Source organism: Bacillus sp. N5-665 (assembly GCF_022637375.2).
GTDB classification, from domain to species: Bacteria; Bacillota; Bacilli; order Bacillales; family Bacillaceae_G; genus Bacillus_A; species Bacillus_A wiedmannii.
The window spans coordinates 346,029-403,699 of record NZ_CP093324.1 but is presented as its reverse complement, the minus strand read 5'-3'; the positions used below and the strand labels follow the sequence as shown (position 1 = coordinate 403,699).

The 57,671-nt window shown below is 32.4% G+C and carries 39 protein-coding genes and 8 pseudogenes (2 of these 47 cut by a window edge); 39 read left to right on the top strand and 8 right to left on the bottom strand.

Annotated elements, in window-relative coordinates:
• Positions 1-27: pseudogene (locus tag MNO09_RS01755) on the bottom strand (IS4 family transposase); its annotated part reaches 1,218 nt to the left of the window's first position; the annotation flags it as partial.
• Between the two features lie 188 nt (positions 28-215).
• Here MNO09_RS01755 and MNO09_RS01750 point away from each other — a divergent pair.
• The 6 genes and pseudogenes from MNO09_RS01750 to MNO09_RS01725 all read left to right on the top strand — a co-directional run bounded on the left by MNO09_RS01750 (position 216) and on the right by MNO09_RS01725 (position 5,991).
• A complete protein-coding gene (locus MNO09_RS01750; protein WP_070169443.1) occupies positions 216-1,049 on the top strand; it encodes a YwqG family protein in 834 nt (277 codons plus the stop codon).
• A 465-nt stretch (positions 1,050-1,514) separates the two neighbouring features.
• Positions 1,515-1,889 carry a GntR family transcriptional regulator gene (locus tag MNO09_RS01745; protein WP_070169442.1) on the top strand — a complete coding sequence of 125 codons (375 nt, stop codon included), beginning with the start codon at positions 1,515-1,517 and terminating at the stop codon, positions 1,887-1,889.
• Positions 1,890-1,891: 2 nt separating this feature from the next.
• Positions 1,892-2,761 (top strand): ABC transporter ATP-binding protein, encoded by an 870-nt coding sequence (locus tag MNO09_RS01740; protein ID WP_070169441.1) that lies wholly within the window; start codon positions 1,892-1,894, stop codon positions 2,759-2,761.
• The gene (locus MNO09_RS01735) at positions 2,745-3,380 is read left to right on the top strand and encodes an ABC-2 transporter permease (protein ID WP_306474160.1); all 636 of its coding nucleotides are present in this window, start codon (positions 2,745-2,747) and stop codon (positions 3,378-3,380) included. The genes MNO09_RS01740 and MNO09_RS01735 overlap by 17 nt, the downstream gene beginning before the upstream one ends.
• A gap of 173 nt (positions 3,381-3,553) precedes the next feature.
• A pseudogene (locus MNO09_RS01730) lies at positions 3,554-4,984 on the top strand (IS4 family transposase).
• Between the two features lie 545 nt (positions 4,985-5,529).
• Complete coding sequence (locus tag MNO09_RS01725) at positions 5,530-5,991, top strand: DapH/DapD/GlmU-related protein (protein ID WP_070169440.1); 462 nt, start codon at positions 5,530-5,532, stop codon at positions 5,989-5,991.
• 801 nt (positions 5,992-6,792) lie between these two features.
• Here the strand turns inward: MNO09_RS01725 and MNO09_RS01720 are convergent.
• Entirely contained in the window at positions 6,793-7,440 is a 648-nt protein-coding gene (locus MNO09_RS01720; RefSeq protein ID WP_070169439.1) for a DJ-1/PfpI family protein, read from the bottom strand.
• 772 nt (positions 7,441-8,212) lie between these two features.
• Between MNO09_RS01720 and MNO09_RS01715 the strand changes: the two genes are divergently transcribed.
• From MNO09_RS01715 to MNO09_RS01705, 3 genes are all read left to right on the top strand, one after another.
• Entirely contained in the window at positions 8,213-8,863 is a 651-nt protein-coding gene (locus tag MNO09_RS01715; RefSeq protein ID WP_070169438.1) for an ATP F0F1 synthase subunit alpha, read from the top strand.
• A gap of 659 nt (positions 8,864-9,522) precedes the next feature.
• Positions 9,523-9,840, top strand: coding sequence for a MarR family winged helix-turn-helix transcriptional regulator (locus MNO09_RS01710; RefSeq protein WP_347280213.1), 318 nt, complete (start codon positions 9,523-9,525; stop codon positions 9,838-9,840).
• On the top strand, positions 9,827-10,891 hold the full coding sequence (locus MNO09_RS01705) for a threonine aldolase family protein (RefSeq protein WP_002069752.1): 1,065 nt from the start codon (positions 9,827-9,829) through the stop codon (positions 10,889-10,891). The genes MNO09_RS01710 and MNO09_RS01705 overlap by 14 nt, the downstream gene beginning before the upstream one ends.
• 494 nt (positions 10,892-11,385) lie before the next feature.
• Here MNO09_RS01705 and pdxR read toward each other — a convergent pair whose 3' ends face one another.
• Positions 11,386-12,864: a MocR-like pyridoxine biosynthesis transcription factor PdxR gene (pdxR, locus tag MNO09_RS01700; RefSeq protein WP_070169436.1), complete on the bottom strand. Its 1,479-nt coding sequence runs from the start codon at positions 12,862-12,864 to the stop codon at positions 11,386-11,388.
• A gap of 366 nt (positions 12,865-13,230) precedes the next feature.
• Here pdxR and MNO09_RS01695 point away from each other — a divergent pair, with 366 nt between their 5' ends.
• The 18 genes and pseudogenes from MNO09_RS01695 to MNO09_RS01605 all read left to right on the top strand — a co-directional run.
• Complete coding sequence (locus MNO09_RS01695; protein ID WP_070169435.1) at positions 13,231-13,650, top strand: acyl-CoA thioesterase; 420 nt, start codon at positions 13,231-13,233, stop codon at positions 13,648-13,650.
• A gap of 56 nt (positions 13,651-13,706) precedes the next feature.
• Positions 13,707-14,483 (top strand): PhzF family phenazine biosynthesis protein, encoded by a 777-nt coding sequence (locus MNO09_RS01690; protein WP_070169434.1) that lies wholly within the window; start codon positions 13,707-13,709, stop codon positions 14,481-14,483.
• 18 nt (positions 14,484-14,501) lie between these two features.
• Complete coding sequence (locus MNO09_RS01685) at positions 14,502-14,966, top strand: RidA family protein (protein ID WP_088106831.1); 465 nt, start codon at positions 14,502-14,504, stop codon at positions 14,964-14,966.
• Between the two features lie 359 nt (positions 14,967-15,325).
• Entirely contained in the window at positions 15,326-16,321 is a 996-nt protein-coding gene (locus MNO09_RS01680; protein ID WP_048563386.1) for a DUF4046 domain-containing protein, read from the top strand.
• 58 nt (positions 16,322-16,379) lie between these two features.
• Positions 16,380-16,853, top strand: a complete 474-nt coding sequence (locus tag MNO09_RS01675; RefSeq protein ID WP_070169432.1) for a YbaK/EbsC family protein — start codon at positions 16,380-16,382, stop codon at positions 16,851-16,853.
• An 85-nt stretch (positions 16,854-16,938) separates the two neighbouring features.
• Complete coding sequence (locus MNO09_RS01670) at positions 16,939-17,301, top strand: YxeA family protein (RefSeq protein WP_048563388.1); 363 nt, start codon at positions 16,939-16,941, stop codon at positions 17,299-17,301.
• A gap of 582 nt (positions 17,302-17,883) precedes the next feature.
• A pseudogene (locus MNO09_RS01665) lies at positions 17,884-18,507 on the top strand (DeoR/GlpR family DNA-binding transcription regulator); the annotation flags it as partial.
• Between the two features lie 500 nt (positions 18,508-19,007).
• Positions 19,008-19,402 (top strand): annotated as a pseudogene (locus tag MNO09_RS01655) (ATP-binding cassette domain-containing protein); the annotation flags it as partial.
• Positions 19,403-19,585: 183 nt separating this feature from the next.
• Complete coding sequence (locus MNO09_RS01650; RefSeq protein WP_070169431.1) at positions 19,586-20,527, top strand: ABC transporter substrate-binding protein; 942 nt, start codon at positions 19,586-19,588, stop codon at positions 20,525-20,527.
• Between the two features lie 704 nt (positions 20,528-21,231).
• The gene (gene licT / locus MNO09_RS01645; protein WP_070169430.1) at positions 21,232-22,074 is read left to right on the top strand and encodes a BglG family transcription antiterminator LicT; all 843 of its coding nucleotides are present in this window, start codon (positions 21,232-21,234) and stop codon (positions 22,072-22,074) included.
• Positions 22,075-22,198: 124 nt separating this feature from the next.
• Positions 22,199-24,127, top strand: coding sequence for a beta-glucoside-specific PTS transporter subunit IIABC (locus MNO09_RS01640; RefSeq protein ID WP_070169429.1), 1,929 nt, complete (start codon positions 22,199-22,201; stop codon positions 24,125-24,127).
• Positions 24,128-24,210: 83 nt separating this feature from the next.
• Positions 24,211-25,638 carry a 6-phospho-beta-glucosidase gene (locus MNO09_RS01635; protein ID WP_070169428.1) on the top strand — a complete coding sequence of 476 codons (1,428 nt, stop codon included), beginning with the start codon at positions 24,211-24,213 and terminating at the stop codon, positions 25,636-25,638.
• Between the two features lie 162 nt (positions 25,639-25,800).
• Positions 25,801-26,000 (top strand): annotated as a pseudogene (locus MNO09_RS01630) (hypothetical protein); the annotation flags it as partial.
• Positions 26,001-27,015: 1,015 nt separating this feature from the next.
• On the top strand, positions 27,016-28,410 hold the full coding sequence (locus MNO09_RS01625) for a transglutaminase domain-containing protein (protein WP_327965595.1): 1,395 nt from the start codon (positions 27,016-27,018) through the stop codon (positions 28,408-28,410).
• A 542-nt stretch (positions 28,411-28,952) separates the two neighbouring features.
• A complete protein-coding gene (locus MNO09_RS01620) occupies positions 28,953-29,351 on the top strand; it encodes an excalibur calcium-binding domain-containing protein (RefSeq protein WP_070169427.1) in 399 nt (132 codons plus the stop codon).
• A 174-nt stretch (positions 29,352-29,525) separates the two neighbouring features.
• A pseudogene (locus tag MNO09_RS01615) lies at positions 29,526-30,428 on the top strand (Rpn family recombination-promoting nuclease/putative transposase).
• A gap of 72 nt (positions 30,429-30,500) precedes the next feature.
• Positions 30,501-30,650, top strand: a complete 150-nt coding sequence (locus MNO09_RS01610) for a hypothetical protein (RefSeq protein ID WP_154401048.1) — start codon at positions 30,501-30,503, stop codon at positions 30,648-30,650.
• A 358-nt stretch (positions 30,651-31,008) separates the two neighbouring features.
• Positions 31,009-31,104 (top strand): annotated as a pseudogene (locus MNO09_RS01605) (C40 family peptidase); the annotation flags it as partial.
• 69 nt (positions 31,105-31,173) lie between these two features.
• Here MNO09_RS01605 and MNO09_RS01600 read toward each other — a convergent pair.
• Entirely contained in the window at positions 31,174-31,560 is a 387-nt protein-coding gene (locus MNO09_RS01600) for a hypothetical protein (RefSeq protein WP_070169426.1), read from the bottom strand.
• Between the two features lie 867 nt (positions 31,561-32,427).
• Between MNO09_RS01600 and MNO09_RS01595 the strand changes: the two genes are divergently transcribed.
• The 6 genes from MNO09_RS01595 to MNO09_RS01570 all read left to right on the top strand — a co-directional run bounded on the left by MNO09_RS01595 (position 32,428) and on the right by MNO09_RS01570 (position 38,706).
• A complete protein-coding gene (locus tag MNO09_RS01595) occupies positions 32,428-33,657 on the top strand; it encodes an aminopeptidase (RefSeq protein WP_088106889.1) in 1,230 nt (409 codons plus the stop codon).
• 141 nt (positions 33,658-33,798) lie between these two features.
• Positions 33,799-35,172 (top strand): alpha/beta hydrolase family protein, encoded by a 1,374-nt coding sequence (locus tag MNO09_RS01590; protein WP_070169425.1) that lies wholly within the window; start codon positions 33,799-33,801, stop codon positions 35,170-35,172.
• A 432-nt stretch (positions 35,173-35,604) separates the two neighbouring features.
• On the top strand, positions 35,605-36,189 hold the full coding sequence (locus tag MNO09_RS01585) for a TetR/AcrR family transcriptional regulator (protein ID WP_070169424.1): 585 nt from the start codon (positions 35,605-35,607) through the stop codon (positions 36,187-36,189).
• Between the two features lie 62 nt (positions 36,190-36,251).
• Positions 36,252-36,875, top strand: coding sequence for a GNAT family N-acetyltransferase (locus MNO09_RS01580; RefSeq protein ID WP_070169423.1), 624 nt, complete (start codon positions 36,252-36,254; stop codon positions 36,873-36,875).
• Positions 36,876-36,917: 42 nt separating this feature from the next.
• On the top strand, positions 36,918-37,250 hold the full coding sequence (locus tag MNO09_RS01575; RefSeq protein ID WP_309529459.1) for a LysR substrate-binding domain-containing protein: 333 nt from the start codon (positions 36,918-36,920) through the stop codon (positions 37,248-37,250).
• 622 nt (positions 37,251-37,872) lie between these two features.
• The gene (locus MNO09_RS01570; RefSeq protein WP_070169545.1) at positions 37,873-38,706 is read left to right on the top strand and encodes a MerR family transcriptional regulator; all 834 of its coding nucleotides are present in this window, start codon (positions 37,873-37,875) and stop codon (positions 38,704-38,706) included.
• 305 nt (positions 38,707-39,011) lie between these two features.
• On the opposite strand, the gene MNO09_RS01565 is transcribed toward MNO09_RS01570, so the two are convergent.
• A complete protein-coding gene (locus tag MNO09_RS01565; RefSeq protein ID WP_070169546.1) occupies positions 39,012-40,505 on the bottom strand; it encodes a peptide MFS transporter in 1,494 nt (497 codons plus the stop codon).
• 226 nt (positions 40,506-40,731) lie between these two features.
• On the opposite strand from MNO09_RS01565, the gene MNO09_RS01560 reads away from it, so the two are divergent.
• Together MNO09_RS01560 and MNO09_RS01555 are read left to right on the top strand one after the other, a co-directional pair.
• Positions 40,732-41,718 (top strand): DUF4046 domain-containing protein, encoded by a 987-nt coding sequence (locus MNO09_RS01560; RefSeq protein ID WP_088106832.1) that lies wholly within the window; start codon positions 40,732-40,734, stop codon positions 41,716-41,718.
• Between the two features lie 360 nt (positions 41,719-42,078).
• A pseudogene (locus MNO09_RS01555) lies at positions 42,079-42,219 on the top strand (DUF3937 family protein); the annotation flags it as partial.
• Between the two features lie 67 nt (positions 42,220-42,286).
• Here MNO09_RS01555 and MNO09_RS01550 read toward each other — a convergent pair.
• The 3 genes from MNO09_RS01550 to MNO09_RS01540 form a co-directional block, all read right to left on the bottom strand.
• On the bottom strand, positions 42,287-43,282 hold the full coding sequence (locus MNO09_RS01550; protein WP_088106833.1) for a DMT family transporter: 996 nt from the start codon (positions 43,280-43,282) through the stop codon (positions 42,287-42,289).
• Positions 43,283-43,467: 185 nt separating this feature from the next.
• Entirely contained in the window at positions 43,468-44,145 is a 678-nt protein-coding gene (locus MNO09_RS01545; RefSeq protein ID WP_070169493.1) for a GntR family transcriptional regulator, read from the bottom strand.
• Positions 44,146-44,225: 80 nt separating this feature from the next.
• Complete coding sequence (locus MNO09_RS01540) at positions 44,226-45,197, bottom strand: DMT family transporter (protein WP_241949903.1); 972 nt, start codon at positions 45,195-45,197, stop codon at positions 44,226-44,228.
• Between the two features lie 190 nt (positions 45,198-45,387).
• Here MNO09_RS01540 and MNO09_RS01535 point away from each other — a divergent pair, with 190 nt between their 5' ends.
• From MNO09_RS01535 to MNO09_RS01520, 4 genes are all read left to right on the top strand, one after another.
• Positions 45,388-46,314 (top strand): ArsR/SmtB family transcription factor, encoded by a 927-nt coding sequence (locus MNO09_RS01535; protein WP_070169495.1) that lies wholly within the window; start codon positions 45,388-45,390, stop codon positions 46,312-46,314.
• Positions 46,307-47,542, top strand: a complete 1,236-nt coding sequence (locus MNO09_RS01530; protein WP_070169496.1) for an MDR family MFS transporter — start codon at positions 46,307-46,309, stop codon at positions 47,540-47,542. Before MNO09_RS01535 ends, MNO09_RS01530 begins: the two co-directional genes overlap by 8 nt.
• A gap of 239 nt (positions 47,543-47,781) precedes the next feature.
• On the top strand, positions 47,782-50,307 hold the full coding sequence (locus MNO09_RS01525; RefSeq protein ID WP_088106834.1) for a penicillin acylase family protein: 2,526 nt from the start codon (positions 47,782-47,784) through the stop codon (positions 50,305-50,307).
• Positions 50,304-57,671: the 5' portion of a non-ribosomal peptide synthetase gene (locus tag MNO09_RS01520; RefSeq protein WP_070169512.1), read on the top strand. The gene runs 1,233 nt beyond the window's last position; 7,368 of the gene's 8,601 nt are visible here — the first part of the coding sequence; its start codon is at positions 50,304-50,306; the stop codon falls past the right edge of the window. Before MNO09_RS01525 ends, MNO09_RS01520 begins: the two co-directional genes overlap by 4 nt.

Genomic DNA, 57,671 nt, shown 5'->3' with positions numbered 1-57,671 from the left:
CAGTTCATTTGAAATGATAGGATTCATCAAAAACGCCATCCTTTCTGTATATTTCTACAAAAAGAATAGCGTTTTTTTGATTATATGGATACAAATTTATCTTAGCTTGATAGCGATGCACCAGAACCCCTTTTTAAATATTATCAACGATATTATTATTTTTTGAAGATGAATTAAAACTTTGTTGTTGTACAATAAGAATGAGGTGATACATAATGAAAAAAATGCTACAAAATGTGCTCAAAAAGTATGGTATCGTACATTTAGAGAAGCGCATGTTAGATACACTTGAACCAACGATTCAAATACACTTATGCCAAGAAGCTGATGAAAAAATAGCAGTGGGAACATCAAAATTCGGAGGTTTTCCTGATTTACCTGATGAATTAGAGATTCCAACCAAAAATGACATGCCTCTATATTTTATTGGACAACTGAATTTAGAGGAAGTACAATCCTATCACAAAGGAAATCCACTGCCTACGAAGGGCATGTTGTATTTCTTTTATGATGTAGAAGAAGAACCATGGGGGTTTGACCCAAAAGATATTGGAGGACATCGTGTTCTGTACACAGAAAATATAGAAAATCTAAAACGAAGAGAAATCACAAAGGAAATATTCCCTTCTTCATTAATTTCATTTGAAGAAACATGGACATTGGCAAAAGAAAAAATTGGAGAAACAGGTTTATCAGATGATGATGAATGGGATTTTTACGAAGAAATAGAAGAATCATATGTCAGAGAAGAGAACGATGGATTTCATCATTTACTCGGTTCAGCACAAGCCATACAATCAGAAGAAATGGCTGAAGAGTGTCATCTTGTTACAAACGGATTTTATTTAGGAAATGCGTATCCTTCAGATAAAGAGATAAAACGTTTGCCTGGTAGCCCTCATGATTGGACGTTACTTTTACAAATTGATACCAATGATGATTTGGAAATGTATTGGGGAGATTCTGGTAGACTATATTTTTGGATAAAAAAAGAAGACTTATTACAAAAGAACTTCGAAAATACTTGGTTAATTTTGCAATGTTGTTAATTTATAAAACAACCATTATAGTAGTTTAGATGTAGAGAAACATACTCAATAGCCTAATCCTATTCATAATAAAAACAACAAGGGATATGTACACTCCCAAATAACATGGTGATCCCACACCCATCAAGCTAAGAAAAGCAAATATCCCAAGACAAAAAACGAACTGAATTCTCATAGACAACTAACTGTGGAGAGATAAAATTTTTGTTTTTGGGGTACTCAAAATGTTAGCTTGATGGGCATGTGGTACTACCCCATCGCTATCAAGCTAACAAGACAAAATACCCCCTAAAATGAAAAAGGCGTTATTCTTTCTGAAAAATCATAGGAAAGGATAACGCGTTTATATCAATATGACGGTATCCTATATGAAAAATTAACATCGTTCTAAATGTATATATTGTATATATTGTGCACATTGTATATAATGTGTTCATAAGCATTTAAAAGGCAAGGAGTTGAATCATGAAAATCTTACTATCTAATAAGTCTAAGTCTCCTATTTATCAACAAATCATTGATCAGATTATATTACAAATAGCAAATGAAACATTGAAAGTAGATGATTCGTTACCCTCTATGCGTTCATTAGCAAGAGACTTGAAGGTAAGTGTTATTACTTCAAAAAGAGCGTACGAAGAACTTGAAAAGGCGGGTTACATCTACTCTATAGTAGGGAAAGGCTCGTTTGTTGCCAAACAAACAAAGAAACAACGAGCGGATGAACCAATTGATCCAATACGTGAAAAGTTCAGTACAATCGTTCGAGAGAGTAAGGCTAATCATTTATTAAGGGATGAGTTAATACAAATTATTAATCATATTTATGAGGAGGAATAAAAATGGAGAACATTGTAGAAGTGAAAAATGTTTCAAAAACATATAAGGGATTTTCTTTAAAAAATGCATCGTTCAACATCAAAAAGGGGTTTGTAACGGGATTTATTGGCGCAAATGGTGCTGGGAAAAGTACGACAATTAAACTTATTATGGATCTTATTAGCAAGGATAGCGGAGATATCACAGTTTTCGGTAAAGATCATCAAAAGGAACAAGTTTCTATTAAAGAGCGTATAGGATTCGTATACGATGACAATATCTATTATGAAGATATGACAATTCATCAACTGAAAAAATTCATTGCTCCAGCGTATAAAAAATGGGATGAAAATCAGTTCCAATCCTACTTACAGCGCTTTGAGTTACCGACTAACATAAAAATGAAAGAGATGTCTACAGGGATGAAAATGAAGACTTCCCTAGCGTTTGCACTTTCACACCATGCCGATTTTATACTTATGGATGAGCCGACATCTGGACTCGATCCTGTATTTCGAAGAGAACTTTTAGACATCCTTTATGATTTAATGGTCGATCAAGATAAAACAATTTTTTTCTCCACACATATTACCACTGATTTAGATCGTATTGCTGATTATATTGTATTTATTCATAATGGTGAGATTGTTTTTGAAAAAGATATACATAGTATTTCTGAAGAATATGCAACTGTAAAAGGGGATAAATCCTTGCTTACGCCTAAAATCAGAGAGCAATTAATCGGGATTCGTGAAACAAACATGGGGTTTGAAGCACTCACAAGTAACGCCAGCCGTTCACGTACGCAATTAGGGAATGATGTATTAATTGAAGAAGCGACATTAGAAGATATTATGTACTATACAAAAAAGGGGAATGTTCAATATGTATAATTTAATATTAAAGGATTTTAGATTGCAAAAATTATTGATCTTACTCTATCTACTTGGTATATGCTTTTTTATAGGGACGTTTGGAAGTTTTGGGTTCATAGTCGTTTTGGTGGCTGGTTCTTATATGATAAATCTACATTATTACGACGAAAAGAATAATAGTCACAAATTTATTAATAGCCTGCCTTATAGTAGAAATAAAATTATTATGTCAAAATATATTGGTACAGTGTTGTTTACAATTCTAGTAGTTCTATTCTCATTATTGATACAAGCAGTAATTCAAGTTGCATCCCCGACTTATGGAGTTGAAATTGAAACTCCACAGACAATTGTGGTTAGTGTTCTTACTGTCATGTTGTTTACGTCTATCTACTTACCATTTTTCTATCGCTTCACTAATAAATATTTGATGGCTGCTGTCAGCATTATTTTCCCTGTATGTGTTGTTTTATGGAGACCACTTGAGGCATATGTAAATATTACCGACCTTGTATATAGCGTTACTACACAATTTACTATTAATCAACTAATTACACTTGCTTCAATTGTTACCATGCTTATATTTATCGGTTCTTACTTCTTAACGGTGAGAATTTATAAACGTACTGATTTTTAAAAATTCTTTTTAACTGAAATATAGAATACCTAACAAATAACTGTTGTACAGTTTTATTCTTAAACGCTTTGGTGCTACTCAATCGCTATCAAACTAATCAAACAAAGTTCTCCCCTCAAATGAAAAAATGCGCTATTCTTTCTATAGAATCATAGGAAAGGATGGCGTTTTTTATGTCTGTTTCTGTGTCCGACGAATTACAACTATTTGCTCAAGAGATTCAAAGTTTTTTATCTCCAAATACCTTACGAGATCTTGCTAGAGATGTTGGTTTTGTAAAACGAACCAGTAAGTACCAAGCAAAAGATTTAGTAGCTTTATGTATATGGGTGAGCCAAAATGTAGCTAGGACTTCTTTAACTCAGTTATCTAGCTGTTTAGAAGCATCAACAGCAGTACTCATCAGTCCTGAGGGACTGAATCAACGATTTAATAAAGGCGGCCGTCCTACTTTTACAACACCTACTAGCCGAACTACTAAGCAAAAAATTGACCGCATCTATGCCGATTTCTTCTCCATACACTTCTGTTTTCAAGCGTATTCGTATTTTAGATTCAACTGCATTTCAACTCCCGGATGTCTTTTCATCTGTTTATCCAGGTGCAGGAGGATGGAGCCATACAGCGGGGGTGAAAATTCAGCTTGAGTATGATCTATTAAGTGGACAGTTCCTACATATTCATACAGGTCCAGGTAAACAACATGATCGAACCTATGGTTCTCTGTGTGTCCCAACTGTGACAGCGAATGATTTATGTATCCGAGATTTAGGTTATTTTCATTTAAAAGATCTTCAATATATACAAAATAAAGAGGCCTACTATATCTCTCGTATCAAGTCCAATACACGTATTTATCAAAAAAATCCTAACCCGGATTATTTTCAAGACGGAAGAATTAAGAAAGGTACAGAGTATATACAGATAGATATGGAGACGTTAATAAACTCCCTTCAACCAGGACAAACATATGAAATAGCTAATGCTTATGTAGGAATGATTGATAAAGTGCCAGCCCGTATAATTGTTCATCGATTAACCAAACAACAGCAACAAAAACGATTACAAGATCAAGCTGTAAGAGAAAAAAAGAAAGGAATGAAGTATTCTCCTCGTAGTAAACGACTCAGCGGTATCAATGTATATATGACAAACACCCCTACAGATATTGTCCCGATGGGACAGGTACATGACTGGTATTCTTTGCGTTGGCAAATCGAAATTTTATTTAAAACGTGGAAGTCATTCTTTCACATTCATCATTGTAAAAAAATAAAACCAGAACGATTGGAGTGCCATTTGTATGGTCAATTGATTGCTATTCTACTATGTTCTTCTATCATGTTTCAAATGCGCCAATTGCTCCTTATGAAGAAAAAACGAGAGCTTAGTGAGTATAAAGCCATATATATGATTAAAGACTATTTTCTTCTTCTATTCCAAACTATACAAAAAAACACCCAAGAGCTATCAGAGGTGTTACTTCGTCTGTTCAATCTCCTACAGCAAAACGGGCGGAAATCTCATCGATATGAGAAAAAACGGTCTTTGATATATTAGGTGTCGTTTACAATTGTACCATGTCTGATAATCAAGCCGCTTAATTTAAAAAAGTGAAACCCGTTAGGGTTTATTTCGTATGCAAATCTTTCAATCACCTACACTTGCCCTTTAGAAAAAAGAAACAATCTCACCTAAAATTTATATTGCATAAGCTTAGCTTGATAGCGATGTGGTACTACCCCATACTGCAACCTTGACATTCCCTTGTTACGAGTAGTAAACCTAAAATTAGAAACGTTTATGATGGATGTTGTTTTATAAAGTACTGATAGTTAATATTAATATTTAAATACAGAGATTATCATTTATTCTTATCACTTTTACACTTACTTCAGAGGAAGATCACAATCCTTAGCGTAGGAAAACTAAGACTTCTCCAAAATGTATTGGCGTATATCCTAATTGGACCATTTTGAATACATATGTCTCTTATTATTTTAATGTAGGGAATATTAAGTGGAGTCGAAGTTAATATTAATCAATATTAGATTGTGTCTGCTGCCCAGAAAGCTCCTAATTTCTCTAATGGATTATTTGTATCAAAAATAATTATATTAGTAGCAAAGAAAGATAGGTAATTTTAAAGATGGAAATGAAAGAGTTTATAGATTTTTGTAAGAAAGGCAATCCAATTTCCGGTAAAGATACAGAATTACATAAGCTATTAATTCAATGTAGTTATGAAGCCCAAAAAATAACAATGACATTGAATACATCGTACCATTCAAGAGAAGAAATCGTGGAGATTTTTAGTGAACTAACAGGTAACAAAGTCGATGTATCGTTTATGTGCTTTCCGCCGTTTTATACAGATTTCGGTAAAAACATCACGATTGGAAAAAACGTGTTTATTAACACCGGTTGTTCCTTCCAAGATAGAGGGGGAATTAATATAGGAAACGGTTCATTGATTGGTATGAATGTTACGATTGGGGATAATTCTGTTGTTGCAGCAGGAGCTGTTGTTACTAAGGATGTCCCGGAAAACACTGTTGTTGCAGGAGTGCCAGCAAAAGTTGTAAAAGAAATTAATAATAATTTAGAGTAGTTTAGTTTTGATAAAAATAAGCAATCGTAGAGAAGACATTTTCCCACAAAATAGGCTGGAGTCAACTTTTCAAGTTTTATCATTGGATTGAAAAAAATGCACTTATATTAACATTTTTCTTTGTAACAAATATAAATGAAAAGAAACATTAATATAACTTGATTTTAAAATGTTTGTAATCTTTCCTTCTTATTATTAGAGTGAGGGGGGAAGAATATGTTTAATTGGACAACACCAGAGGATGTAATAGTTGGTATATTGTTTTTAGGGATAATCGCAATTGCAACTAGATGCACAATCAATCAAATACAATAAAGCATCTATAAAAATAGGTGCTTTTTTTATATAGAAATTACACCGTCATTTGTTTTTTTATATTTCAAATATAAAAAAACAAATGACGGTGTGTGTGTAGTGGATATCCTTATGCTTTATAATTGTATATAACTATATAAATTATAGTTTAGACTTTCTTGTCTAAATAGTGTGGAGTTTCATGTCCTTGTACAGGAGATGTAGAAAGACATAAAGGTCTAAACTAAAACTCATGAACAATCGTTGATAAATAGCCATTATCATAAATTTTGTAGGAACTTTCATGTCTTAATAACAGGACATGAAAGTCTAAACTTTTTGTACCTAGGACAAGAAAATCTAAACTACTTAGCCAGTAATAATGCAATAAGAAGAAAGTTAACTTTCTTCTTATTAGGTTTCTCGAGTAGAATTGTTACATTTTTTATTCGAAAATATGATAAATCTCTAAAGTGTTGGTGATACCTCTAATGTAAAAACTTTTATTTAAAAAGCCATAGGTTCTTTACCTTTATTTTTCCAAACGGTACCTCTACGTTCAAATTCAATCATTTTCTCGACAGCGTGTGCAATTTTTGGTCCTAGTTTTTGTTCAATTGTATAAATAGCAAGATCTATCCCTGAAGTAACACCACCGCTAGATACTAAATCTCCATCATCTACGATACGAGCATGCACTGGTGTAGCTCCCATTTTAGGTAAAGCACCCATCCCCATAAAATGTGTACTAGCATATCGACCATTTAGTAGTCCAATCATGCCTAAAAGGTTAGCACCTACGCATACTGTATTTAAAGTAATATTAGGGTTGTGTGCTGCTTGGTGTAGCATAGTTTTCAAATCCGTCTCAGAAGCTTTTTTTAACCTATTTACAACTGAATTTGGTCCATCATCGTAGGAATCGCCAGCACTACCTGGAATTAAAATTACACCTTCAGCGGTTGGATCGAGTATGCCTGTGGCTTCGATTCTTACGCCATTTACTCCACTTTTAACTAATCTTTTCCCTTCGACAGTTACTAACTCCACTGTTACTTCTTCTGGAGAAAGAGCTGCTGCAACGTGAAAGACATCAAAAGGAGCAAGTGCATCCATTAAATCAAACCCATCAAATAAAACAACTTGAAATTTCATATTTTATAAACATCCTATAATTATTTCGGACCGAACAGTTCGGTCTGATGAAAGTGCTATATACAGTTTAATGACCAACCCTACAGTTACAAGGAATATGATAATAGGTATGTATATATAACAGTCAATAGTTACTTATAACACTTGGATTTGAATATCATAAAAATTCTGTAATATACGTTGGAAAAGAAAATAAAAAGTGAGAGTTTTAAATCTGAAAATATAAATTTATAGATTTAACTACCCATGATTTATGGGTTTTATGAGTAGCATCATTATAGACACTTTGAATTTCTTTTCAGTGTTATAAATTGGGGTTGAGTGTTATATATGGTTACAATGTAACATACAAGTATCTAAATGGATTTTTTCAATAAAAAGTGAAAATCATATTTTAGTAATTTGAACACGAAAGGAGAGAATAGGCTTATTGATATGGGCTATTCAATACATTTTTTCTTTATTGTTTGTTAATTATTAATAGACCAAAGAGTACATACCCTTAAAAGTTGAAAAGATTTTAGCACACGAGATATTTGGATAACAAAAGTTTTAAATTAGAATAAAGAAAATGCAGCATAAATGTGAAAATAGTCTTTATGTGATTATTAATATTTTATATTCACATAAATAAGTTAAAAATATTTTTCAGAGGATATATGAGATTGTTTACAATTTATAGCCGCTAAAAACTTTTATTGTAACTAATTCCGTTACGATATTTTTGATATTAACCAATACATACGTACAAAATGAATGGAGATGTTATGAAATGAATATGAAAAAAATTATTTTAGTTGGTGCATTAGGAGTCGCAGCATTTACAGGAACTAATTTACCAGGACTAGAAGCACCAAAAGCAAGTGCAGCTTCTATTGAATCAAATATTGCAAGAATTGAAGGACGTGTAGTTGAGATTGATAAAAATGTGATTTCAGTTGAATCAAAACAATATACTAATCCAATTAGTGTTTATTTAAATTCTACACCTAATGTGAAAATAGGCGATCAAGTACAAGTTACCGGTACCATAATGGTTAATTTCACTGAATATATGGTTGCAAACTCTATTGAAAATATCTCATTAACACCAGGAATGCATTTTCAAGAAAATGGTCTCCCTGATTATGTAGTAGGAGAAGTTAATAAAAAAGGACAAATTAATCATAACGGAAACAAACCTAGAGATTATGTAATTGTTAAATATCCTAATAACAAAGGTGGATATACTATTCTAGAAGTTTACTTAACACTAGGGCAACAATTTAATATTGGTGATAAAGTTAAAGTAACTAATATGGACCTTGCAACATGGGGTGGAAGGTCCGTAGATTGGAATATACAAAATAACATTGAAAAAATTCAAGAATTACAAACTTCAAATAACAATAATAATGATGATGATAAATGGATTTGGTCTTAATACAAAACTGTCTATTTAATTATTGCTAAACTTTTCTATTAGTTATACCAACCAACCTATGTATAAAATCTTGATTTTTCAGCTTATGGTTCTTTTTGTTTGTGGCAAACTTATGCTTCCAGGATTTGAAGAATATTTTTAATGTCGCTTTTAAATAAAGTCACGGTGTTTATAATAAAGACGAAATGTTTTGTCCATTTGGATCTGTTTATCTAAAGGGATGTTTTTATAGTGAAAAGAAGATCTGAACTAAAAGGCGGATTAAGGAACTATTGAGCAGCAATAAAGTTACTCCACTAAAGGGCCAGATTGTTCAATAAGAAGAAAAATTTAGGGGTGCATTTCTTCAAGAAAGAGAAATAATTCATTTCAATAAGACTATTTTTTAGCTTACCTCACTACTAGGGGCAAATTTGATTTTTTAAAACAGTATAGCTACCATAGTATTCAATCCTCAATATGTGATTTGTTTAGCTTAACTTATACTAAATGATTTAAAAATAAAAAGTTGACATAGCCCACTAATTTAACGAAACATTGTTAGTGATAAAAGGCGATTTAATCGATTTAATACGAATATACTTGGTTTATTAGATAAGCATGTATTTAATGGTGAATATTCTCTTACGGAGTCACGGGTAATTTTAGAGATTGGTTTCATGGGAGAGTGTATCGCAAACGATTTAGTCGAAAAACTTGATATTGATCGCAGCTATATGAGTAGACTAATTGCTAAGTTTATTAAAGATGGTCTACTAATTAAGGAACGTTCGACGATTGATAATAGAATGAGTCCGATTCGATTGACACCAAAAAGGACTGTTTTTTTTAATCATTTAAATGAAAAATCTAATGAACAAATAATGAGATTACTACAAGGTCTGTCACAAAAAGAAATAAAAGAAATACATGCTTCTATGTTGTTGATTGAGAAGAAATTAAATAGGTCTAAGGAGAATATGAATGATACGATTTGATAATGATTATGCAGAAGGTGCTCATGAGCGAATTCTGAAACGATTAGTTGAAACCAATGAAGAGCAGACACCTGGATATGGTAGGGATGAACATTGTGAAAAAGCGAGAGTTTATATTAGAGAAACTTGTGATGCAAAGAATGCAGATATACATTTTCTAGTTGGAGGAACACAAACAAATACAACAGTTATTGCCTCCATATTACGTCCGCATCAAGGGGTAATTTCTGCAATTACTGGTCATATTGCAGTACATGAAACCGGAGCAATTGAAGCTACTGGTCATAAAGTGCTTACTTTGCCAAGTGATGATGGGAAAATTCGTGCAGAACAGGTAAAAGAATTATATGATGCTCATTGGAATGATGCGACTCATGAGTTTATGGTACAGCCGGGCTTAGTATATATTTCTAATCCAACAGAGAATGGAACAACTTACAGTAGATCCGAATTAGAAGAATTAAGCAAAGCTTGTCGGGAATGTGGTTTGCCATTGTTCATGGATGGAGCTAGATTAGGATATGGTCTGGCTTCAAAAGGCAGCGATTTATCCTTAGCAGATATCGCATCACTTTGTGATGCTTTCTATATTGGGGGAACGAAAATAGGAGCATTGTTTGGTGAAGCAGTAGTCATCATAAATGATGATATAAAAAATGATTTTCGATATATAATCAAACAAAACGGAGGACTATTGGCTAAAGGGAGATTATTGGGAATACAGTTTGAAACCTTGTTTGAAGACGGCTTATACTATGAAATTTCCAGGCATGCTGTGGAAATGGCGATGATGATTCGAGAGGCATTTGTTGCAAAAGGCTTTTCATTAAGGTACGATTCCAAAACAAATCAACAGTTTCCTATTTTGCATAAAGATGTAATAACGAAATTGAGCAAAAAATATTCCTTTGCCATTTGGAAAAAAGTCGATGAAACTCACAGTGTTGTTAGATTTTGTACCAGCTGGGCTACAAAAAAGGAAAATGTAGAAATGCTGATAGAAGATATTAAGAAATTAGAATCGCGATTTGTGAATGGTGTATTGACTTGAGTCTGTTGAGCAAACACAGGTAGAAAAATGATTACACTATTTTATAAAAAATTATTCACTAGCAACAAATAACTCAAGCACTTTGATCAAACTTTTTTCAAAGTGTTTGGGTTTCTTCTGTTGAAAAATTTATTTTTGTAGCATGTTTTTGATCAAACTTTATTACAAACCAACAGCATTCACGGCAAGCTTATGGGTTAATAATTAATCCACGGCAAAGTTATGTTTCCTTTTCCCTCGAATACGCCACTCCCTCCTCTCAAAAACATGTGATTTCCGGCAAAGTTATGCTTCCTTTAGCGGCAACTTTATGGGGAAAGTCACAGTTTAAATTATTTAACCATTAATCTTATTACTATCAAAAAAGAACTTGTAGTCTGGCTACAAGTTCTTTTTTATAAGGTTATATGTTTTTTAATGAGGCAGTCTTATTGTTATATTTATAAGATTGAATAGATTTTTCGAACTACTAATCATTTGGCACCATACTGTAATTAAAAGAATGGTGAATTGTCATGAGTTGTCTTCGCTGAAATAACCGAATGAAATATATGACATAAAACTTTAACACCCTCTTTTAATTCTTGTTCACTCATATAAGAAAAACTTAATCTCATATGATGATTTTCTAATTCTACAGGATAACAAGCTGAACCAGGCAAAAATGTCACTTTTTTCTTTTGTGCTTCTAAAAGAATAGAATTTGTATCTACCCAATCAGGAAGACTAATCCAAAGATTTAATCCTCCTTCAGGAGTGTACCATGAAACTTCAGAAGGAGCATACTTTGATAATAAATCTAAAACTAGATCTCTTCGTAATTTCAAAGCAGTTCGTAACTTTTTTATATGCTCCATTGATTTCTCTGATTTAATAAACGGTAATATCATCTTCTGAGTGAGTAAAGGACTACCCAAATCTGCGTTAGCTTTTGCTGCTAACAATCGATTAAATATGGAACCAGAAGCAACTAAAACTCCAATTCTACAACCAGGTGCAAATGTTTTACTTAAACCTTTTAAATAAATAACATGCCCGGAATCATCTAAGCTTTTTATAGGAACCGGTGGTTTTTTACTAAAGTAAATTTCATTCCATGGATCATCTTCTATAATTATGCTATTGCTACTTTGGGCTATATCAAGAATCTGTCTACGTCTTTTAGCAGTTGTGATAACACCTGTTGGATTATGAAAAGTAGGGACTGTATATATAACCTTTGGTTTATATTTATCGCATAAACTCTGAAGAATATCTATCCTCATGCCATCTTTATCAATTGGAACGGTAAGGACTGTAGCACCTCTCCCGCGAAAAACATCGATTGCTCCTGGATAAGTAGGAGCCTCCATAATAACCACATCATCAGGCCCGATAAATGTACGAGCAATTAGACCGATTCCTTGCTGAGAGCCATTTGTAACTAATATATTATCTGGATCCGTAGTAATATCAGTTCTTTTTAAATATGCAGCCATTTCATGTCTTAGTTCAAGATCTCCTTGAACTTCTGCATACTGGGATAAAATCCTTGGATTATGAACAAATATTTTTTGAACTTCTTGTTCTAAAAAGCGGTTAGGAAATAACCTGGGATCAATCATTGAAGATGATAATTGAATCATTTCTGGAACTTGATGAAAACGAGAAAATTGAGATCTAGGTAAGTAATCCTGAATTGAGAGCTGCCAATTATAAGGTGAAACTTTTGGTTGTCGATTAACAACTTCTTTTCTTTCCGGATTAACAAAGGACCCTTTCCCTTGAATAGAAGTAACGAATCCATCTTCCTCAAGTTTCTTATATGCTTTTGCTACTGTCACTAGACTCACCTTCAATTGTTTTGTAAGTGTGCGTATAGAAGGTAATTGTGTTCCTTCTTGTAGAAAGCCAGAACGTATTTGATCGACAATAGATAGATATATTTGTTTGGAAAGCGAAATTTCACTATTACGTTGAATTTCAAAATGCATATTAAATCTCCTTTCAGTGTTATAGAAGGTGGTTGCGTGTTATATAGGGTTTCGATATAACATACAAGTAGTTCAAGGGATTTTTAAAATGAAATTTAAAATGCGAAAGGAGGTAATAGCTCTATTAATAAGTAATAGGTTAAACGTCTTTACTTAAAATGATACCCATATGTGATGATAATTTAATCATTTCGCACAAAAGAGTTTTATATTTATAACCCATTAAGTAATTTGAATTAAACGAGACTTATAGTATAGAGGCAATATACGTGATTTTTAAGATTCATGCAAATATTTAATTTTGATTAAATAATTTTTTAGGTAGTCAAGGATTGCAACATTATCACGCTTAAAAGGAGAGATATTATGTATAAACACGATATTATTGTACGTTTTAGTGAATGTGATTCTTTAGGACATGTAAACAACTCAAATTATTTTACGTATTTTGAAGAAGCAAGAAATGACCTCTTTAAAATTTTTAATCCGAGTCTAAAAATAGACTCTTGGAATTTAATTGTTGCTTCAACTCAATGTGACTTTATTCGTGAGGTGGTTTATGGTCAAAAACTAGTTGTTTCTACATGGATTAGCAAAATTGGTAATGCAAGTTTTCAAGTTGAACATGTTATACAAGATGAAAATCAAAATTGGATTGCAAGAGGAAAAGTTATTTTAGTTCATTTTAATTTTCAATCACAAAAATCAATTCCTTTATCTCAAGAAATAAGGAACGTACTTTCGGAACATACTGAGGCACCTAAAGGTGTTCCGATGTTGAGATAAAAACATCATAATCATTTGATCTTAATACACAATGGGACACTATGGAGGTATATGTAATGAAATATTATGTAGTAGACGCATTTGCAGAAAACATATTTGAAGGAAACCCTGCAGCAATTTGTATCATGAAAGATTGGATTTCAGATGAGATGATGCAAAAAATTGCGATAGAAAATAATCTGTCTGAAACAGCTTATGCTGTAAAAGAAGGGGAGGGCTATCAACTAAGATGGTTTACTCCTGGAGGAGAAATTGATCTATGTGGCCATGCAACTTTAGCAGCAGCATACGTTATTGCAAATTATTATGAAAAAGGTATTGAGGAAATTATATTTCTAACAAAGAGTGGAAAACTTGTTGTATCCAAGAAAGGTAATCTTTATGAGATGGATTTCCCAAGCAGAATGCCTGAAAAGATTACATTAACAGATAAGATGGTTAAAGCCATTGGTATAAACCCTATTGAAAGCTACTTAGGTAGAGATTTAATCTTCGTATTAGAAGATGAAGAGGATGTTCAAAATCTAACTCCTGATTTTGCGAAAATGAAGGAGCTAACAGAAGGATTAGCCGTATCAGTTACTGCCAGAAGTGCTAAATATGATTTTGTTTCCAGAGTTTTTTTTCCAAAACTAAATGTAAATGAAGATCCAGTTTGCGGTTCAGCGCATTGTAGTTTCATCCCATTTTGGGCACAACGTCTTGGTAAAGATGAAATGGTAGCAAGGCAGCTGTCTGACCGAGGCGGAACATTATATTGTAAACATGAGGGAGACAGAGTAAAGATTGCGGGAACAGCAGTTGTATATGCCATTGGTGATATTCAAATTTAATAAAAAGGGGGCTAGAGCATGAAAATAGAACAAAGAATGGAAGAACTAGGTATTATATTACCTAAAACTTCGCCTGCTAAAGCATTGTACGTACCTGTCAAACAATTAGGGAATTCTCTTTTTGTTTCAGGACAAGCTCCATTTATAGATGGTACACCCGCTTATACAGGAAAAGTCGGTGGAGAAAGAACCTTAGAAGAAGCACAAGAAGCAGCAAGAATTTGTATTATTAATACACTGGCAGCAGTCAAAGAGTATATTGGTGATTTAGAACGTATTGTAAATGTAGTGAAACTACAAGCCTTTGTGAATTGTGAAACTGAATTCGATCAACAACATATTGTTATTAATGCTGCTTCAAAATTATTACATGATATCTTTGGAGTGGAAGGTCAACATGCCCGTACGGCAATTGGAGTGAATCAGCTACCCATGAATATCACAGTGGAAATTGATTCTATCTTCGAAATTCAGGGCCAATAAGCGAATTACAAATGAAATTTCCCCTTAAAAATAATAATTAATACTAAAATCACATGCTAGTGTTAGACATATTCAGCAAGTATTAAAATTTAATTTTCAATTATAATACTTGCATTACATGGAGAAGAGTATATGAATAAAAAGAACGATTTTATTGATAATCAGGACAAATGTAAAACTCTTAAACTTACCAATGATGATCAGTGGCATTATGAATCATTTTATAAATACCAACCTGTATTTTCATGTAAAGCTTTATTGAAATTTTTCACTAAAAGAACAAAGCAATAGTATTAACTTACATTATATAGTCAGAATTTTCTTTATTCAAATTTTGGGAAAGGGATGCAACTTGTGAAATGCAGATCAAAGCAATTACTATAGAGGAAATTTATCAGGAGATATTAGATGGAAAAAGAAATAGATTCCCGCCAAACACTTGGAAATTAGATAAAAATAATGAAATGGCTAAAAGAGTTACAAGATATTTAGTAACAAACATTTTAAATTGGAACGAAGAAGAAATCAAACAGAATTGGAATAACGCATTAATTGCAAAGTATCGTTTACGTGGCGTATTGAAACATAAATATGAAAATAGTCCGTATGCAATGATTAATAATTTATATCCGAATCGATTTAAAGAATGGGAATTTAAAATGACACCATTAAACTTTTGGACGAAAGAAAAAGCTCTACAATTATTAAAATGGTTAATTGAAGAAGAGGAAAAATTATCTGTCCAAAAATTATTACAAATTTATGGGCAAAAATGGTTAAATGAACGGCGACTAAGTGCACCATTAAGAGTGCTTTGGGATGGAAGCCCGTACGCGATGATTAATGATTTATATCCAAATCGGTTTAAAGAATGGGAATTTACTAAGGCTCCTAATAAATTTTGGACGAAAGAAAAAGCTTTGCAAGCACTGAAATGGACAATTGAAGAAAAAGAAAAATTAAATCCAGAACAATTGAAGAATATATACGAAAATAAATGGTTAACGCAATCGGGATTGAGGGGGGCCTGTCAATTGTATTGGAATGATAGTCCATATGCAATGATCAATGATTTGTATCCAAATCAATTTAAAGAATGGGAGTTTAAAATGACACCTAGTGGTTTTTGGACGAGAGAAAAAGCGCTAGATGCATTACGGTGGACAATTGAAGAAAAAGAAAAGCTAACAGATAATCAATTATTACAGCAATACACAATGAAGTGGCTAAAAAGGCATAGATTATGGACACCAGTAGTAAGATACTGGAATGGGAGTCCATATGCAATGATTAATGATTTATATCCAAACAGATATGTAAAACATTCATTTAGAGGGTATATAAATAAATCTTAATATATTTATAAAACTCACATTAACATGCTACCCCAAAAGGGAAAGGAAGGTCCGTAAAATGTCATTAGAAAAAGTTATTTCCTATTTTAAACAATATGGTATAGAAGATAGAATTATAGAGGTAACAGAATCTAGTGCAACAGTTGAATTAGCAGCAAAAGCGTTACAATGTGAACCTCAAAGAATCGCAAAGACTTTATCTTTTCAAATAGAAGATCGTGTTTTAGTAATAGTAACTGCAGGTGATGCTAAAATTGATAATCGTAAATACAAGGAACAGTTTGGTGTTAAAGCTAAGATGGTCGATGCAAACAAAGTGAAAGAGTTAATCGGACATGCAATAGGTGGTGTTTGCCCGTTTGCTGTAAATAAAGAGGTAGAAGTGTATTTGGATGTATCACTACAAAGATTTATAACTGTTTTTCCTGCTTGTGGAAGTGGAAATAGTGCTATTGAATTAACAATAGAAGAACTAGAACGATACTCAAAATATTTAAAGTGGATTGATATCTGTAAGGGATATGCAAACTAAGAACCTTTCTTAGATGAACAATCCAAATATGTACGTCTGTACGATATTTTCATAAAACTATAAATTATAGAGGAATTGAATAAGAATGAAAAAAAGATTTTTTATAATAATGTTAGCTATGCTATTCAGCACTGGATTGGTTGGCTGCGAGCAATGGGATCGTTATAGTCCGTTCGCAAGTGAAACAGATGTATATGGTGTAGTAAAAGAAGAAGCTAAACAAGATCCTACGGCACCTAAAGATGTAATTCATTATTCTTATGATCTAATTGGATATGATGAAGATTTAAATAAAGTTGACTTAGGTTTCGGGTCAGATAATAAATACACTATGGGCACATATATTAAAGCAATTAAAAAAGGAAGCGATACAAGAATGCATGATATTTCAGTTATTAAAAAAGAAGAGATTCCAGAAAATATATTAAAGAAATTAAATGAGAAGTAATAATCACGCTAAAAAACTACATTCTATATAGGATGTAGTTTTTTAGTCCAAATTAAAATATTTCGAACAACCAGCAAGAGAAATTCATTCAATTATTAAAATTAAGCCAGAAATGAAACAAGTTTTGAAGCGTTTATACGTATAGTACATTTAATCCCCAAAATGATTTTTTTGGTTTTTCTTTAAATAAATTATATCCTCTCAAATTTATTTATATAATATCCATGTAGATTACATGGATATTATATAAATCTAAAAAAGTATTAGTTTAGAATTTCTTGTCTAAACTAAAATCCCATAAATAAACGTTGATAAATAGCCATTATCATAAATTTTGTAGATCCTTTGATGTCTCAGTAACGGGACGTGAAAGTCTAAACTTTTTGAACATAGGACAAGAAACTCTAAACTACTTAACCAGTAATGTTCGAGGACTTTTTTGCAAAGTACGAAAGATTAGAACACGAACTTAAAGAAGTTTTCACTGAAAAAGAAAGTTATAACTTTGTATAAGTAAAGAAGTTTATGAGGTAGAAATCAATGGGGTAAGGTTATGTCTGTAGTAGATGAAGAAAGCGAACCATTCTTGAGAAGGTAGAGTTTAAAGGGAAAGTAAAAGTTTCAGAATTAGCGAGAGAGTTTGCTGTATCAACAGAGACGATTCGCCTATATTTAGAAGAATTGGATCGCGAAAAGAAGCTGAAGAAAGTGTATGGTGGAGCCGTCCAACTTTTGGGAGCTGGAATAGAGGCACCGATGTTAGAACGAGAGATGTTGCATATAGGAAGAGAAGAAGAGAATTGGGTATAAAACAGCAACGTTTGCGGAAGATGGAGATGTGATTGCGATTAATGACGGAAGTAAACCACTTCAAATGGTGCCATATCTTGTTCATCGTAAAAACTTAACGATTGTAACAAGTTCATTTCCAGTAGCAACACAATAAATTTCTTCTATTATTAAAAGATGTTTCACGGTGAAGTTTTATTTATTGGTGGAAAAGTATCTCCAAAGCATTCACGTGTGTCAGGATCTATTTCCCAGCAAGTAATACAGCAGTTCCATTTTCATAAAGCATGCGTTTCGATCGGTGGATTGTTGCCTAGTTTTGGGCTTTCTAGTTTTGAATTAGAAAAGGCGAAACTGCCAGAACGGATATGTAATAAACTTGTATTGTCCGCGAATATTTTGAAAAAAATCGGTGTAATTAATGAAAAAGAAAAAAAGTGAAATTCTTCATACGATAGGTAAAAAGGCCCTTTTAATAAAGGCCTTTTTATTTTTCATCGTTAAAATATAGATATATCAATTAGTTTGTCAATTCTTTATTAAATCTCTATAATTTCTCGTTTCATCAGAAAAGATTTCGCAAATATAAGAAAAATCGTATTATTATATTTTTAGTAAAATAAAATCTTCTACCTCAAGATAAAACACATATATTTTTTAACCCCAATCCAAATATAGAACGAGGTAAATGAATTTTAAGGTGACTGTTTTGTATGAATTTATATTTTAAAATAATTCTTGACAGTTCTTTGAGGTGGACGGTAGAATGGAGTTTGTAATTTAGATAATGATAATCATTATCGTTTATGTTGATGCATTTAATCTGTATTTTGATATTTGAGAGGACATTTTATTTTAATAAATATATGTTACTTGCAGTAACCTGAATAACATAATTCGCAAGTCATTCAGCATAAGCACTATCAGCTGGTCAGCGTTAACGTGTATGTATTACGATGGCTTCGTGCAAGTGACAGATTTACTCGTGTTAAATGAACCAACAATATACTTAGATATGGCTCATAAACTTGAATTATTAGATTTAATGAAGAAGTTAAATCTAAAAGACGGTAGAACCGATGTTATGGTTATTCGCGATATAAAATTATGCTTCTCGTTTCACTGATCATAGCTGGGCATTATCAAGCAAGAAACACAAAATGAAGTTTGGATAAATGAAACACTTCGTAACGTATTTGAGATTGAAACTCAAATAGTTCCATGTCCAGTGAACTGTATACTGATTTGTTTAAGGTATAATGTAATAATCAATTGCGAAAAAATCATAGATAGAATTTCCTCCTCTTTTTAGCAATTTAGGAAGAGGGGGGATTCTAGTGGGTGTTGAACTTCTTATTTAAGAATAGGAAGTTCAACACCCGTTAGAACGGGCGTTGAACAACAATTAATTAAAATATAATAATTTAATGTTGTTTGCCGATTCTTATAGTTATATAAAACCTATAAGAAATATACATCTAGAAGGAGTGGGAACATGAAGAAATTTAAAATGGCATTACTAGCAATGGTACTAGTTGTTACTTCTGTACTATTTGCAGCTTGTTCTTCTAGCAAAGAGGAAGAAAAGAAAGCAGATGCAAAGGCTGAAGAGCGCACTGTACAACACGCAAAAGGGGAAATTAAGATCCCTGCGAATCCCAAGAAAATCGCTGACCTTAGTGGTTCAACTGAAGAATTATTAATCTTTGGTATGAAACCAATAATTACTGCAAACACAACAAAGGAAAAAATTGATTCACATATTGAGAAGAAATTGAAAGATGTAAAACCGGTTGGCTCTGCTTGGGGCGATAAAATTAACATTGAGGCAGTAGCTGCTGCAAAGCCAGATTTAATTCTTGTAAACAATCGTCAAGAAAAGATTTATGATCAATTGTCTAAAATTGCACCAACAGTTATGTTAAAAACTCCATTAGATCAATGGCGTCCAAAATTCGAAGAAGTAGGTCAAATCTTCGGTAAAGAAAAAGAAACAAAAGATTGGTTCAAAAAGTATGATGAAAAGGCAAGCAAATTACATGACAAAATTATCGCTAAAACTGGTGATGCTAAATTTATGAAAATGGCTGCATATCCAAATGCTTTCCGCGTATACGGCGACTACGGTTACGGTAGTGTAATTTTTAAAGATTTAAAATTACCAGCAGTTGATGGTACACCGATGGATAAGCCGTTAGTACAAGTGCAAAAAGAAGCATTAATTAATTATAATCCAGATTATTTATTCGTATTTACAACTGGTGATGGTTCTCAGCGTTTAAAAGAATTCCAAGAAGAATCAATTTGGAAAAACATGAATGCTGTTAAAAACAATCATGTATATACAATTAGTAATGCAGATGTAAACAAAGGTTACTTCCCACTAGGTAAAGAAATGATCTTGGATGAAGTGACTGCGTTCATTTTAGGAAAATAATATATAAAGAAACTCACCTTTGCTTCAATAAGGGTGAGTTTTCTTTATACAATGGAATTAAGGTTTTGTTACAAAGTTTTAAAATAGACAAAATAACCATAGTTTAATTGATAACTTAGTTATTGATAAAGTGTAATCTTATGAGATTCCTCCTAACAATATGGATATTATATAAATCCAAAAAAGTTTAGTTTAGGATTTCTTGTCCCCATCAAGTTTCAAAAATGAAAGTTTAGACTTTTTCGTCTAAATAGTTTAGAGTTTCATGTCTTTTGTGAAAAGACATGAAAGTAGGAACTTATTTTATAGTGTAAAATGCTAAATTATCTACAGATACATTTCATTTAGTACCCATTTTCTTGTCAAAATATCGAGATTAAGATAAGAGTTTATTTAGGTTTTCAGGAACTTACGCGTACAGATGAAGACAATTTGTCGATAGGACTCCTTTTGTAGATATGTCCCTTAACGGCGTTGACGAAACTTTAAATTTAGGCTATTATGTACCTATATCATTGGAATTGGGTAGTAATTGTTTTAATACAAGCTAAGCCTATTCATTAGTATGCAGAGAAGATCTTAGGTACTTCTATGCATTTTAATGGATGGGCTTTTTTATGTTATATCGGAATAATATATAATCCCTTATAAAGTGAAAGGGATAATAAATCCATACTAAAATATCCTTGATTGGAGTGAAATATATGGAAGTTAAAAGGAATCTAAATAACAATGTCGTTATTACGGAGGATAAAAACGGTAAAGAGATCATAGTTATGGGTAAAGGAATAGGCTATCAAAAGTCAAAAGGTGATGTAATTGATGAAAGTAAGGTAAACAAAATTTTTCGCATAGCCAATCAAGATATATCTAATAAATTACAAGAACTGCTAAATAACATACCAATTGAGCACATGAAACTATCAGATGAAATTATTGGATATGCCCAAAGAAAATTAGGTAAAAAACTCAATGAAGGTATTTATATTTCATTGAGTGATCACATGCATACTGCAATTCAAAGGATTAAAGAAGGAATTCAGATTAAAAATGCATTGCTATGGGAAATAAAAAGGTTTTATAAAGATGAATTTAATATTGGAATGAAAGCACTGGATATTATAGAAAAAGAGACACACATTCGTTTACCTGATGATGAGGCAGGTTTTATTGCTTTTCATATTGTAAACGCTCAGTTGCATAAAGAACAGCCAATCGTACATGAAATCACACAGTTGATTCAAGAAGTGCTAACAATTGTAAGAGTTCATTTTGGTATTGAGATTATAGAAGAATCGGTTGCCTCTTATCGTTTTATTAGTCATTTAAAGTTTTTTGCATCCCGGCTAATTACGAATAGCACATACAGTGATGAAGCTGATGAAGAGTTACTTGAGATTATTAAAAACAAGTATGTAAAAGAGTTTGAATGTGTTTCGAAGATCCAACTATTTATCCAAAAGAAATATGGATATTATTTAACCTCAAATGAAATGATTTATTTGACCATTCATGTAGCAAAGGTAGTTCGTGAGTCGAGTAAATAGGTAAAAGAACATTTAAGGTGGTGATGACTGTAAACATGTAATACATAGCTGGATGGTAACATTAAGTTGGCCAGACCTTCACTATTTCTGTTAATAAATACAAGAAAAGATGGAGGATTGAAAAATGAGGAAATACAACGATTTAGCAAAAAAAATTATTGAAAATATAGGTGGAAATGAAAATATAAATAGCTTAACACATTGTGTGACTCGACTACGTTTTAAATTGAAGGACGAGTCCATAGCAAATGATGATACCTTGAAAAATATGGATGGTATTGTCACCGTTATGAAAAGTGGTGGCCAATATCAAGTCGTTATCGGAAACCATGTACCACAAGTATATGATGATATTAGCGCACTGATCGATTTAGATCAACTGAATGTAACCAAACAAGGTGAGCAAAAGCCTGAAAAACTACTACACAAGGCAATTGATATCATATCAGGTATATTCCAGCCAATTTTAGGTATTATGGCTGCGTGTGGTATGGTGAAAGGACTAAATGCACTGTTTGTTGCTATAGGATTATATAGCTCAACCTCGGGTGGCTCAATGGTCATTAACGCAATCGGTGATGCTTTATTTACCTTCCTACCATTGTTTTTAGGTTATACTTCAGCGAAAAAGTTTGGTTTAAAGCCCATGTTAGGCTTAGTTGTAGGGGCTATTATGTGTTATCCGAATATCCAAGCTAGTGTTGTTTCTTCAAGTACTAGTGCAATGTATACATTATTTCAAGGTTCTATGTTTAAATCGCCAGTTTACATTGACTTCTTTGGCATACCTTTAATTTCGATAAACTATACAGGTACAGTTATTCCTGTTATTTTAGCTGTATATTTCGCGGCAAAATGCGAAAAAGTTTGTAATAAGTTTGTACCAGATTTACTTAAATTCTTCTTTGTTCCAATGCTTACAATATTAATTTCATTACCAATTGCATTTATTGTAATTGGACCACTTGCAACCTTTGGTTCAACAATTGTTTCTGAATTTGTATTTGCAGTTAGAGACTTCAGCCCATTGTTTGCTGGCATCATAGTAGGAGCTACGTGGCAAATACTAGTTATCTTTGGGATACATTGGGGGTTCATACCTGTATATCTAAATAATATTATGACTATGGGATACGATAATGTGATGATGCCTTTCTTTGCTTGTACTTTCGCAACTGCGGGAGTTGTCCTAGCGATATTAGTTAAAACAAAAGATAAGAAAATGAAGGAAATGTCTTTACCAAATTTCTTATCCAGTATATTCGGAGTAACAGAACCAGCTATTTATGGAATTCTATTACCTTTAAAGAAACCATTTATTATTAGTTGTATTGCTGGCGGAATCGGTGGGGGATTCTATGGATTCTTTAATTTAAGAAAGTTTATGGCTGGTGGAATGGGTATTTTTGAATTACCTGCAATGATTGAACCGGATGGAGCAATGGGGAATCTAATTATTGCAGTTATTGGTATGGTAATTTCGATGGTAGTTGCATTTATATTGACGATGATTGTCTATAAAGATAAAGAGACTGTTTCCGCAGGTGTGAATGAGGCTCAAATTGAAGTTAAACAAGATGAAAAGAAAAGTAGATTAGAGAAAGAAATAATTGAAAGCCCAATTAAAGGTGAAGTAGTGCAATTAAAAGATATAGAAGATGCAGCTTTTTCATCAGGGGTATTAGGTAATGGAGTTGCAATCATACCTACAGAAGGGGTAGTTGAGGCTCCTGTTAAAGGGGAAGTAACAGCGTTATTTCCAAGTTTACATGCGATTGGAATTACATCAGATAATGGAGTCCAGATTTTAATTCATGTTGGTTTAAACACAGTCCAATTAGAAGGTAAAGGATTTAAATCTTATGTAAAACAAGGCGATAAGGTAAGGAAAGGTCAAAGATTGTTAGAATTCAACATTGAAGAAATAGAACAAGCTGGTTACAGCGTTGTGACTCCAATAGTTATTACGAATTCCGCAGATTATTTAGAAGTGGCGGAGAGTAAAGAAGGTAACGTGGATAGAGGAGCGAATTTAATTACGGTTATTTTTTGATACCAAAGACGCCCTAATCTAGGTGAAAAAGTTTTCTATACACAGTTATTAGGAATAATACTTCGATATTGGAGGAATGAGTGATGAAGTTTAGTGATGATTTTTTATGGGGTGGGGCTACCGCAGCCAATCAATGTGAAGGGGGATATAACGAAAGTGGAAGAGGACTTTCGAATGTCGATGTATGTCCAACCGGAGAAGCTCGATCTTTAGTAATTACAGGAAAGTTGAAAATGTTTGATTTTGATGAAAATTACTATTATCCAGCTAAAAAAGGCATTGATATGTACCATCATTTCAAGGAAGATATTCAACTATTTGCTGAAATGGGCTTTAAAGTTTATCGCATGAGTATTGCTTGGACTAGAATCTTTCCATTAGGTGATGAAGAAAAACCTAATGAAGCGGGACTTCAATTTTATGAAGATGTATTTAAAGAATGCCGTAAATATAATATAGAGCCACTCGTAACCATTACTCACTTTGATTGTCCGATGCACCTAATTAAAAAATACGGTGGTTGGAGAAACCGTAAAATGATTGATTTCTATATGCAACTATGCCAGGTTATTTTTAAAAGATATAAGGGTTTAGTTAAATATTGGTTAACGTTTAACGAGATTAATATGATTTTACACGCTCCATTCATGGGGGCAGGAATTTATTTTGAAGAAGGCGAAAATAAGGAAAAGATAAAATATCAAGCTGCACACCATGAACTTATTGCAAGTGCAAAGGCCACTAAAATGGCTCATGAAATAGATGAGAATAATGTAGTCGGCTGTATGTTTGCAGCAGGGAGTGTATATCCTTATAGCTGTAATCCAAATGATGTTTGGGAAGCAACAAAAATAGATCGGGAAAGTTATTTCTTTGTTGATGTACAAGCAAGAGGAAAATATCCAAACTATGCTCTAAAAGAAATGGAACGTAATGGGACGCTGCCAATAATGGAGAATGGGGATGAAGAGCTCCTCGCAAAATATACAGTAGATTTTATTTCCCTTTCCTATTATAACAGTCGCTGTGTAAGAACAGATAGCGATGGGGGAGATAATGCAGAAGGAAATTTATTTGCATCCACCAAAAATCCTTATTTGGAGTATAGCCAATGGGGATGGCCCATCGATCCGTTGGGGCTAAGAATTACTCTAAATCATGTCTACGACCGTTATGAGAAGCCATTATTTATTGTAGAAAATGGGTTAGGGGCAAAGGATGAAGTGGACAAAAATGGTTATGTGGAAGATGATTATAGAATTGATTATTTAAGAGAACACATCCAAACGATGAAAGATGCGATTCAGATTGATGGGGTAGATATTCTAGGATACACAACATGGGCACCTATAGATTTAGTGAGCGCAGGATCTGGTGAAATGGACAAGCGATATGGATTTATTTATGTTGACCAGGATAATAGAGGAAACGGAACACTAAAAAGAAGTAAAAAGAAGAGCTATTATTGGTATAAAAAAGTTATTTCTACGAATGGGGAAGATTTAGATTAAATAGTGTAAATGGCGTAGTCATCACAGGCTTACAGTTATGATGGAAGAAGTTCTTAACATGGAAATGGATTGAAAAAAGTAAGGGATGTATTACACTATCTCTTACTTTTTTTCTTTTATATTTTAATTTAGATTTCAGAATTTTCCAACTGCAGAGGTATTTCTGGTTGCTTAATTTCATTTAATCAGAATGTTAATGCTTTAATTCAAGAGTATAAAAGGCTCCAGGAAGTATTAAGATAGCAATTACAGATGAAATTAAAAGTAAATCTGAACAAATCGAAGAATCCAGAACAAAAAAAGCTAATGAAACAAAAGTGAATAAAATATGGATTTTGTTCACTTTTACGAAACATTTATGAAACATTCGTATGTTACGTTATAGAAGTCCTTTTTTAGATCATATTCATTCTGTCAAAAAGTCCTAGTCCCTCTAGGACTTTTTACGTTCAAATAGAGAAGTGTAGCATATTTCTCAATATAAGAACTTTAAGAGTATGCTATTATTATAATACAAATTCCCTTTTGTGCACTAAGATAGTAATACCCAATAAAAAAGCCCACCTATTTCCGTAGGTGGGCTTTATCTTTATTACACAATAACAAAGTATACTCTCTATTTCTCATAAACTATATGTAATTATACATATATTTAAAAATCACACTAGATTAATATTATATGTAGTAAAATATAAATTGTGGGCACGTTCTATAAAGCAGATTCTATTGAAAGACGTAACATATCGACCATTACAAAAGATATGCCGTCACTCTAATATTGATCTCAAATTTCTTGTACTTTGTGAACTAACAATATGGTGTATATAGACGCTTCTGTTTTATAGGATGTGTTTATACGTATAACAAAGGGATAATACGGATAAGTTTATACTAAATGAATGTGGTTCAAGTCGGAGGGAGGCATCTTAGGGTGTCTTCTCTTTATGTGATTTATAATGCATTATATTGATAAAAAAATTTATATTAAAAATGATGATGTATTTTTATTTTAGAAAGAATCATTCTACACAGTTGTGCATAAAAAGTTCTCTGTTAATTAATAGAATTGCTAATAAAAATCATGATAAAGATACACGTATATATAACTAAAGCACTTCCTTTATAAAAAGTATCAATTTTCTTGTCTTTCTACAGTACAACATTAAAAGGGGATGCTGAAAGTCTATCTCTTTATAGTAGAATCGTATTGGATTGTTAAGTTTATAATTAATAGATAGTTTTAGAGTTAATTAGCTTATTCTCAGGTAGATTACTCGCCACTTAGCAAAGCTTGAAGTGGGAATTTTACAATTAAAGGAATCGATTATGGAATAAAACATTTTAAGTACATATTAAAATAAAGATATGTATTATTGCATGAGAAAATTGGTTGTTATTTTTATAACTTGTAACTATACTGATTACAGGTTAGCCGTATCCAATCCCACAAATTATATCATCATGAATGGAGATGTTACATTAGGAACCTTCACATCATTTAAAACAGTTGCAGTAGAATTACCATTTGCTTTAGGGTCTCTTAGTTTTTTTCGCCATAAAACAACACAAATAAAAGACGAATTAGGAGAAGGAATTATGTATACAAAACTATTAAAATCAATTACATCATTATCACTTATAGGTGGTGCCATATTATATACAAATGGCAGTGATGTGAAAGCTGCTGAGACAGTGCAAAATAAAAAGCCTGCAGTAATGGTACAAGATACAGGGGATGCGGCATTATTAACAGCGTTTAAAGAGGAAGTACAAAAGCGTATTAATGCGTATGAAACGAATATTATACTTCCATATAAAACGGAAAATAGTAATAGAAAAGAAGTGATGGATACACTAATTAACGCATATGAAGAAGTGGCAAGTAAAAATGAGTATACAAATTATAATAGATCGAATGTTTCATATAAACAATCAGGATTACCTGGAAATTATACATTTACGATAAAGATTACATATCGTGAAACGAAAGAACAAACGGAATATGTAATGAAACAAGCGAAAGCAATCGTTTCTTCTATTACTCAAGTTGGAATGGATGATCACGAAAAAGTGAAGGCAATTCATGATTATGTTGTAAAACATGTTTCTTATGATACGTCTTATACAGCTTACACAGCATATGAAGCACTCGTAAATCGTTCTGCGGTTTGCCAAGGTTACGCACTATTAACCCATCAATTATTAAACGAAGCTGGTATTGAAAATCATTTCGTAACAGGAACTGGTAACGGACAACCTCATGCTTGGAATTTAGTGAAAATCGAAAACAAATGGTATCACTTAGATACAACATTCGATGATCCGGTTCCTGATAAACAAGGTCGCGTAACGTATTCATACTTCAACTTATCGGATGAACAAATTGAAAGAAATCACGTGTGGAACAAAAGTGATTATCCGCAAGCCACAACAAATTATTATGATACACTGACGAGTAAAATCGCAGGTGGCAAATCTAAAACAGCTGCATATCAACAGATTTTAAAAGATACAAAGTTAAATTATTTAGGAAATGAATATATCGCAAATAACTATAACGAATTAAAAAATAAAATGCAGCAGCGTTATAGTGAAAGACCAGAAAAAATTGAAATTCTTTATAAGCAATCAATGAATGGTGCATTGCAGGATGTGAGAAAAGCAATTGGAGAAATCGGTTATCCGCAAGGGTCAAATCGGATTTCTTATAAAGCAGAGCCTTACAATGCGAAAGAAGGATATTCTTTGGTGACAATTATATTTATATATTGAGAATGGGAACAGGTGGTTTGATTTTCCATTAATCCCTTATCATGAAAAAAATGATAAGGGATTAATGGAAAGAATCAATAATTCATTCATAGAGATTATTCATTTTTAGTCTAAAAAAACTGAAATAGAAGTATCTCTTTTCATGTCTTTCTACAGTACATTTATAAAAAGACATGAAAGTAGGAAATAATTTTTTAGTGTAATGTGCTAAATTATCTACAGATACAGTTCATTTAGTACCTATTTTCATGTCCGCATATCGAGACAAGAAAATGGGTATTTTTTTAAACGGAGACACCAAAGTGGATACTTTCTAATCAAAATTGAAATAAGTACATTAATGATTCACCGAAAAAACATTTAGTAATTAATATTCGTTATATATTTTGATTTCAATAAATAACCTATTTCTTGAGTAGGGGTTTTCTTATTTGAAAAGAGTACTATTTTTATTTTTCACTATAAATATTGCTATATAGTAATATAATATTTTTTACTATAAGTTTATAATCTTACATTTTAGATACTGGGAGATGCATATTATGAACAAAAAATTGTTAACAACACTAACTTGTTGCGCTTTATTTATTGGATTAGCAGCATGTTCATCTAACGAGACAGGAAGTACTTCTAAAGAACCTAAAGCTGATCAAGAAGCACAAATAGAAGCTGAGAAAACAAAAAAAGCTGAAGAGCATAAACGATTGGAAGAACAACGCAAACAAGAAGAAGCTCAAAGGCATCAGGAAGAAAAAAAGAAACAGCAAGCTGCAACTAAACAAGAGAAAGTTCAATTCGCAAACTGTAAAGATGCAAATAATGACGGTTACTATGATATAACTCCAGAAAGCCCAGCTTATGCTTCACATTTAGACCGTGATGGCGATGGCGTAGCTTGCGAACGAAACAAAGGTCATAAAAAATCTAGTAAAAAACATTAGATTTAAAAAAGCGCTTTAATGAGTGCTTTTTATTTTATTTCGACGAAATTTGACAATTACGTATAGTTGCAAACAAGCTCTTATATCCATTGATATAAGAGCTTGTTTGCATGTGTATTACTCTTTTATGTACAATGAAAGAAAACATCTTATGAGGTGGGGAGAGGAAGACCCATGTCCAACCAAAAATTAGTGAATTTACGCATTGATTTTGCTTTTAAACAATTATTTGGCACAAGTGGAAATGAAGATATTTTAATTGCTTTTTTAAATGCTATGTTACAAGGTACTTTAGAATCCCCTATAGTTTCTTTGCAATTAGAAGACCCACACTTGCATCGAGAACATGAAGAAGACAAATTATCAATTTTAGATATTTCCGCTACATTAGATGTAGGAACCAAAGTAAATATAGAAATACAGCTAAACAATAATCATGATATGATTAAGAGAAGTTTATATTATTGGGGAAGGCTATACACATCTCAATTACAAAAAGGAATGCCATATAGTTCTCTCTATAAAACAATTACAATTAATTCGTTAAATTTCGTTATGTTTCCTGAATACGAAGCATTCCATACAACAGGAATCCTTTGGAATCAACAACAATAGAAAATATTGAGTAGTGATATTGAAGTTCACATTGTGGAGCTTCCAAAACTCATGCAACAGTGGCGGAATGAACAAGTAAATCCATGGGAAGATTCATTTGTTCGTTGGTTGTTATTACTTCCAGCGAATGAGGATGAACAATTAACCCAAACATTGGAGGATATTGCGATGAACCAAGACCCGATTTTACAAAAGGCAATGAATAAATGGGAACGTATGAGTCAAGATTCTTCTTTCCGACAAGCGTATGAGGCAAGGGAGAAAGCGTTGATGGATGAAGCGGCGAAGTTTGCCCATGCTCGTAATGAAGGGAAAAAAGAAGGCATTCAAGAAGGCGTTCAGCAAGGGAAAATGCAAATGATTAAAGGTATGCATGAACTTGGTGTACCAATTGAAACGATTGCAAAAGCAAGTAAATTAAGTATAGAAGAAATTGAACATATTTTGAGAGGAAATTCATAATAAACAACTAAGCAAGCAAAAGAGCCACAATCCCCAATAGCTGAGATTGTGGCTCTTTCAAGATGCAAGAAGATGACACAAGAGAAAAAATCAGTGACAAGATATTTATACAAAGAAGAATATTCTACCCTTTCAATTCCAGACTTAACTGAAACTATAACTGAAGATCTTTTTGATAAAAACCTTACCGGCCAAGAATTACAAAAATTTACGATTCTATAACATGGCATTCAATTTAAAAAATAGAACAAAATATACTGTTCGCCAAAAATGAATTATTCATATTAACTACTAAACAGAAACTTATTCCTCATATATGAAAGGAAGTCTATATAAGTGAATTCTAATTTTGTAGATATCGTTGGATATCAATTTGAAAAAGTACATACATTTTCATGTCTTTGTACAGTTCTATAATTAAAAAGGGAAGGTGTACTTCCCACCACCCAAGTGTTCGTTAAATTCCGATTTAACGAATAATTGACAATTGAAAAATAGGTCTACTATACCAACCTTCAATTAGGGTAATATTTACCACATGAAACTACTATAAAATAAGGGTGATTATGTTGAAATCAGTAACTTTTACAATGCTAGTAATTCCGGAGTAGGTGAAGCTAGCTTAGATAGTACGTATTGGAGTAAATATATTGCAGGATATGGTCGAGTTAAATAAAAAATGTATTATAAGGTTCCAGAAAAAAAAGAACTGAAGTCAAAATTGACTTCAGTTCTTTTTAAATAATTAATGTCCTCGGACAACAAAAGTACTAATCACTCGGCCATTGTAAGTTACCTCATATTTATTTCCCTCTGTGATTGGCATAGAGAAAACAACTGGAGAAGATAACCCCTTTGTAGTAACATTTGTCGTACCAATAACGTTATTAAATTTATATTGTTTAATAGTATACGTTACTCCTTTATCTCCTACCATAGAAAAAGAGCCTGTCATATGAGCTGGTACATTCGTTCCATTTCCATAATCTTTACCAGCAACCGTAACCTTTTGAATCTTCGCATCATTAATTGCAGCTTCTGCTTTTGTTAAACTTAATTCTGGAAAAGACAAAGTTGTTATACCTAAAGTTCCCAAAAGAATAGTACTAGATAAAATGATCTTTTTGAACATTTTAAATCCTACTAATATTCGTATTTTACTTAATTTTAAACATTAACATATTCTGTTAAATTGTTACATATTCAGAATTTGATAAATAAATATCTGATTATTCGTATAATTTAAAAATATTATTATATAATAAATGAAAAAACAGCTGACTTCTTACATAAAGTAACTAACTGTAGAGAAAGAAAATTTTGGCTTGATGGGCATGGGGTACCGCCCACATTTTAACCAAAAAATATGCTAAGCAAATTTTGAAACAAAAAGCCGATTTTTACCCAGTTAAGAGTACATCGGCTCCTTAATATTTAGCAGTAATTTCGTATCCATGTGTACATAAAGATCTTTCCGTTATCGCTCCCTTAGAAAGAATCCGGCTTCACTTAGTTTTCTACCAATAATTTGAAAAAATAAGTTTGACGGCTTGATAATTAAACTTAAATGATTTATATTTGTATTAAATGATAGTATTATCTATCAAAAATGACTTTATACAGAGAAAGGTGTGATTGAAATTGTTAAACGCCTCATTGGTGGAAAGCCTTTAGGGACAGCAGCATTGAAAAGGTTGGGAAGTAATGAGTGAGCTTTCACAATAAAGAACGCTATAACTTTATTTAGTGCATGATACCCTTGGATTGGATTATTTGGTAAAAACATCGAAACTCATTGAAATATATTTTCGTATAGTAACTACATTAATTTCAAGAGATAAATAATGAATTGAAAAATCTATTGGTTGTTATCGTGTCTTGATGAAAAACGTAAAAATAGACAAGAGAAAATCCTGAAAAACCTATTCACAAAGTATGGTATGAAGGCAAGCTAGTAAGGGGAATTCAAAAATTATTGGATAAAAGCGAGGTAAATAATATGACTTTTGAAGAAAAATTACAAGCATATGCAGAACTTACGGTGAAAATTGGTGTCAATATTCAACCTGGGCAATACTTATTAGTCAATACATCAGTGGATGCATTGGATTTCGTTCGTTTAGTTGTGAAAGAGGCCTATAAGGCTGGGGCAGGGCGTGTTCATGTTAATTTTTCTGATGAGGAAATGGATCGTGCTTACTTTGATCATGCCTCAGATGAGGAATTTAATCGTTTCCCAGAATGGATAGTCAAAATGAATGATGAGCTAATTGAACGTAAAGGCGCACTATTAATAATAGATGCTACAGACCCTGATAAATTTGCAGGTATTTCAGCTGATCGTCTAGCTACCTATCAAAAGGTATCAGGAGCTGCTCTAGAAAACAATCGCAACGCCGTAATGAAGGATTTAATAGCTTGGTCGATGGTAGCAGTTCCTTCATCAAAGTGGGCATCGAAGGTGTTCCCAAATTTAGCAGCTGAGAATCAAGTACCAGCATTATGGGAGGCGATTTTTAAAGCTGTTCGTATCGGTGAAGGAAATGCGGTTGAAAAATGGCGTGAACATGTAACAAATTTAGAATCTCGTGCGGTCCTATTAAACAATAAAAAATATGCGATGATTCACTATACAGCGCCAGGTACTGATTTAACAATTGCATTAGCTCCAGAGCATAAATGGATTACTGGAGGTGGTAAAACGCCAGATGATACTATCTTTATGGCTAATATGCCGACAGAAGAGGTTTATACGTTACCGATGAAACAAGGTGTAAATGGCTATGTAAGCAATACAAAACCATTAGTTTATCAAGGGAATATTATCGACGGCTTTAAACTGACATTTGAAGAAGGAAAAATTATTAAAGCTGAAGCACAGATAGGACATGATTTATTACAGGAGCTTATTAATGTGGATGAAGGCGCCTGCTATTTAGGTGAGTTAGCACTTGTACCAAATCTATCGCCAATCTCAGCATCGGGGATTTTATATTTTAATACATTGTTTGATGAAAATGCATCGAACCATTTAGCGATTGGTAAAGCTTATCCAACTTGCTTAGAGAATGGAAGGGATTTAGAAAACAATCAACTCGAAACGTTAGGTGCAAATATTTCAGTAACACATGAGGACTTTATGATTGGCAGCAGTGAGATGGACATCGATGGTATTTTACCAGATGGAACTGTAGAGCCAATTTTCCGTAAAGGTAGCTGGGCATTTTAAGTTTTTAATTTGAAAAAAGGAGTATATGAAACGATTATTAAGCATAATTGGTGCAACTATATAGGTGTTTCATTTGTTTTTGCTCAGATTGAAAATTACCTCTTTAATTAGAAGTAAAATGCATTCAAAGGAGATAGGCCAATGAATTTCTGGGAAATCGTTTTGATAGTTGTGAATTTTAGTCTATTGAGTTGGATACTGTTAGTAGGCAGAGAAACGAAAAAGTGGTCTAAATTAGCTACTTTGGTTGCTGTTGTAATGGTTACAGTTCAGCTATTGGTAGAAGGTTTTAGATGGCAGATGATTCCGGCATATGCATCCCCAGTTATCTTGATTTTATGCTATTTATTAGCAGGACGGAAAAAGGGCTTTAGAAGCCGGGGTATATTCATAGTTAAAACTTTGTTGTTGTGCATCTATTCGTCTGTAGCAGTTGCGCTACCCTTACTTATGCCAGTATTTTCATTTGAAGAACCAACTGGCCCACATAGGGTCGGTACGAAGCTATATCATTGGGTTGATCATCAAAGAAATGAACCATATTCGCAAAATCCAACCGATCGACGCGAACTGATGGTGCAAATTTGGTATCCTGCAGCTGAAAAAAGAAATGGGAATCAAGAACCTTATATTCGTAACATAAATGAGCTCTCCAAGGGATTGGAAAAAACATTGTCCATTCCTGCATTTGCATTCAGCCACTTGGAATTGGTAAAATCTCATTCGTTTATGGATTTACAACTCTCAGACTCAGAGAATCATTATCCTATATTACTTTTCTCTCATGGTTTTAATGGTTTTCGTAATCAAAACACGTTTGAAGTTGAGGAGTTGGCTAGTCAAGGGTATATTGTTCTAAGTATCGATCATACCTTTGATACTGCAGCTACCGTCTTTCCAGATGGTCGAGTTGCTTACGTACAGCCCTTCAATTTAACTGATGACGAAGGGGATAGCCACATAAAATTATGGGAGGAAGATGTCACCTTTGTGCTTAATCAGATAGAGAAACTTAACCAAAACGATGAGACCGGCTTCTTTACAGGAAGGCTTGATACCTCACGAATTGGAATGTTTGGGCATTCTTACGGTGGAGCTACCGCAGCACAAATACTTGCAAAAGATTCTCGTGTCAAAGCAGCTATCAATATGGATGGCGCTTTGTATGGGGAAATTTTACCTGAAAGTGGGATTGGAAAACCATTTCTGCTCATGAGTGCAGTAGAGCCTGATGAAGCAGATCCCGATAAAGTGACGGAACGATATGAAAGTGGGTTAGCTGGCGGTGGTATGTCAATGGTCATCCCTCATACAGATCATACAAGCTTCACTGATTTACATTTGTTCTCCCCACTGTTGCAGAGCCCAGGTGAAAATCCAAAGGAAGTTCATCGCATTATCAATGAATTCAGCCTGGCATTTTTTGACCAGTATGTAAAACAGAAGGATGACGGCTCAACCCTTAAAAGGCTTATGAGCAAATACCCGGAAGTTAATTTTAAAGTAAACCGATAACTTGATGCAGAAAGTAACTTCATTAAAAAATATTCAGTAATTAAATGAAGTACAAACGGATTCAATGTAAGCAGAAAAATTACGGTAATTATTAATTCGTCATGAAAAAATGCTGAAAAATTGGAAAGAAGGATAACCATATTAGTGAAAAATAGCTTGAAATACTCAGCTAAAGTGATTATTTTCTCTACTAAGAAAGCGACTTGTACCATTTTCTTTGGCTTTTATATTTATTACATCAAAAAATTAATTTCTTCATCGTCATCTAAATAATGAAACATTCAAAGTACTATCAGTTTCAGTAATATAATTCTTTTGGAAAAGCTACATTCACCAGCTGGACACTTTGTTTGAGATTGTTTATCATAATATCAAATGATATATTTATCTATCAAAAATGACGACTTTATATAGAAAAGGGAGAGATTGACGATGAAGAAAGACTTATCAACGTTAAAGGAAGCGAGATTTAACGCAATTCTTGATTCGGCTACTATATTGCTTGTTGAAAATCCTACTGCTTCGATGAATGAAATTGCGGAATATGCGGGAATTGGCATTGCTACACTCCATCGCTACGTCGAAAGCAGAGAGAAATTGATGCTATTCTTGGGCCATCGAGCTATACAATTGGTAAGTGATACCGTAAACCAGATTCCACTGGATGAGGATAGAAGCGAAAACTATATCCCAGAACTCATTGAAGCGTTAATCCCTTTAGGTGACAAAATCTATTTTCTAGGTCATGATGCATCTGTATTTAACAACAAAGAATTAGGTGAAGCCGAAGAGAAGCTGAGGGAACCCTTACGACGCGTTATTGAGCTGTTACAACAAAAAGGTTACTTTCAGCAAACAGTTAGCAGCGAATGGATTTTGAATACGCTTTATGCTCTGCTTTTCCATACTTGGGAACAGGTACATGAAGGAAATGTGGCTAAAAAATCTGCTGCAGAGCTTGTTTTAAATACATTTTATTATGGTTTCAAAGCTAAGGATGAGTCGAGAGGGAAGTGAAATGATACAAATCCATGATAATTAACATCAATAATATAGAAAGCGAAAAGGAGTACTGGGAAATGAATAAAATCTCTATTGTAAAGGCTGTTCATCAATCCATGGTCGGTGCCCAGCTAAATGTAATGGCATTGGAATACATGGCATTTGCACTTGCAGGATCTGAGGAGAAGAACACAGTCGAAGGGACTTTTTGTAAGCTATGGCGGCAGGGGAACAACCGTTTCAGTCATCAATACGCTTATGAAGCTCAAATGGACGGGAAAACTTTAGGGATGATTACTTGCTATCCCGTACCCGTTTTAAATCGTCTTGCCTGGCCCACTTTTAAACAGCTGCTTTCATTCCGAAAGTTAGATTTTGTTGTTTATAACATTCGGAATATCAAAATGCTTTATTCCATGATTACCTTGAAGGAGGGAGAAGATGACGAGTTTCACATCGGAACAATCGCTTTATTGCCCGAAAGTCGTGGACTGGGGATAGGTACCAGACTACTTGAGTTTGCCGAGGAGCAGGCTTCCCTGCAAGGCTTTGCCAAATGCTCTCTGACGGTAAAGAAAGAGAACCAACTTGCTATTAAATTTTATCAGAGGTTAGGCTACCAGATTACAAGTGAAATTAATAAACCAAAGTTATCGTTGTACAGAATGGTCAAAAACGTAGGATGTTACAACCTTTTATAAAAAAGTTTTAACGTATTAGGACAGTACCAGGGGTACCGCCACATCACTATTAAGCTAAGCTCATTCAATGTTAATTATAGTAGAGGCTGTTTCTTTCGAAATAGAGTAGATAAGTGGTTAAAAGAAGCAGGCATTTATCCAAAGCGAGTGATAGAATTCGGTACAATTGAAGCGATTAACGGTTGTGTGAAGGCTAGAATGGGCATTGCTGTCATGGTCAAATCAATTTTGAAAGACCATGAGCAATCTTTAACCATGACTGATTTACCTGAGAAATATTCTAAAGTACCAACTTATTATATTATGAGAAAAGATGTATTTTTTTCTGATGCTTTACAGGGATTTGTTGAGATGATAAAAGAAAAAACTATGTAACCTAATTTTGATTATTGAAGATTGTTTTAGTGCGGCATAAAATGTAGAACCCCGCATCCATCAACTTAAAAAGTTTTTTACGACCCCAAATAAGATTTTTGTACATTTTTACCCAGAAATATCAATTTTACTGTTTTTGAGGTGTTTTTTTCACTAGCTTGATAGCGATGTGGCAGGACCCCATCACTATCAAGCTAAGATTAAATAAAAATCAATTAAACTAGACCTTTTTTCTGTTTTCTAAAAATTTAATATAAATTATTTGAAAATTCTTACTATAAATTTAAAAATAGAAACAATCTCACCTGAAATTAAACGTATATAACCTTAGCTTGATGGGCATAGGGTCCCACCAACATAACGCGAATTTCGTACGCTAAGGATTTTCTAAGTTGAAAAACTTGAGTTTACCGCGAGTTAGGATGGTTCCATAAACGATATTTAATGTTTGTTACGGTACTTTGTTTTTGGAAGTATTTCTGTTAGTCTCGTAATAATTCAATAAGGTTCCTTAAACGACCATTTTTGGTGTGAAAAGAATTTCTTTTTATTTATTGACTATGAAGTAACCACATAGTTTATAGTATAAATATTATTCCTTAATAGGAGGCAATATAATTAGATGGATAGCTATAAGTTAACTAAAAGTGATGTAATTAAGATTTTTAATACAACGAAAGAAACACTTCGATTCTATGAAGAAAAAGGATTAGTTCAGCCAAAGGTAGGTAAAAATAAGTATAGGCTTTATGGAAATGAAGAACTACAGAGAATTAGCCAAATCTTCTTTTGTAAAGATATAGGTTTTTCAATTGAAGAAATTGATTTAGTAATAAATAAGAGAAAAATAATAAACAATATAAATATCTTACAGAACAAAAAAGATGAAATTGAAACTGAAATTTATCGATATATGGAAATGCAAAAGAAAATTACTAGGCTCCTCGATCTCCTTCAAAATAGAAGTAAAAACTTCAATGAAATTCAGAGTGTCTATTTTGAGGAAAGAAAATATTATCACATCAAAGGAGAAGATTTTAATAGTGTAAAATCTTTTTTTGATAAATTCCGTTCTATTTTTAAGCAAGGTGAATTTTTTCAAGAACAATTTATAACAATGTGTCCTATTAAGAATTTATTCAATGATGATCTGGGACTATCAGTTTATTATCCTGTTTTGAATGATACAGAGATAGAGCATGTTGATATTCTTAGTATACCTGCAGGTAATTATCTTTGTGTTGATTACGTATGTACAGAAGAGAATATGGATGAAGTACGACATCAAATATATACAAATATTACAGACTATATAGAGAGAAATGGTTTACAGTTTAGATCATGTAATGTAATTGAAACAGATTTACATGAATTGAATCTGTTCTATTCAGAAGGACAGATAATTATGAATATGCAGATTCCTGTTGAAGAAAAATCAAAACACCAAAAGAAGTAAGCATTTATATATTCAACACTATTTACAAGGAAGGCATAAAAATCGGCTCGGTAAAAAAATGTTCGCATTTTACAAACTATAATCGACGATTAAATACAAAATACATTGTTAGTAGAATATAAAGCATGAAAAGCACGCATTTCGATAGGACGGAGCACTGAAAAGTGGAATTAATTTTACATTATGCGGGGGGTAATTTAAACGATAAATATATTGGAATGTAACATATAGAAAAATCTAAATAGTCATTCAAAAAAACTGTGCATAAAAACCTGCATTATAACAAGTTTTTAGCACAGTTTTTTTTATTTTATGCCTCTCATTAAAACTTGAATCTTTGGGGCCATAAAATATAAAATTACACTTAAAATGATTGAAAGGCCACCAATTGCACCGAAATAAATAATTTCTGTTTCAGGATTATATAATCGAACTAGTTGAGCATTTATAGCTTGTGCAGCTGCACTAGTTAAGAACCACAAACTCATTGTTTGAGCAGAGAAGGCAGCTGGTGCTAATTTGGTTGTAATTGATAAACCTACAGGTGATAAACAAAGTTCCCCAATTACTACTAACAGGAAGCTAATCGCTAACCACATAGGGCTTACAAGGGATTCTGTACCATGGATATATGCAGGAATAATCATAACTAAGAAGGATAAACCAGCAAATAATAAACCAATAGCAAATTTATTAGCAGTACTTGGTTGACGTGAATTAAGCTTTACCCATAACCAAGCAAATACTGGTGCTAACAAAACAATATAAATTGGGTTTAATGATTGAAACCATGAAGATTGCAATTCAAACCCGGCCAATTTTAATTGGGTACGCTGATCAGCATATGAAGCTAAAATGATAGCTCCTTGTTCTTGAATAGCCCAAAACATTGTAGCAGCTATAAATAATGGTATGTAAGCAATTAAACGAGACTTTTCAATTTTTGTAGTTTTCGGGCTACGATACATAAAAATAAAGTAAGCAGTTGGAATGAGAATACCTAAGATACTTACTAATAAAGTGAATCGATTAATAGTTAAAATACCTGTTGGTATCGTTAAAATACAAAATAGTACTATAGCTATTGTACCAATACTAAACTGTATGATAACTTTTTTTCTTTCGATGTCTGTTAAAGGATTTGGTACTTGTGTTCCTGCTAAACCAAGATTTTTCTTTTTTGTAAGAACGAAAATAATTAAGCCTAATAGCATACCAATTGCAGCAACACCAAAACCTAGGTGGAAGTTATACTTTTGACCAAGTGTCCCTATAATAAAAGGAGATAAAAGAGCTCCTAAATTAATACCCATATAGAAAATACTGAAACCTGAGTCACGTCGAGTATCTGTTTCACTATATAAATCACCAACAATGCTAGATACATTAGGTTTTAATAAACCTGTACCAAGTACTAAAAACACCATAGATATGAATAAAGTACTTATGGTCCCTGGTAGTGCTAAAATCAGGTGACCTATCATAATTAAAACTCCACCCCAAAAAATCGTTCTACTTGAACCTAATAGACGATCTGCAATCCAGCCACCAATAATGCCAGACATGTAAACGAGAGATCCATAGATGGCCATAATTGACGCTGCGGTCGCATGATCCATCCCTAAACCACCTTGTGATATTGAATAATACATATAGTAAAGTAATATTGCTCTCATCCCATAGTAAGAGAATCGCTCCCAAAACTCTGTAAAGAATAGGGTAAACAGCCCCTTAGGGTGACCGAAAAAACCGCTTTGCGGAACAGTACGAATAATATCACTTTTACTAAGCTTCTCCATATGAATGCACTCCTTATATTTAAATATAACAATACTAAATTAGTATAAACCAATAATTAGAAAATTAAAATAAAAATTTGCTTAGTTAATTATTAGAATTTTTATAAAAACCAAATTTTGTGTTGATTTTAATTTGGGTTTTAATTATATTATTTAATATAGATATATTGATTGGAAATAATGATAGTGTATAAATATTAATACAAAATGTAGGAGGATTTATATATTGTTAATGAAAGAAGTTGCTATAGAAGATATTTATCAGGAAATATTAGATGGAAAAAGAAATAAATTCCCTCCAAATACATGGAAAGAAGATAAAGATAATAAAATGGCGCGGAGGGTAATAACATATTTGCTTAACAGTATTTTAAAATGGAATAAGGAAGACATAAGAATAAAATGGAACACTAAATTACTTGTAAAGTATAGGCTACGAGGATTACTCAAACATAGGTATGAAAATAGCCCTTTTAAAGCAATTAATGATTTGTATCCAAATCAGTTCAAAGAATGGGAATTTGGTATGACTCCTTTAAATTTTTGGACTAAAGAAAAAGCATTAACAATTTTGAAATGGATTATTGAGGAAAAAGAGGGCCTTTCACAAGAAAAGATTTTAGGAGTATACGGGAAAAAATGGTTGAAAAAAAATAAGCTTAGTGCACCTCTGGCTATGTATTGGAATAGTAGCCCGTATGCAATGATTAATGATCTTTATCCAAGGCGTTTTAAAGAATGGGAATTTGGTATGACTCCTAATAACTTCTGGACTAAAAAAAAAGCATTAGAAGCATTGAAATGGACCATTGAAGAAAAAGAGAAATTAACTCCTAAACAATTGCTTGATATATACAATATAAAGTGGTTAAAAACCCATGGATTAGCATCAGTATGTCAAATGTTTTGGGGGAATAGTCCGTTTAGAATGATTAATGATTTGTATAGAGACCGTTTTAAAGAATGGGAATTTAAAGTTACTCCTGTTGGATATTGGTCTAAACGTAAAGCATTAGAGGCGTTAAGGTGGACTATTGAAGAAAAAGAAAAATTGGATGAAAAACAGCTATTAAAAGTATTTAATCAAAAATGGCTAATAAAACAAAAATTATGGACACCTTTAAAACGCTATTGGAAAGGAAGTCCATATGACATGCTTATTGCTTTATATCCAAATCGTTTCTCAAAAAATATGTTAAAAGGATATATTTAAAAGTAAAGAAAAGAGTGAATTAAAAATTATTGAGAAAGTTTATGATATAACATGTAGTTATTAATTTGGTGGAAGACACCTTATAGGTGTCCTTTCTTTATATATAAAAAAGTAAAATACCAATTAGTGTAAAAATTTTCAAAATACTAAAAGGGTTTCTATTAATAATTCAATAAAATCATTCATTAATTGTTCTATCTCTTCCTATTAGAACCAAATTTTTGCTAATCGAGATACTGTAGAGGTGGTGATGGCACACTTCAACCTTGCTCGTCAGCGATATCAGAAATGGATTTTGCCTTTGGTAGAAAAAATCCCACTACACTGACGTTAGTCAGCTGGCCCCTTTAGGGATGGCAGTTTCAGGTATATCTTGAATTAGCAGCAGATATTAAATGGGTAATTTCAGAAATTTAGAAAACTATTTTGATAGATGTTCCTCAAGGTATACTTGTTCTATTAGGTACAATTGCCTTATATAATTTCATAAAAGAAATATAGAAAAAAGACGCATCAATTTCAATGCGTCTTTTTGTAATCTACATAACTCTAAAATTTTTTTATTCTATTAATTGGAATGGACATTATGATTTTCATTATTAAGTACATTAATAGTATTTTCTTTTTCAATAGGTTTTCTACTTAATAAAATCACTACAATTATGATACATATGGCTCCAATGATCTGGAAAAATAAGAAAGGGATATGCAAAATAACTAAAGATGAAACTATTGAAGCAAGTGGTTCAGTACATCCTAATAAAGTAGTTTCCTTAGGCGAAATGTATCTAATACTGTCTAAGAATAGATAGAACGCAATTAATGTTCCAAAAATAATTACAAAGGCAATAAGGTATAGCGTATTTAGATCAATGTTCTCAATCGATTTTAAAAAAATTATTTCTTTTTTAGAAAAATAATGAACTATTGTAACGCCTATTCCTCCAATAATCATACCCCAACCAACTAAAACTGCAGAAGACCATTTTTCTAATAAAGATTTAGAATAAAGAGTATAAAAAGCTAAAGATAATCCAGATAAAACTCCCCAAACAATTGCAGGGACTGATACTGTTAGGTTATTTATTGAGCCATTTGTTAATAATAAGAAAGTACCCAAGGTTGCAAAAGTAATTGCTAAAACATCAATTTTGGTAGGTAAAGCTCTAAATTTGATAATCAGATAAAAAGTTATGAAAATCGGAGCTAAATATTGTAAAATTGTTGCGACTGCAGCATTTCCCTCACTAATGGATGCAAAATAAGTATATTGTACCCCTAGCATCCCAAAAATTCCAAAAATAATGAGCCTAGTAGCATCATATTTATTTTTCCAAATTGCAACAACTTCATGTTTGTTTTTACTAAAAAGTGAAATAAGTAATAATATAAACCCAGAGATTAGTAAGCGGATTGTAACTAACCATTCCATGGAAATACCATTATGCTGGAAAAGTTGTTGAGCAACGGTTCCAGATAGCCCCCATAAACTAGCCCCTATTACAACCATAATCATACCTTTTAGTCGAATTTTATTAATTTTATTCAAATATAATACCTCCATTAAATTTCAGATAAGGGTTTTAAATATATATTGAACGCAATATATTGCGTATTTTAAAAAAGATGACTTTAAAGTAGAACACATCAGATGTATTTATCGAATTTTTACACAATGACAAATTGTTTTATGAGTAAATTTATTTATTAAATATAAAAGTACTCAATTGAGTACTTTTATATAATTAATTATAAATCCTTAGAAGCTAGTATATTTTGAACATCTTTCATTGGACGTAACCAGTTATTAGACATTGTATTTTCTAGTAATAATGAGTCACCAGTTTCTAATGCTTTGATAATATTAGTATGTTCATCTATAGATTGACTATTATGAATTACGTTTTGAAAGAAAATGTACTCAAGACGTAGGGCATGAAGATGCAAGTTTTCTAAAAATGGTTCAATGTATTTGTTCTTTGAAATTTCAACAATTAGGTTATGGAATTTTAAATCGAGTATTAATGCGTTTCTAGAATCCATTTCCTCAATAGCTTGTTTAAATTCTGTATTTATTAACGTCAGTGCTTCAATATCATATGTTTTAATATTATTAATGGCTTGTTTTCCCGCAAGGGTATGTATGCTTGCAATAGTTTCATAAATTAATGGTACATCCGCTACGTTAATTGGAGAAATTTTAGTTTTTTGTCCCGGAACCATTTCGACGAGTCCAGAAAGCTCTAGAACTTGAAGTGCTTCTCTTACTGGTGTTCTACTTACCCCTAAAGCTTGTGCTAGTTCAGTATCATTAATTTTTTCATTAGGCCTTAAAACACCTTCAATAATCCAATCTTGTAGTTGATTTAAAACAATCGTTTTTGCAGAAAATCTCGTTTGTTTATTAAAATTTTTAGGTATAGGCAGGATACGACACCTCCTTTCATTATCTTTTATAAAGGATAATGTTCTGAATAAAATATAGAAGCAAAGTTGTTAAAACGGTTTTATTTAAGTTTTTTTTGTTGCCCATAAACCAGCGATAAGGTTCGTCTAATTGGTGGATTGAGTTGCGTTAATAATACAAAAACCCCAATTAGGCATAATGCCCCTATTAATTCAGAAGTTGTATATGAAATATTAAAAAATAATACGGAAAATAAAATTGCAGTCAATGGTTCAATGCAGGAATATAAGCAAATATCTTTAGGAGTAATATAATTTGTACCTTTTACATAAAAAATTGATGTAAGAATAGTTCCAAACACAATAATAAATAGCAATAATAAAGTGTGGTTTGAGACTGATTTAACAGTAGAAAGTAGGATAAATTCATTTGTAGAAAGCATATTTAAAAGTAATAATACAATACCTCCAATTACCATCCCCCATCCTAACACTATATATAATGCCCATTTTTTACAAAGATGATCTAACTGATTTATGTAAAATGCAAGCGCCATACCAGATAATATCCCCCAAAGTATAGCTAGTATAGAAATATTTAATTGATATATTGAGTTTTTTGTGAAGAAAAAATAAATTCCAATCATGAAAAATAAATATGAAAGCAACTCTTCTTTATTTGGAGAATTATTATTTTTTGGAATTGAGTATATTCCTAAAAAGATTGGAGCTGAATAAAGTAGTAAAGTTGCAACGGCAATATTTCCCTCTTTTATAGATGAAAAATATGTATATTGAGTGCCCAGTACACCAATTGTGCCAAACAGAATCAGCTTATTAGCATCATAGACTGACTTCCAAATATTTAGTATATCAAGACGTCTATTGCCAAAACACGAGATAAATAAAATTAGGATTCCAGATATAAATAATTTTACTGCGACAATTGATTCAACTGAGAGATGACTCTGAACAAAAACTTGCTGACCTAGAGCTCCTGATATACTTCCCAATAAAGCCCCTAATACTATTAAACAAAGCCCTGTTACTTTACAGTGTATATTATTTTTCATTATATCCCTCCAAAAGAGTTTATACAACATGCAATATATCACATATTGTATAAAATTAGATGAGAAATAATATTTTTATTATATTTCTCAAGAAAAATAATAAAAATAATGATGAAAAATTCGGAAAATTATTGTTTTTGATACTTCTTTAGATTAAAATTAAATCAAATTTGCGTTAGATGGTGGTCGAATGGAAATGGAATATTCTATAAGTATAGAACACTCTCCTGCTTATGAACTTATTGTCAGCTTGTACAACTATATAAATAATCACAAGATGAAGGAGGTTCATTTGAAAGGAAATTGGTTAGAAGAGACTAAATTACGGTTACCTGAAAAGTTTATCAACGAGTTAAAAGATGAAAGATGGGAGGTATTACATCGGATAGTGTTATTAATTTGTCAATGTGAAAAAAAATCTTCTATTCCAGAATTTTTAAATTGGTATGAGAATCTTTCAGCGGGAGAAATTTATGAGAGATTGGCTCCTTGGGTGGAATCTATATCTAACGACCTAAGTATGATTAGGGATAGAAGTGTAGATATTTTATACAAATGGGACGAATATTATTTTAAAAGTATAGATCCTACCATTCATATGCAATTAAAACAGGATGCAATTTCTATGAATGAAAAATTAAATGTTAGTAGACCGATAGAGATTATAGAAACTGCTACTAATGGATTAAGAATTGAACAGCAAGATAACTTAAAGAAAGTTATTTTAGTACCACAATATCACTGTAGCCCTAATACCATATTGGATTATTTTGATGGCATCGTTACATGCCTATATCCCATCAAAAAAACTTTCTATGAAGATGGAACAAAGGAGTTAGTTAAAGTTATGCAATGTTTAGGGGATGAGACTAGATTAAATATTTTAATGTTTTTATCTCAAGGCCCTCGTTCTTTAATTGAAATTCATAAACACATGAATTTAGCTAAGAGTACGGTGCATCACCACATTACAAAACTGAAACGTGAAGGAATTATAAGAAGTCATTTTTATGGAAGCTCTATTCCCGCATTTTATAGCTTGAGAAAAGAAGTTATTTCAAAAATCAATAATAAATTTATGGCAATTTTTGAGGGGGAAGAAAATTTTCATGAATAAATTTAAAGCTTATATACGTGAATATCATCCAATTGTGCATGTATTAGTGTTTGGTACGGTCTTAATTTCATTAACAAGTTCAATGAGTATGCCATTTTTAGCAATACATTTAAGTAACTCTTCAGAATTAAATTTTGCAACGATAGGATTTATTATTGGGGTAGGCCCATTGGCGGGTACATTTTGTGGGCTTTTAGGAGGCGTATTATCAGATTTTATAGGCAGAAAAAAATTAATGATTTTTTCTTTAATTGGATTGAGTATTGCTTTTTTAGGTTTTATTACTACATTTAATCCGGTTTTATTAGTACTTTTTAGTATTATCAGGGGACTTTCAAATGCATTCTTTGGAACCATTTCAAAAGCGCTAATGGCTGATTTAACCCCAGATGAAAAAAGGTACAGAATGTTTGCAAATCGTTATCTGGCATTTAATTTAGGATTATCAATTGGTCCAATGTTGGGAGCTTTTTTTGGAATTGGTGGTAGCACAATAGCATTTGTACTAACAGCATTTATTTATATTCTTTATGCAATAGTATTATTTATTATGTTGAAAGTCACTAATTATAATGAGCAAAGTGATGTTGCTGCGAATGATGAAAAAGTTAGTATGTCGCTTATATGGAATGCTGTACGAAGTGACGTGCCTTTAATGTTTTTTGTTATAGGTGGTATTTTATTAACAACAGTTCATGGGCAGATGTCAGTTACACTTTCACAATACTTAAAAGAAAATATTTTAGATGGAATTAAATTATTTGCAATATTGATGAGTGTCAATGGGCTTACGGTGCTTACTATTCAGATACCGTTAACTAGATGGGCAGAACGTTTTAGCTTATTTCAAAGAATTGCAATGGGTTGTATTTTGTTTGCAGTAGGAGAAATAGGTTTTGCATTCTCAACTTTGTGGGTTGCTTTCATAATTTCAATGTTTGTATTTACAGTAGGAGAAATATTAGTAATCCCGGCTGAGTATGCTCAAGTTGATGAAATAACGCCATCTGGATTAAGAGGTACATATTATGGTGCGCAAAGTTTAGGGGAATTTGGAAACTTTGTAGGTCCATGGTTTGGTGGCATTCTATTAGCAGTGTACGGTGGAACAACAATGTTCGTATTTATGGCTTTGATCTCACTTCTAGGTATTTATTTCTTTTATAGAGGAAAACAAATTTACAATAAAAAAGAAAAAAAGGATTCACATTTAGGTCATATAATGTAGACCTAGTACCATAACCATATTGGTTATGGTACTTTATTTTGATAATTCTGAAAATTATTTATACAAATTCTCTTTTATTGAAAGTATTGTAAAAAAATTGAACTTGAGATAGCATGAGAAATACCAAATGGGGAAAGGGGAAATTAAAAAGACAGATTATTCGTTGTAGTTAATATTTTCTGTTTTTAATATTCTGAGAAATACATAATTTTTCCTTTAGATTATTTAATTAAAGGTAGGTGCTTTATATACAATACAACGCACAAAAAAATAATAAGACAAAGACCAGTAGGGTTTATAAACCTTTCCCAAAAATTAAAAAAGCTATGAATTTAGGAAGGGTTATTTTTTATGGGTCAATTAGAGCGTTTAATCAAAATGCTTATCGGAGATTACGAGAGCATTTCATTTCTTTGGAAAAGGAGTATGTCATTTCAGGACTTAGTGAAGAAGTAATTATCTATAAGGATAATAGAGGGATTCCACACATAGAGGCTAGTAACTTAAATGATGTATATAAAGCACAAGGTTTTATAACAACTAAGGATAGATTATGGCAAATGGATATGAGTAGACGTTTAGTAAATGGAAGACTATCTGAGATATTAGGTCCAGATTTAATAAACAATGATAAACTTTTTCGTTCATTTTCACTATTTAGATCTGCTCAAAAATCTATTTGTCTTTATTCAGAAGAAACCTTGGAATGGATGCAAAGTTATTGTGATGGAGTAAATACGTATATAGAACACGCAAAAAAACTGAATAGATTACCAGTAGAATTTACAATTTTAGATTACGAACCTGAACCTTGGTCAATTCTAGATATGTTAAGTATAGGGAGATTATTATCCTATAGTTTAAGTCATAATTTTACAAATGAAATTTTTCGATTTGAATTGCAAAAGAAAATTGATGATGAATTATTTGAGGAAATAAAACCAAATTATCCTTCGGATGGACCCATTACTATTCCTGATTATATGATGGGTGAGAATGTAAAGATACAACAACAAACATCAGAAAAAACAATAAATAATTTAGATTTCTTTTCTGATCATTTAGCAGAATTATTGAATTTATCAAGCGAAGTAACTAAGGGTTCAAATGGATGGGTTATATCTGGTAAGCATACAAAATCAGGAAAACCAATACTGGCCAATGACCCACATATTGAAATGCAAGCACCATCTACTTGGTATCAAACGCATTTAAAAGTAAACAATGAAACAGAAAATATGAATGTAATAGGTGTAACATTACCTGGAGTATGTGGGATTATACTCGGCCATAATGACAAAATAGCATGGGGAGTAACAAATAATCGTGCAGATGTCCAAGATTTGTTTATAGAAAAAAGAAATCCTAGTAATCCTAATCAATTTCAATATAAAGGGAAATGGGAAGAAGCTGAAGTTATAGAAGAAGTAATTAAAGTTAAGGGCCAAGCAGATGTTGCGTTTCCGGTTGTTGTTACACGCCATGGACCTATTATTTCAGATGTTATTGGTAATAACCAACAAATAAAGTTAAAGGAAAATCTAGCCTTACAATGGAATGCAAATTATCCTACATGTGATTTAGAAGCTCTATTAGATATTAATCGTTCGAAAAATTGGGAAGAATTTCGTAATTCTTTGCGTAAATATAGTACACCGGTTTTAAATTTTTTATTTGCTTCAGAAGATGGAACCATTGCCTATCGAGTAGGTGGTAAAATACCGATACGTAATAAAGGGAATGGTTTATTACCGGTACCAGGATGCGATGATGAATTTGAATGGAAAGGATTTATACCTTTTGAAGAATTACCGGAGGTAGTCAATCCTAAACAGGGGTTTATTGTTTCAGCAAACAATAAGGTTATAGGTGATCATTATCCATATATGATTGCAAGTTCATGGGATGCCCCATATCGTGCAAAAAGAATTAACCAGATGTTAAGAAAAAGTATAGCTGAAAATACACCTTTAGTAATTGAAGATGTAAAAATAATGCAAGATGATACGTTAAATTTACAAGCAGTACAGCTATTAAATATTCTTTTACCCGTATTGTATCCTGTTAAACATAACAAATTAGAAACGGAATGTATTAGGATCTTGCAAAAATGGGATTGTAAAGATACCTCATATAATGCAGCGCCATTAATTTATCATTTTTGGTGGTGGGAAATTTGTTGCACCCTTTTTAAAGAAAAAATGGGAACGTTTTTATTTGAGAAAATGGTTGATCGGATGAACATAACTGACGAGCTTATACGCAAGGCGGCGCAAGGAAATGATAGTACGTGGTTTAATAATGCTGGCGGGTTTGAGAAAGTGATTATAGAAAGCTTTAAAAAATCTATTATTACTATAATAGATTTACAGGGAAATAACCCTTATGAATGGAAGTGGGGAGAGTTCCATCATTTTATTACTAAACACCCGTTTGGTAAGAAGAATAAATTTATAGGGAATTTAATAAATCCCCAGGGAAAAATTCCTATTGGAGGTAGCTATGTGACGGTAGCATTAGCATCGTATGATAGGAAAACTGGTCATATTCTTGATGGTGCACCATGGCGAATGGTTGTAGATTTGAAAGATTGTCTGGGAATGGATATTAATGCGCCGGGGCAATCTGGTAATTTTTTAAGTCATTGGTATGACGATCAATCTTTGCTATATGTGAATCAACAATTAGAAACTCAAAAGTTTAAACCAGAACAATATAGGAATTCCAAAATGAAAGTGAAACTTAAACCAAGTAAATCGATGTGAAAGGTGGAGTAATTGTGGAATTATTTCAAAATACATTACTTTTAGAAATGACATCACTTGTAGAATTATTGCAATATCGTGCTAAAGAACAAGGTGATGTAACAGCATTTCAATTTTTAAGAGATGGTGAAGAGGATAAAATCTCATTAACTTATGGCGAATTAGATTTGAAAGCAAGAGCTATAGGAGCATGGTTACAGGATAGAGGAGCAAAAAATGAAAGAGTCTTATTACTATATCCACCTGGAATCGACTATCTAGCTGCCTTTTTTGGATGTTTATATGCAGGTGCTATTGCAGTACCAGCATATCCTCCATCTTCAAATAGGTTAATGCCACGTTTGAAAGTAATTTTAGAAGATGCAGAGGCAAAATATATATTGACACAGACAAAAGTTAGTGCACGTATGAGAAAATCTGAGTACTTTAATAATTGTGCAATAGAGTATTTGAATACAGATGAAGTTCCTGTAGGTTGCGAGGAATATTGGGTATTTCCAGAGGTAGATAGAAATACAATTGCGTTTCTACAATATACATCGGGTTCTACATCTACACCAAAAGGTGTAATGGTAACTCACGGCAATATACTGCACAATTCAAAATTAATTCAGCAGTCATTTAAGACCACTGAAGACGATATTGGGGTAATATGGTTGCCTCCATATCATGATATGGGATTAATTGGAGGATTGCTTCAGCCATTAGCTGTAGGATTTCCAGTAATATTTATGTCACCAATTGATTTTATGCAGCGACCAATACGCTGGTTAGAAGCAATATCGAAGTATAAAGCTACTGTAAGTGGAGGGCCAAACTTTGCTTTTGAACTCTTAATTGAAAAGACAACACCGGAGCAACGAGCTGAGTTGGATTTAAGTAATTGGAGACTAGCATTTAACGGTGCAGAACCTGTTCGTGCTGAAGTTATTGAAGAGTTTTCAAAAGTATTTAGTGTATCTGGTTTTCGAAAAGAAGCCTTTTATCCTTGCTATGGGTTAGCTGAAAATACATTATTGGTTTCTGGTGCAAAAAGTAAAAGCCAGCCTGTAATACATTCTTTTTCAATTGATGATATGAAAAATAATGTAGTTTCCATTTTAAGTAAAGATGGGAAGGTACGTAAACTTGTAAGCAGTGGGATTATCGCAGAAGAACAAGAGATTTGTATAGTTAATCCAGATACTGGTCAAGAATGTTCTAGTAATGAAATCGGTGAAATTTGGATTAAAGGCGAAAGTGCAGCAACAGGTTATTGGGGTCGAGAAGAACAAACAATTGATACATTCCAAGCTTTTCTGCCTAATAAAAAAGGACCATTCTTACGTTCTGGGGATTTAGGTTTTTTATATGATGGAGAGTTATATATTACAGGGCGTATAAAAGATTTAATTATTATTCGAGGCAGAAATTATTACCCACAAGATATCGAATTAATAGTAGAGAACAGTCATGAAAGTTTAAGGAAAAATGCAACCGCTGCGTTTTCTGTTATAGAAGAAGGTGAAGAACGGTTAATTGTGGCACAAGAAATTAGTCGCCAATACCGTAATGTTAATGTTCAAGAGGTTGCTAGTGCAATTAGACAAGCAGTAACTGCGGAGCACGGAATACAAGTACATTCAGTATTGCTTCTACAGTTTGGAAGTATACCTAAAACATCTAGTGGAAAGATCCAAAGACACGCTTGTCGTAACGGATATTTAAGCGAAGAACTTAAATTAATTGGGGAAGATGTTGTACAAAAAACAAGTGGGTTAGATATAGAATTTGAAATTGAAGAAATTCTTTTTAATAGACAAGAGCTAGTAAAGTTAACTCAAGAAGAAAGGCAAATTAAATTAGAAAAATACTTACTTCAGAAAGTAGGTGTATCTTTAAAGATTCCTGTTACTAATATTAGTGTAAATCAGTCACTAAATAGTTTAGGTTTAGATTCAATAACAGCAATACAATTACAGAGTCATATAGAGACAGATTTAGAAATTGTACTAGAACCAACTTTTTTATTAGAAGGTCCGAGTATATTACAAATAGCACAAGAGATGAATAATCAATTGTATAGAGAAAAATATTTGACTACTAAACTAGAAATTGATCAGATAAAAAGTGGAGAAATACCGATGTCTCGTGGACAACAAGGATTATGGTTTTTATATAAATTAGCTCCAAATAGCTCTGCTTATAATGTATCACGTGCTTTTAATATTGAAGGAAAGCTAGATATAACATCCCTACAGAAGAGTTTTCAAGAATTAGTTAATAGGCATTGTATATTAAGGTCATCTTTTTATGAATATGAGGGTGAATTGATTCAAAGTATAGCAAAGCAAAAGGATGTATCTTTTCAATTAATGGATGTAAGTAATTGGAAAACAGAAAAGTTGAATGAGTTTTTGAATGTTGAATCTAGTCGTAATTTCACTTTAGAACAAGGTGATACTATGCGTGTATATGTTCTTAAACGTACTGAATCCCAATATGTAATGTTGTGGTCTTTCCATCATATCGTAATTGATTATTGGTCAATCGATGTTTTATTTAATGAGTTGAAGACATTATATACAAGAATAATAGTAGGGGATGTAAGTACATTAAGAACCAATGATTATGATTATAGCTCATATGTAAATTGGCAGAATGCAATGCTTAATAGTTCAGAAGGTGCAAGTAAATTGGAATATTGGGAAGAGGAACTATCGGGTGAGTTACCAATTTTAAACTTACCAATTGATTATAAACGTCCACCAGTACAATCGAATAGAGGAGCAAACTTAAGGTTACGTTTAAATAAATCCATACACAACAAGCTAAAAGAGATTTCTAAAAATAGAGGAGTAACATTATATAATACGTTACTTTCAGCATATGGTGTTTTAATGTATCGTTATACAAATCAAGATGATATTATCATTGGTTCTTATATGGCAGGGCGAGTGAAGAAAGAGTTTGCTAATTTAGTAGGATATTTAACTAATGCTGTTTCAATACGATTAAACCTATCAGGGAATCCAACATTTAATGAAATGATTGAGCGAACAAATCATAAAGTAATTGGAGCTTATCGTAATCAGGATTATCCTTTTGAATCATTAATAAAAAACTTGAAAATTGATAGAGATTCAAGCAGACCACCGGTTTTTCAAACTGCTTTCGTAATGCAAAATGTGGGTGTTTATAATAAAACTCTCGCCCCTTTCACTGTAGGGTGTGAAACTACAAAGATTGATTTCGATAACGCTAGTTTAAGCTTATTTCCACTTGAGGATAATTCATCGTTATTTGATATCACTACAACAGTTGCAGAATCTGATGAAGGATTAATCATTAATTTCCAGTATAATACAGAGCTGTTTAAAGAGTTCACAGTAAAACGTATGATAAATCATTTTGAAATATTAATAGACAGTATAATAAAAAACCCAGATAATTCTATAAATTTAATACCTATTTTAACTGAGAAAGAGCTACTACAGTTAAATGATTGGAGTAAAAAAAGAGTAGAGTATTCTACACATTTATCAATACCGCAACTGTTCGAGAAGCAAGTTAACTTACATGGTAATGCTGTTGCTGTGAGATATATGAATCAAAGTTTAACTTATGAAGAGTTAAATAAACGTGCCAATCAATTAGCAAGATATTTAACAAATTTGGGAGTAGGTCCTGAAGTAATGGTTGGTATCGCCATGGAACGTTCCATAGATTTAATTGTGGGTATTCTAGGTGTTTTAAAAGCAGGCGGAGCATATATTCCACTTGATCCACATGCACCTGCTGGAAGAATCCAGTATATGTTAGAAGACTCAAATGTGCCAATTGTTCTTACACAAAAAAATTTAGTTAATAATGTACAAAATGACCTAACAAAAATTGTTTGTTTGGATACAAATTGGCAAGAGATTAGAGAGATGGAAGATACCAATCTAATTTCAGACATTACAGAAGATAACTTAGCTTATGTTATTTATACATCTGGCTCTACTGGTAACCCTAAAGGTGTTTTAATACCGCATAAGAACGTAGTTCGATTGTTTAAAGCAGCGGATAACCATTTTAATTTTAATGAAAAGGACATATGGACGATGTTCCATTCATATGCATTTGATTTTTCTGTATGGGAAATTTGGGGAGCTTTATTATATGGAGGAAAACTCATCGTTGTTCCATATTATGTGAGTCGTGATCCAGAGCAATTTTATGAATTGTTAATTAAAGAAAAAGTAACAGTTTTAAATCAGACACCATCAGCATTTCGTCAATTAATACACGTAGATGAAAAAGTAAATATGCCACATGAATTAAATTTACGATATGTAATATTTGGTGGAGAAGCATTAGAAATTCAGAGTCTAGGTGGATGGTTTGAGAGACATGGAGATGCAAAACCTCAATTAATAAATATGTATGGAATCACAGAGACAACAGTTCATGTCACATATCGAGCTTTATCAAAGGCTGATTTAGATAGTCAAGCAAGTGTAATTGGTACAGCGATTCCCGATCTTCAGGTATATATATTAAATCAAGATTTGCAGCATGTACCTATTGGAGTAATTGGAGAAATGTATATAGGTGGAGCAGGAGTTGCAAGAGGATATTTAAATAAACAAGAGTTAACTGAAGAACGTTTTGTGAAAATTCCATCTTTAGAGCAAGCAGGGCTAGTATACAAATCAGGTGATTTAGCACGTTATTTACCAAATGGAGATATTGAGTACTTAGGGCGTATTGATGATCAAGTAAAAATTCGTGGATTTCGAATTGAGCTAGGAGAGATTGAGGCTATTCTTAATCAATACTCGAAAGTTCGTGAAGGTATAGTGTTAGTTCGTGAAGATGTTCCTGGTGATAAAAAACTAATAGCTTACATTGTTGGAGATAATTTGATGCCTACTGCAATTGGCGAGCTAAGAAATTATATGTCAGGACAGCTACCAGATTATATGGTACCAAGTGCTTTTGTATTATTGGATAAATTCCCATTAACAATTAACGGAAAAGTAGACAAAAAGGCATTACCTGCTCCAGACATGTTTGCGGTTGAACGAGCGAAATATATTGAACCTGAAACACAAATAGAGAAAATTTTAGCTGATACTTGGGAAGAAGTATTGGGTATACAAGAGATAGGAATAGATGATAATTTCTTTTTAATTGGTGGTGACTCTATTAGAAGTATTAAAATATGTTCGCTTGCAAAAGAAAGAGGGCTAAATATTTCTTTAGAACAAATTTTTAAATATCAAACAATTAGAGATTTATCTAAAGTAGTAGATATGCAGAACAGCATAGAAGATAAGGACGTAACAGTCCCACCGTTTTCGTTAATCTCAGAAGAAGATAGAAGGATAATTCCTAATGGAATTGAGGATGCATATCCTATCCCAGCAATACAAATGACAATTTATTATCACAGTGAAGTTAATGAAGTGTATAGATCTTATCTAGAAACGTATCGTTTACGTGCTGATTTTAATGAAGAGATTTTTAACGAAGCAATTAATCGATTAGTAAAAAGACATGAAATTTTTAGAACTTCATTTGATATTTCTAGTTATAGTAAACCACTACAATTAGTTCATGAGAATACAGAATTAAAATTAAATGTCCAAGACCTTCGTCATATGAATGGAGAAGAACAAGAAAAGTATTTAAAAGATTTTGTGAGTAAAGAGGAGCACACAAAATTTGATTGGTCTAAACCAGGATTATTCCGTTTTCATGTTCACTTATTATCTGATGAAATCTTCCAATTTACAATGTGTGAGCCTATACTGGATGGTTGGAGTGTTGCATCGACGGTTACAGAACTGTTAACCAATTATAGGGATTTGACAGAAAACCCTAACACATTAGAATCTAAAAAATTAAATGCTAAATTCAATCGCTATGTACAATTAGAACAACAGACAAAAGAATCGAAAGAAGCCAATGAATTCTGGGAGAGCAAACTACAGGATGTATCGACTATGCAGGTACCACGTTGGTTAAAAACGTCTGCTTCGAAAGTAACTGAAAACAATAGGTTGATGCTTCCAATTTCGCAGCAAGTTTCTGAAGGACTAATACGCCTTTCTAGAAAAGTATCGGTACCTCTTAAAGATGTAGTATTAGCAGCACATTTAAAAGTGGTTAGCTTACTTACTGGTCAAACTGATGTTGTTACAGGGGTAGTAGCCGGTGGAAGGCCAGAGGAACCAGATGCAGAAAAAGTACTTGGTTCGATGATAAATACGATGCCGTTTCGTTTAGATATTGGTAACTGTTCTTGGGAAGAGTTGGTTTGTAAAACTTTTGACGCAGAGAGGGAAGCTCATCCGTACCGTCGCTATCCATTAGTAGATTTACAAAGAAAGTATAGCGGTGGAAAACGTATGTTTGAAACTATTTTTAACTATACTCATTTCCATGCTTATCAAGATATTGGAAAAAAAGCTGGTATTGAAATATTGAATGGAGAGCATCGTGAATCAGCTTATGTACCACTTACAGTACAATTTTCTATTGATCCTCAAACATCACAGTTGATGTGTGTATTAGACTATTATCCAGAAGATATAAATGAGGAACAAATTAATTATATATCAGGTTATTATGTAAAAACTTTAGAATTAATAGCTCAAGGCTCCTCAGTTAATCATCATGAAAATTGTTTATTATCAAATGAAGAAATCGACCAAGTAACTTTAAAAAATGATGATGAGGTAGACTTTAGCGTTGATGAGTGCTTCCATATCCTTTTTGATAAGCAAGTGAAAAAAACACCAGATAATAAAGCAATAGTATTTCAAAATCAGGTAATTACTTATCAAGAGCTTCAAAAACGTTCTAATTGCTTGGCTAATTATTTGAAGTCCATTGATGTTAAACCAGGTATGTTTGTTGGTTACTTTGGAGAAAGAAATATAGATTGGGCTATAACAGTGATTGGTATTTTTAAAGCTGGTGCAGTTTATATACCTCTAGACCCTAAATATCCTGAAAGTCGTATTGAGTATTTGATTGAACATTCAGGTATGGATGTATTACTAACATATGAAAAATTTACTGATAGAATACCAAAAGATAAATTAAAAATAGTTTCCTTAGATAGTAGTAGGGAGCAAATTGAAAGTCAAAATTTATTATATCAACATAATGAAATAACTTTAAATGATTTAGCATATATCATTTATACCTCAGGTTCTACAGGACTTCCTAAAGGTGTAATGGTGGAGCATAAAGGTATGATTAATCATTTATTTGCAAAAATAGATGTAATTGATATTAAAGAATCAGATATAGTAGCACAAAATGCTACTCAATGTTTTGATGTATCAGTTTGGCAATTACTATCCGCATTATTAGTTGGCGGACAGACA

What these genes read in the sequence shown, in the direction of transcription:
- MNO09_RS01750 (WP_070169443.1), top strand. Translation starts at nt 216, where the DNA reads ATGAAAAAAATGCTACAAAATGTGCTCAAAAAGTATGGTATCGTACAT.
- MNO09_RS01745 (WP_070169442.1), top strand. Translation starts at nt 1,515, where the DNA reads ATGAAAATCTTACTATCTAATAAGTCTAAGTCTCCTATTTATCAACAA.
- MNO09_RS01740 (WP_070169441.1), top strand. Translation starts at nt 1,892, where the DNA reads ATGGAGAACATTGTAGAAGTGAAAAATGTTTCAAAAACATATAAGGGA.
- MNO09_RS01735 (WP_306474160.1), top strand. Translation starts at nt 2,745, where the DNA reads ATGTTCAATATGTATAATTTAATATTAAAGGATTTTAGATTGCAAAAA.
- MNO09_RS01725 (WP_070169440.1), top strand. Translation starts at nt 5,530, where the DNA reads ATGGAAATGAAAGAGTTTATAGATTTTTGTAAGAAAGGCAATCCAATT.
- MNO09_RS01720 (WP_070169439.1), bottom strand. Translation starts at nt 7,440, where the DNA reads ATGAAATTTCAAGTTGTTTTATTTGATGGGTTTGATTTAATGGATGCA.
- MNO09_RS01715 (WP_070169438.1), top strand. Translation starts at nt 8,213, where the DNA reads ATGAATATGAAAAAAATTATTTTAGTTGGTGCATTAGGAGTCGCAGCA.
- MNO09_RS01710 (WP_347280213.1), top strand. Translation starts at nt 9,523, where the DNA reads ATGGGAGAGTGTATCGCAAACGATTTAGTCGAAAAACTTGATATTGAT.
- MNO09_RS01705 (WP_002069752.1), top strand. Translation starts at nt 9,827, where the DNA reads ATGATACGATTTGATAATGATTATGCAGAAGGTGCTCATGAGCGAATT.
- pdxR (WP_070169436.1), bottom strand. Translation starts at nt 12,864, where the DNA reads ATGCATTTTGAAATTCAACGTAATAGTGAAATTTCGCTTTCCAAACAA.
- MNO09_RS01695 (WP_070169435.1), top strand. Translation starts at nt 13,231, where the DNA reads ATGTATAAACACGATATTATTGTACGTTTTAGTGAATGTGATTCTTTA.
- MNO09_RS01690 (WP_070169434.1), top strand. Translation starts at nt 13,707, where the DNA reads ATGAAATATTATGTAGTAGACGCATTTGCAGAAAACATATTTGAAGGA.
- MNO09_RS01685 (WP_088106831.1), top strand. Translation starts at nt 14,502, where the DNA reads ATGAAAATAGAACAAAGAATGGAAGAACTAGGTATTATATTACCTAAA.
- MNO09_RS01680 (WP_048563386.1), top strand. Translation starts at nt 15,326, where the DNA reads ATGCAGATCAAAGCAATTACTATAGAGGAAATTTATCAGGAGATATTA.
- MNO09_RS01675 (WP_070169432.1), top strand. Translation starts at nt 16,380, where the DNA reads ATGTCATTAGAAAAAGTTATTTCCTATTTTAAACAATATGGTATAGAA.
- MNO09_RS01670 (WP_048563388.1), top strand. Translation starts at nt 16,939, where the DNA reads ATGAAAAAAAGATTTTTTATAATAATGTTAGCTATGCTATTCAGCACT.
- MNO09_RS01650 (WP_070169431.1), top strand. Translation starts at nt 19,586, where the DNA reads ATGAAGAAATTTAAAATGGCATTACTAGCAATGGTACTAGTTGTTACT.
- licT (WP_070169430.1), top strand. Translation starts at nt 21,232, where the DNA reads ATGGAAGTTAAAAGGAATCTAAATAACAATGTCGTTATTACGGAGGAT.
- MNO09_RS01640 (WP_070169429.1), top strand. Translation starts at nt 22,199, where the DNA reads ATGAGGAAATACAACGATTTAGCAAAAAAAATTATTGAAAATATAGGT.
- MNO09_RS01635 (WP_070169428.1), top strand. Translation starts at nt 24,211, where the DNA reads ATGAAGTTTAGTGATGATTTTTTATGGGGTGGGGCTACCGCAGCCAAT.
- MNO09_RS01625 (WP_327965595.1), top strand. Translation starts at nt 27,016, where the DNA reads ATGAGAAAATTGGTTGTTATTTTTATAACTTGTAACTATACTGATTAC.
- MNO09_RS01620 (WP_070169427.1), top strand. Translation starts at nt 28,953, where the DNA reads ATGAACAAAAAATTGTTAACAACACTAACTTGTTGCGCTTTATTTATT.
- MNO09_RS01610 (WP_154401048.1), top strand. Translation starts at nt 30,501, where the DNA reads ATGACACAAGAGAAAAAATCAGTGACAAGATATTTATACAAAGAAGAA.
- MNO09_RS01600 (WP_070169426.1), bottom strand. Translation starts at nt 31,560, where the DNA reads ATGTTCAAAAAGATCATTTTATCTAGTACTATTCTTTTGGGAACTTTA.
- MNO09_RS01595 (WP_088106889.1), top strand. Translation starts at nt 32,428, where the DNA reads ATGACTTTTGAAGAAAAATTACAAGCATATGCAGAACTTACGGTGAAA.
- MNO09_RS01590 (WP_070169425.1), top strand. Translation starts at nt 33,799, where the DNA reads ATGAATTTCTGGGAAATCGTTTTGATAGTTGTGAATTTTAGTCTATTG.
- MNO09_RS01585 (WP_070169424.1), top strand. Translation starts at nt 35,605, where the DNA reads ATGAAGAAAGACTTATCAACGTTAAAGGAAGCGAGATTTAACGCAATT.
- MNO09_RS01580 (WP_070169423.1), top strand. Translation starts at nt 36,252, where the DNA reads ATGAATAAAATCTCTATTGTAAAGGCTGTTCATCAATCCATGGTCGGT.
- MNO09_RS01570 (WP_070169545.1), top strand. Translation starts at nt 37,873, where the DNA reads ATGGATAGCTATAAGTTAACTAAAAGTGATGTAATTAAGATTTTTAAT.
- MNO09_RS01565 (WP_070169546.1), bottom strand. Translation starts at nt 40,505, where the DNA reads ATGGAGAAGCTTAGTAAAAGTGATATTATTCGTACTGTTCCGCAAAGC.
- MNO09_RS01550 (WP_088106833.1), bottom strand. Translation starts at nt 43,282, where the DNA reads ATGGAGGTATTATATTTGAATAAAATTAATAAAATTCGACTAAAAGGT.
- MNO09_RS01540 (WP_241949903.1), bottom strand. Translation starts at nt 45,197, where the DNA reads ATGAAAAATAATATACACTGTAAAGTAACAGGGCTTTGTTTAATAGTA.
- MNO09_RS01535 (WP_070169495.1), top strand. Translation starts at nt 45,388, where the DNA reads ATGGAAATGGAATATTCTATAAGTATAGAACACTCTCCTGCTTATGAA.
- MNO09_RS01530 (WP_070169496.1), top strand. Translation starts at nt 46,307, where the DNA reads ATGAATAAATTTAAAGCTTATATACGTGAATATCATCCAATTGTGCAT.